Annotated in this window: 54 protein-coding genes (1 of these 54 running past the window's edge); 24 read left to right on the forward strand and 30 right to left on the reverse strand. The window is 72.8% G+C overall.

The features are described from left to right. Window positions 1-213: 213 nt before the first annotated feature. The 3 genes from ACFWFZ_RS23080 to ACFWFZ_RS23090 form a co-directional block, all read right to left on the reverse strand. The gene (locus ACFWFZ_RS23080; RefSeq protein ID WP_387124678.1) at window positions 214-1,371 is read right to left on the reverse strand and encodes an ROK family transcriptional regulator; all 1,158 of its coding nucleotides are present in this window, start codon (window positions 1,369-1,371) and stop codon (window positions 214-216) included. 100 nt (window positions 1,372-1,471) lie between these two features. Continuing rightward, window positions 1,472-2,122, reverse strand: a complete 651-nt coding sequence (locus ACFWFZ_RS23085) for a response regulator (RefSeq protein ID WP_387124679.1) — start codon at window positions 2,120-2,122, stop codon at window positions 1,472-1,474. Between the two features lie 4 nt (window positions 2,123-2,126). Continuing rightward, a complete protein-coding gene (locus tag ACFWFZ_RS23090) occupies window positions 2,127-3,305 on the reverse strand; it encodes a sensor histidine kinase (RefSeq protein ID WP_387124680.1) in 1,179 nt (392 codons plus the stop codon). Window positions 3,306-3,413: 108 nt separating this feature from the next. Between ACFWFZ_RS23090 and ACFWFZ_RS23095 the strand changes: the two genes are divergently transcribed. From ACFWFZ_RS23095 to ACFWFZ_RS23105, 3 genes are read left to right on the forward strand one after another with little or no spacing between them, the layout of a single operon-like run. Continuing rightward, entirely contained in the window at window positions 3,414-4,325 is a 912-nt protein-coding gene (locus ACFWFZ_RS23095) for an ABC transporter ATP-binding protein (RefSeq protein ID WP_387124682.1), read from the forward strand. 28 nt (window positions 4,326-4,353) lie between these two features. After that, a complete protein-coding gene (locus tag ACFWFZ_RS23100) occupies window positions 4,354-5,103 on the forward strand; it encodes an ABC transporter permease (protein ID WP_387124683.1) in 750 nt (249 codons plus the stop codon). Window positions 5,104-5,143: 40 nt separating this feature from the next. Next, window positions 5,144-5,578, forward strand: a complete 435-nt coding sequence (locus ACFWFZ_RS23105; RefSeq protein ID WP_387124684.1) for a hypothetical protein — start codon at window positions 5,144-5,146, stop codon at window positions 5,576-5,578. Between the two features lie 501 nt (window positions 5,579-6,079). Here the strand turns inward: ACFWFZ_RS23105 and mug are convergent. From mug to ACFWFZ_RS23130, 5 genes are all read right to left on the reverse strand, one after another. Next, window positions 6,080-6,622 (reverse strand): G/U mismatch-specific DNA glycosylase, encoded by a 543-nt coding sequence (gene mug, locus ACFWFZ_RS23110; RefSeq protein WP_387124740.1) that lies wholly within the window; start codon window positions 6,620-6,622, stop codon window positions 6,080-6,082. Beyond that, window positions 6,619-8,052 (reverse strand): adenylosuccinate lyase, encoded by a 1,434-nt coding sequence (gene purB / locus ACFWFZ_RS23115; protein WP_387124685.1) that lies wholly within the window; start codon window positions 8,050-8,052, stop codon window positions 6,619-6,621. The genes mug and purB overlap by 4 nt, the downstream gene beginning before the upstream one ends. Window positions 8,053-8,123: 71 nt before the next feature. Beyond that, the gene (locus ACFWFZ_RS23120) at window positions 8,124-8,906 is read right to left on the reverse strand and encodes an SGNH/GDSL hydrolase family protein (protein ID WP_387124686.1); all 783 of its coding nucleotides are present in this window, start codon (window positions 8,904-8,906) and stop codon (window positions 8,124-8,126) included. An 89-nt stretch (window positions 8,907-8,995) separates the two neighbouring features. Beyond that, a complete protein-coding gene (locus tag ACFWFZ_RS23125) occupies window positions 8,996-10,021 on the reverse strand; it encodes a hemolysin family protein (protein ID WP_387124687.1) in 1,026 nt (341 codons plus the stop codon). After that, window positions 10,018-11,361 carry a hemolysin family protein gene (locus ACFWFZ_RS23130; protein ID WP_387124688.1) on the reverse strand — a complete coding sequence of 448 codons (1,344 nt, stop codon included), beginning with the start codon at window positions 11,359-11,361 and terminating at the stop codon, window positions 10,018-10,020. Before ACFWFZ_RS23130 ends, ACFWFZ_RS23125 begins: the two co-directional genes overlap by 4 nt. Window positions 11,362-11,598: 237 nt before the next feature. Here ACFWFZ_RS23130 and ACFWFZ_RS23135 point away from each other — a divergent pair, with 237 nt between their 5' ends. After that, a complete protein-coding gene (locus ACFWFZ_RS23135; RefSeq protein WP_387124689.1) occupies window positions 11,599-12,042 on the forward strand; it encodes a GNAT family N-acetyltransferase in 444 nt (147 codons plus the stop codon). Window positions 12,043-12,236: 194 nt separating this feature from the next. On the opposite strand, the gene bioD is transcribed toward ACFWFZ_RS23135, so the two are convergent. From bioD to bioB, 3 genes are read right to left on the reverse strand one after another with little or no spacing between them, the layout of a single operon-like run. After that, window positions 12,237-12,980 carry a dethiobiotin synthase gene (gene bioD / locus ACFWFZ_RS23140; protein WP_387124690.1) on the reverse strand — a complete coding sequence of 248 codons (744 nt, stop codon included), beginning with the start codon at window positions 12,978-12,980 and terminating at the stop codon, window positions 12,237-12,239. A 9-nt stretch (window positions 12,981-12,989) separates the two neighbouring features. Further along, complete coding sequence (locus ACFWFZ_RS23145; protein ID WP_387124691.1) at window positions 12,990-14,312, reverse strand: adenosylmethionine--8-amino-7-oxononanoate transaminase; 1,323 nt, start codon at window positions 14,310-14,312, stop codon at window positions 12,990-12,992. Next, window positions 14,305-15,579 carry a biotin synthase BioB gene (bioB, locus tag ACFWFZ_RS23150; protein WP_387124692.1) on the reverse strand — a complete coding sequence of 425 codons (1,275 nt, stop codon included), beginning with the start codon at window positions 15,577-15,579 and terminating at the stop codon, window positions 14,305-14,307. Before bioB ends, ACFWFZ_RS23145 begins: the two co-directional genes overlap by 8 nt. Window positions 15,580-15,735: 156 nt before the next feature. Here bioB and ACFWFZ_RS23155 point away from each other — a divergent pair, with 156 nt between their 5' ends. Then, window positions 15,736-16,908, forward strand: coding sequence for an 8-amino-7-oxononanoate synthase (locus tag ACFWFZ_RS23155; protein WP_387124693.1), 1,173 nt, complete (start codon window positions 15,736-15,738; stop codon window positions 16,906-16,908). Here the strand turns inward: ACFWFZ_RS23155 and ACFWFZ_RS23160 are convergent. Both ACFWFZ_RS23160 and ACFWFZ_RS23165 read right to left on the reverse strand, forming a co-directional pair. Next, window positions 16,905-17,132 (reverse strand): DUF397 domain-containing protein, encoded by a 228-nt coding sequence (locus tag ACFWFZ_RS23160; RefSeq protein ID WP_387124694.1) that lies wholly within the window; start codon window positions 17,130-17,132, stop codon window positions 16,905-16,907. The two genes, ACFWFZ_RS23155 and ACFWFZ_RS23160, sit on opposite strands and share 4 nt — an antisense overlap. Window positions 17,133-17,145: 13 nt before the next feature. Next, on the reverse strand, window positions 17,146-18,030 hold the full coding sequence (locus ACFWFZ_RS23165; protein ID WP_387124695.1) for a helix-turn-helix domain-containing protein: 885 nt from the start codon (window positions 18,028-18,030) through the stop codon (window positions 17,146-17,148). A gap of 196 nt (window positions 18,031-18,226) precedes the next feature. Here ACFWFZ_RS23165 and ACFWFZ_RS23170 point away from each other — a divergent pair, with 196 nt between their 5' ends. The 7 genes from ACFWFZ_RS23170 to ACFWFZ_RS23200 all read left to right on the forward strand — a co-directional run bounded on the left by ACFWFZ_RS23170 (window position 18,227) and on the right by ACFWFZ_RS23200 (window position 23,530). Then, on the forward strand, window positions 18,227-18,676 hold the full coding sequence (locus tag ACFWFZ_RS23170; protein WP_387124696.1) for an ATP-binding protein: 450 nt from the start codon (window positions 18,227-18,229) through the stop codon (window positions 18,674-18,676). A gap of 305 nt (window positions 18,677-18,981) precedes the next feature. Beyond that, window positions 18,982-19,284 carry an urease subunit gamma gene (locus tag ACFWFZ_RS23175; protein ID WP_387124697.1) on the forward strand — a complete coding sequence of 101 codons (303 nt, stop codon included), beginning with the start codon at window positions 18,982-18,984 and terminating at the stop codon, window positions 19,282-19,284. A 16-nt stretch (window positions 19,285-19,300) separates the two neighbouring features. Continuing rightward, window positions 19,301-19,612 (forward strand): urease subunit beta, encoded by a 312-nt coding sequence (locus tag ACFWFZ_RS23180; protein WP_387124698.1) that lies wholly within the window; start codon window positions 19,301-19,303, stop codon window positions 19,610-19,612. Then, window positions 19,605-21,326, forward strand: coding sequence for an urease subunit alpha (locus tag ACFWFZ_RS23185; RefSeq protein ID WP_387124699.1), 1,722 nt, complete (start codon window positions 19,605-19,607; stop codon window positions 21,324-21,326). Before ACFWFZ_RS23180 ends, ACFWFZ_RS23185 begins: the two co-directional genes overlap by 8 nt. A 13-nt stretch (window positions 21,327-21,339) precedes the next feature. Beyond that, the gene (locus tag ACFWFZ_RS23190) at window positions 21,340-22,014 is read left to right on the forward strand and encodes an urease accessory protein UreF (protein WP_387124700.1); all 675 of its coding nucleotides are present in this window, start codon (window positions 21,340-21,342) and stop codon (window positions 22,012-22,014) included. Window positions 22,015-22,052: 38 nt separating this feature from the next. Continuing rightward, a complete protein-coding gene (gene ureG, locus ACFWFZ_RS23195) occupies window positions 22,053-22,748 on the forward strand; it encodes an urease accessory protein UreG (protein ID WP_387124701.1) in 696 nt (231 codons plus the stop codon). Then, window positions 22,745-23,530: an urease accessory protein UreD gene (locus ACFWFZ_RS23200; RefSeq protein ID WP_387124702.1), complete on the forward strand. Its 786-nt coding sequence runs from the start codon at window positions 22,745-22,747 to the stop codon at window positions 23,528-23,530. The genes ureG and ACFWFZ_RS23200 overlap by 4 nt, the downstream gene beginning before the upstream one ends. 165 nt (window positions 23,531-23,695) lie before the next feature. Here ACFWFZ_RS23200 and ACFWFZ_RS23205 read toward each other — a convergent pair whose 3' ends face one another. From ACFWFZ_RS23205 to ACFWFZ_RS23230, 6 genes are all read right to left on the reverse strand, one after another. Then, the gene (locus tag ACFWFZ_RS23205) at window positions 23,696-24,406 is read right to left on the reverse strand and encodes a lysophospholipid acyltransferase family protein (protein WP_387124703.1); all 711 of its coding nucleotides are present in this window, start codon (window positions 24,404-24,406) and stop codon (window positions 23,696-23,698) included. A gap of 84 nt (window positions 24,407-24,490) precedes the next feature. After that, window positions 24,491-24,649, reverse strand: a complete 159-nt coding sequence (locus ACFWFZ_RS23210; RefSeq protein WP_037929045.1) for a hypothetical protein — start codon at window positions 24,647-24,649, stop codon at window positions 24,491-24,493. Between the two features lie 32 nt (window positions 24,650-24,681). After that, entirely contained in the window at window positions 24,682-25,638 is a 957-nt protein-coding gene (locus tag ACFWFZ_RS23215) for a cytochrome c oxidase assembly protein (RefSeq protein WP_030820595.1), read from the reverse strand. Between the two features lie 155 nt (window positions 25,639-25,793). Next, window positions 25,794-26,819, reverse strand: a complete 1,026-nt coding sequence (locus ACFWFZ_RS23220) for a 6-phosphofructokinase (protein WP_387124705.1) — start codon at window positions 26,817-26,819, stop codon at window positions 25,794-25,796. Window positions 26,820-27,035: 216 nt separating this feature from the next. After that, window positions 27,036-27,764, reverse strand: a complete 729-nt coding sequence (locus ACFWFZ_RS23225; RefSeq protein WP_387124706.1) for a type 1 glutamine amidotransferase — start codon at window positions 27,762-27,764, stop codon at window positions 27,036-27,038. 28 nt (window positions 27,765-27,792) lie between these two features. After that, entirely contained in the window at window positions 27,793-29,031 is a 1,239-nt protein-coding gene (locus ACFWFZ_RS23230; RefSeq protein ID WP_387124707.1) for a MurT ligase domain-containing protein, read from the reverse strand. Between the two features lie 124 nt (window positions 29,032-29,155). Here ACFWFZ_RS23230 and def point away from each other — a divergent pair, with 124 nt between their 5' ends. Continuing rightward, a complete protein-coding gene (gene def, locus ACFWFZ_RS23235; protein WP_387124708.1) occupies window positions 29,156-29,707 on the forward strand; it encodes a peptide deformylase in 552 nt (183 codons plus the stop codon). 294 nt (window positions 29,708-30,001) lie between these two features. Here def and ACFWFZ_RS23240 read toward each other — a convergent pair whose 3' ends face one another. After that, window positions 30,002-30,646, reverse strand: coding sequence for a TetR family transcriptional regulator (locus ACFWFZ_RS23240; RefSeq protein ID WP_387124709.1), 645 nt, complete (start codon window positions 30,644-30,646; stop codon window positions 30,002-30,004). Window positions 30,647-30,860: 214 nt separating this feature from the next. Here ACFWFZ_RS23240 and ACFWFZ_RS23245 point away from each other — a divergent pair, with 214 nt between their 5' ends. Then, window positions 30,861-32,090 carry an acyl-CoA dehydrogenase family protein gene (locus ACFWFZ_RS23245; protein WP_387124710.1) on the forward strand — a complete coding sequence of 410 codons (1,230 nt, stop codon included), beginning with the start codon at window positions 30,861-30,863 and terminating at the stop codon, window positions 32,088-32,090. A 201-nt stretch (window positions 32,091-32,291) separates the two neighbouring features. Here ACFWFZ_RS23245 and ACFWFZ_RS23250 read toward each other — a convergent pair whose 3' ends face one another. Then, window positions 32,292-33,023, reverse strand: a complete 732-nt coding sequence (locus ACFWFZ_RS23250; protein WP_387124711.1) for a hypothetical protein — start codon at window positions 33,021-33,023, stop codon at window positions 32,292-32,294. 63 nt (window positions 33,024-33,086) lie between these two features. After that, window positions 33,087-33,524, reverse strand: coding sequence for an SRPBCC family protein (locus ACFWFZ_RS23255; RefSeq protein WP_387124712.1), 438 nt, complete (start codon window positions 33,522-33,524; stop codon window positions 33,087-33,089). A 155-nt stretch (window positions 33,525-33,679) separates the two neighbouring features. Here ACFWFZ_RS23255 and ACFWFZ_RS23260 point away from each other — a divergent pair, with 155 nt between their 5' ends. Beyond that, window positions 33,680-33,865, forward strand: a complete 186-nt coding sequence (locus tag ACFWFZ_RS23260; protein WP_030820612.1) for a DUF5999 family protein — start codon at window positions 33,680-33,682, stop codon at window positions 33,863-33,865. A 156-nt stretch (window positions 33,866-34,021) separates the two neighbouring features. Here ACFWFZ_RS23260 and ACFWFZ_RS23265 read toward each other — a convergent pair whose 3' ends face one another. Together ACFWFZ_RS23265 and ACFWFZ_RS23270 are read right to left on the reverse strand one after the other, a co-directional pair. Beyond that, window positions 34,022-36,076, reverse strand: a complete 2,055-nt coding sequence (locus tag ACFWFZ_RS23265; RefSeq protein ID WP_387124713.1) for an ATP-binding protein — start codon at window positions 36,074-36,076, stop codon at window positions 34,022-34,024. A gap of 105 nt (window positions 36,077-36,181) precedes the next feature. After that, on the reverse strand, window positions 36,182-37,147 hold the full coding sequence (locus ACFWFZ_RS23270) for a fibronectin type III domain-containing protein (protein ID WP_387124714.1): 966 nt from the start codon (window positions 37,145-37,147) through the stop codon (window positions 36,182-36,184). A 180-nt stretch (window positions 37,148-37,327) separates the two neighbouring features. Between ACFWFZ_RS23270 and ACFWFZ_RS23275 the strand changes: the two genes are divergently transcribed. The 6 genes from ACFWFZ_RS23275 to ACFWFZ_RS23300 all read left to right on the forward strand — a co-directional run bounded on the left by ACFWFZ_RS23275 (window position 37,328) and on the right by ACFWFZ_RS23300 (window position 42,745). After that, a complete protein-coding gene (locus ACFWFZ_RS23275) occupies window positions 37,328-38,932 on the forward strand; it encodes an ABC transporter substrate-binding protein (RefSeq protein WP_387124715.1) in 1,605 nt (534 codons plus the stop codon). 46 nt (window positions 38,933-38,978) lie between these two features. Next, window positions 38,979-39,944, forward strand: coding sequence for an ABC transporter permease (locus ACFWFZ_RS23280; protein ID WP_387124716.1), 966 nt, complete (start codon window positions 38,979-38,981; stop codon window positions 39,942-39,944). Further along, window positions 39,937-40,803 carry an ABC transporter permease gene (locus tag ACFWFZ_RS23285; protein WP_387124717.1) on the forward strand — a complete coding sequence of 289 codons (867 nt, stop codon included), beginning with the start codon at window positions 39,937-39,939 and terminating at the stop codon, window positions 40,801-40,803. The genes ACFWFZ_RS23280 and ACFWFZ_RS23285 overlap by 8 nt, the downstream gene beginning before the upstream one ends. A 59-nt stretch (window positions 40,804-40,862) precedes the next feature. After that, the gene (locus ACFWFZ_RS23290) at window positions 40,863-41,801 is read left to right on the forward strand and encodes an oligopeptide/dipeptide ABC transporter ATP-binding protein (protein ID WP_387124741.1); all 939 of its coding nucleotides are present in this window, start codon (window positions 40,863-40,865) and stop codon (window positions 41,799-41,801) included. Continuing rightward, window positions 41,794-42,453 (forward strand): ABC transporter ATP-binding protein, encoded by a 660-nt coding sequence (locus ACFWFZ_RS23295; RefSeq protein WP_387124718.1) that lies wholly within the window; start codon window positions 41,794-41,796, stop codon window positions 42,451-42,453. Before ACFWFZ_RS23290 ends, ACFWFZ_RS23295 begins: the two co-directional genes overlap by 8 nt. A gap of 97 nt (window positions 42,454-42,550) precedes the next feature. Next, window positions 42,551-42,745 carry a hypothetical protein gene (locus ACFWFZ_RS23300; RefSeq protein WP_387124742.1) on the forward strand — a complete coding sequence of 65 codons (195 nt, stop codon included), beginning with the start codon at window positions 42,551-42,553 and terminating at the stop codon, window positions 42,743-42,745. Window positions 42,746-42,947: 202 nt separating this feature from the next. Here ACFWFZ_RS23300 and ACFWFZ_RS23305 read toward each other — a convergent pair whose 3' ends face one another. After that, window positions 42,948-46,808: a helix-turn-helix domain-containing protein gene (locus ACFWFZ_RS23305; RefSeq protein ID WP_387124719.1), complete on the reverse strand. Its 3,861-nt coding sequence runs from the start codon at window positions 46,806-46,808 to the stop codon at window positions 42,948-42,950. Between the two features lie 143 nt (window positions 46,809-46,951). After that, complete coding sequence (locus ACFWFZ_RS23310) at window positions 46,952-47,314, reverse strand: hypothetical protein (protein WP_387124720.1); 363 nt, start codon at window positions 47,312-47,314, stop codon at window positions 46,952-46,954. A gap of 288 nt (window positions 47,315-47,602) precedes the next feature. On the opposite strand from ACFWFZ_RS23310, the gene ACFWFZ_RS23315 reads away from it, so the two are divergent. Both ACFWFZ_RS23315 and ACFWFZ_RS23320 read left to right on the forward strand, forming a co-directional pair. After that, the gene (locus ACFWFZ_RS23315) at window positions 47,603-48,694 is read left to right on the forward strand and encodes a nitrous oxide reductase family maturation protein NosD (RefSeq protein WP_387124721.1); all 1,092 of its coding nucleotides are present in this window, start codon (window positions 47,603-47,605) and stop codon (window positions 48,692-48,694) included. Window positions 48,695-48,729: 35 nt separating this feature from the next. Then, window positions 48,730-49,824 carry a methyltransferase gene (locus ACFWFZ_RS23320; RefSeq protein ID WP_387124722.1) on the forward strand — a complete coding sequence of 365 codons (1,095 nt, stop codon included), beginning with the start codon at window positions 48,730-48,732 and terminating at the stop codon, window positions 49,822-49,824. Between the two features lie 100 nt (window positions 49,825-49,924). Here the strand turns inward: ACFWFZ_RS23320 and ACFWFZ_RS23325 are convergent, their stop codons facing one another. Together ACFWFZ_RS23325 and ACFWFZ_RS23330 are read right to left on the reverse strand one after the other, a co-directional pair. Continuing rightward, entirely contained in the window at window positions 49,925-50,182 is a 258-nt protein-coding gene (locus tag ACFWFZ_RS23325) for an acyl carrier protein (protein ID WP_387124723.1), read from the reverse strand. Between the two features lie 13 nt (window positions 50,183-50,195). After that, the gene (locus tag ACFWFZ_RS23330; protein WP_387124724.1) at window positions 50,196-51,395 is read right to left on the reverse strand and encodes a SchA/CurD-like domain-containing protein; all 1,200 of its coding nucleotides are present in this window, start codon (window positions 51,393-51,395) and stop codon (window positions 50,196-50,198) included. Between the two features lie 147 nt (window positions 51,396-51,542). On the opposite strand from ACFWFZ_RS23330, the gene ACFWFZ_RS23335 reads away from it, so the two are divergent. Next, the gene (locus ACFWFZ_RS23335) at window positions 51,543-53,216 is read left to right on the forward strand and encodes an FAD-dependent oxidoreductase (RefSeq protein WP_387124725.1); all 1,674 of its coding nucleotides are present in this window, start codon (window positions 51,543-51,545) and stop codon (window positions 53,214-53,216) included. A gap of 87 nt (window positions 53,217-53,303) precedes the next feature. Here the strand turns inward: ACFWFZ_RS23335 and ACFWFZ_RS23340 are convergent, their stop codons facing one another. Both ACFWFZ_RS23340 and ACFWFZ_RS23345 read right to left on the reverse strand, forming a co-directional pair. After that, the gene (locus ACFWFZ_RS23340) at window positions 53,304-53,951 is read right to left on the reverse strand and encodes a TetR/AcrR family transcriptional regulator (protein WP_387124726.1); all 648 of its coding nucleotides are present in this window, start codon (window positions 53,949-53,951) and stop codon (window positions 53,304-53,306) included. A 145-nt stretch (window positions 53,952-54,096) separates the two neighbouring features. Then, on the reverse strand, window positions 54,097-55,201 hold the 3' portion of the coding sequence (locus tag ACFWFZ_RS23345) for a discoidin domain-containing protein (RefSeq protein ID WP_387124727.1). It continues 959 nt past the right edge of the window; only the last 1,105 of its 2,064 coding nucleotides appear in the window; its start codon lies beyond the right edge, outside the window; the stop codon is at window positions 54,097-54,099.

Genomic DNA, 55,201 nt, shown 5'->3' on the forward strand with positions numbered 1-55,201 from the left:
CGCCCGCGCGGCCGGGCCGGGCGCGGCCCCCCCCCCCGGGCCGCCCCCCCGGCCGTCCGGCTTTTCCAGGGGCGGGGGCCGTGGGGGTCAAAGGGCTGTCGAGGCCGAGGGGGCGTGGGGTGCCTGGCCACGGGCCGCTGGGCCCCGGGGTGCTACCGGATCGGGCTCCGGGCTGCGCCATGGGTGCCCGGCCGGGCCGGGCTGCGCGTGGTGTCAGCGGCGGCGGGCCGTGACCGTCTTCTCCACCGCGAAGAGCTCCTCCTCGACATGGTCGAGTGCGAGCCGGAGGGCACCGGTCGCCACCGCGGCCTCGCCGAGCAGTGACAGGGCCACCCGCGGCGGGCGCAGGCAGTACCGCTCCAGCTCCCGGCGCAGGGGTTCCAGGACGCCGTCCAGGCCGGCCGCCCAGCCGCCGACGACCACCAGCTCCGGATCCATCGCCAGGACCAGCGCCGCCACGTCGTGCACCAGACGCTGCAGGAACCGCTCGACGGCGGCGACCGCCCGCTCGTCGCCCTGCCTGGCCTTCGCGAAGACCTCGGCGACGGCCGGCTCGTCCAGCGGGTGCAGAGGCTCGCCCGTGGTCGACAGCAGCCGCTCGGGCGTCGCCTCGCGGCCCAGCAGGTGCAGGGCGCCGATCTCCCCGGCCGCCCCGCCGAACCCCCGGTGCAGTCGGCCGCCGATGAGCGAGCCCGCGCCGGGACTGAGCCCCGCCATCACGAACACCATGTCTCCGGTGTCCCGCGCGGCCCCCTTCCAGTGCTCGGCGACCGCCGCCGCGTTGGCGTCGTTCTCCACCTGCACCGGGCAGCGGAACGAGCGCCGCAGCCGGTCCCCGAGCGGCAGCCCGGTCCAGCCGGGCAGGGCGGTGCCGAGGCGTACCGTGCCGTCCGCCTCCACGATGCCGGGGCTGCCTACCCCGACCGCGCGCAGGGAGTCCCGCGGCACGCCGGCGCGGCGCAGCAGATCGGCCACGGCCGCGCGTACCCGCTCCAGCCGTTCGTCGGCGGAGGCCGTCTCGGCGACCTCCTTGGTGCCGGCGCCGATGATGCGTCCGTCCAGCCCGGACAGCAGCACCGCGATCCGGTGCGAGCCGATCTCGATGCCGAGCAGGTGCCCGGCCTCGGCCCGGAACCGGAACCGTCTCGCCGGCCGTCCCTGGCGCCGCGCGCCCTCCTCGGCCTCGGCCTCGACGACGAGCCCGGTCCCGATCAATCCCTCCACGACCCCCTCGACGGTCGGCCGGGAGAGCCCGGTCAGCCGTGTGAGGTCGGTGAGGGTCGGCGACCCGGCCGTCCGCAGTGCTCGCAGCACCACCGCGGAATTGATCCGCCGGAGCAGAGAGGGGTCCCCGCCGGTCAGCTGCCCCAACGTGTGTCCTCCCAGCTAGCGAGCTTGTCAGCCGGATCGTACTGCGCGTCGGGTGCGGCTGCGAGAAGCAGCCCCCCATCGGCCGGAGCCGGCCTTCCTGTCAGGCGGGTGAGACGAAGCCCGACTCGTACGCCGTGATCACCGCCTGGGTGCGGTCCCGCGCTCCCAGCTTCGCCAGGATGGCGCTGACGTGGGACTTGACTGTCTCCGTCCCGACGATCAGCTCGGACGCGATCTCCACATTGGTGATTCCGCGCGCCATGAGCCGCAGGACCGCCTCCTCCCGCTCGGTCAGGGCGGCCCGCTCCAGTACCGCCCGCGCCTGCCGGTTGCCGTACTCCGCGGCCAGGGCCCGTACGGCCGCCGGGAAGAGCAGCGTCTCGCCCTCCGCCACCAGCCGTACGGCGTGCACGATCTCCGAAGGTTTGGCCCGCTTCAGGAGGAACCCGTCCGCTCCGGCCCGCAGCGCCTGGTAGACGTACTCGTCGTTCTCGAAGGTGGTCACCACGAGGATCTTCGGCGGGGAATCCACGGTCCGCAGCACCGCACGGGTCGCCTCGATCCCGTCGAGCAGCGGCATCCGCACGTCCATGGCCACGACGTCCGGCCGCAGCTGCCGTACGAGCGGGATCACGGCGGCGCCGTCGGCCGCCTCACCCACCACCTCGATGTCGGGCTGGGCGTCCAGGACGGCGCGCAGACCCGCGCGGACCAGGGGTTCGTCGTCGACGAGCAGTACGGTAACCGGCATCCCGTCAGCGTATTCGCTCCAGCGGAAGCCGTGCGCGCACCCTCCAGCCTCCCTCGTGCAGCCCGGTCTCGGCCTCCCCGCCGAGCAGCGCGGCCCGTTCGCGTATCCCGCGCAGTCCGCTTCCGCCGCTGAACGTCACGCCGGGGCGGTCCGGCAGGGCGTTCGTCACCTCCAGATCCAGCCGGCCCTCGGCCATCTCCACCCGCACCCGGACCGGTACGGGCCCGCAGTGGCGCAGCACGTTGGTGAGCGCCTCCTGCAGGATCCGGTACCCCTCCCGGGTGACCGGTCCCGGCAACTTCGCCAGTGGCCCCATCAGTTGAGCGTCCACCTCGGAGCCGGACGCCCGGGCCGACTCCAGCAGCCGGTCGGCCTCCGCCAGTGTCGGCCGCTGCGAAGGCGGCTGCCCCGACTCCCGCAGCACGCCGAGCACCCGTTCCAGGTCCTCCAGCGCGGCTCTGCCCGTCTCCTCGATGGCGCACAACGCCCGGTCGGTGAAGGTGGGATCGCCCGCCGCACGCGCCGCCCCCGCCTGCACGACGGCCACGGTCAGCGCGTGCCCGATCGAATCGTGCAACTCCCGTGCGATCCGTGTCCGCTCCAGCAGCTGCTCCGTCCGCTCCTCCAGCGCGCTCAGCCGCTCGGCCGCCGAAGGACTGAGCAACCGTGTGGCGGCAGCCGTGATCAGTTCGCCGAGCAGGACCACGACGACCATGAGGACGACGAGCGGAACGGGCGCCAACAGTGCGGCGACCCAACGGCGCTCCGGTATGAACGGCGCCAGGGGGTCGGGATCGAGGGAATGGCCGAGCGCCGTCGCGATGAGTTCGACGGTCATCGCCGGCATCCAGACGGTGGCGGCCACCGCTCCGATCGCGATGACCATCCGTGTCTCCAGCCACAGCACCGTCCGCCAGCGGTCGCCCCAATGCGCCGACGGCGCCAGGCTTATGGCGCCCTCGGCCGAGCCGTGGTCGTTCGGCGTGAGCAGGAACTGCGCCTGGAGCCCTTCCGCGAGCCGCACCCAGGGCACCAGCCCGAAGGGGAGGACGAGCAGCATCGGTCCCCACGGCCACTCGGGAACCACGAACATCCATATGGCCAGCAACAGCAGCGGCACGCAGAGGTGCAACCAGCGCGAATACGTCACTGGTCGGAACGGGGCCCGCAGCAGTCGGTACATGCCCCCATGGTCGCAGCGCGCCGCTGGGTGCCGTCTCCCCCATGTGGGGGAGACGGCACCCTCGCATGGGGGAGGGAGGAGGGTGGGGCGGGCGGCGAATCTTGAGCCATGAACAGCATCGAGATCCGAGAACTGACCAAGGCATACGGCTCCCACCGTGCGGTGGACGGCCTCACCTTCGATGTCCCGCCCGGGCGGGTCACCGGATTCCTTGGCCCCAACGGCGCCGGGAAGTCCACCACCATGCGCCTGCTGCTGGGCCTGGACCGGGCTACCTCCGGCACGGCCACCATCGGCGGCCGGCGCTACCTCGACCTGCCGGACCCGCTCCACCGGGTCGGCGCCCTCCTGGACGCACAGTCGGCGCACGGCGGGCGCACCGCCCGCGACCACCTCCGCTTCCTGGCCGCCGCCGGCCGCATCCCGGTACGCCGGGTCGACGAGGTCCTGGAGCAGGCCGGCATAGCCTCCGTGGCCCGGCGGCGGATCAAGTCCTTCTCACTCGGCATGCGCCAGCGCCTCGGCATAGCCGCCGCGCTGCTGGGCGATCCCGGGGTGCTCCTGCTGGACGAGCCGACCAACGGGCTCGACCCCGAGGGCATCATCTGGATACGCGAGTTGATGCGCGGACTCGCCGCCGAAGGACGCACCGTGCTGGTCTCCAGCCACCTGATGTCGGAGACCTCCGCGTTCGCCGACCACCTGGTCGTCCTCGGCAACGGCAAGCTGCTGGCCGACACGTCGATGGCGGAGTTCATCGACGCCCGCAGCACCCGGAGGGTGCGCCTGCGCACCTCCGATCCGACCCGACTGCGGGCCGCCCTGGCCCGGGACGGCTTCGACCTGGACGAAGCCGACTACGGGCGATGGACCGTGGAGGGCATACAGGCCGAGCAGCTCGGCAACCTGGCCGCCCGTGAGGGCATCCCCGTACTGGAACTGTCGGACGAGCGCGCCTCACTGGAGCAGGCCTACCTCGATCTCACCGCCGATCACGCGCAGTTCACCGCAACCCACTGACTCTCCCGAGCCCTCAGGAGGCACCGCCATGCGCGCCGCTCTGCCCACCGTCCCCACCCTGCACTCGGAATGGATCAAGATACGGTCCCTGCGCGGCACCCTCGGCGGGCTGATAGCCGTCCTCGCCGCCACCGCCGGCATCCAGGCGCTGACGGCCGCGGCGATCGGTCAGGCCGAGGAGGGCAGCATGGGTTCCGATCCGCTCTTCGCCGCCTACTACGGCATCTCCTTCGGCCAGATCGCCGCGATGGTCTTCGGCGCCGGCGCCGTGTCCAGCGAGTTCCACAACGGCGCTCTGCGCACCTCCCTGGCGGCGGTGCCGAACCGCACCCGCTTCTACCTGTCGAAGATCGCGACAGTGGGCGTCCTGGCCCTGCTGACAGGTCAGGTCACCGGGCTGGCCACGTTCGTGGCAGGGCAGGCGTTCATGGGGCCGTACGCCCTGGAGCTCGGCCACCCGGGCACCTACCGCGCCGTCGTCGGCAGCGGCCTCTACCTCACGCTGACGGCGTTGTCCGCAGCCGGGCTGACCGCCGTACTGCGCAGCGGGACGGTCGTGCTGAGCCTGCTCATACCCTTCGTCCTGCTGGTGTCCTTCGTCATCGGCGAGGCCGCGGGCGGCGCGGCCCAGTTCCTGCCGGACCGCGCCGGGCAGTTGGTGCTGCACTCCCGGATGGAGGGCGACCTCGGCCCCTGGACCGGTCTCGGCGTGATGGCCCTGTGGGCGGGTGCCGCCGTCTTCGCCGGTTGGGCGGCGGTGCGCCGCAGGGACGCGTGACGTCAGGCCAGTTGTCAGTGCTGCTCGGGATACTGGCGGCATGACCACGGCAGAGCACCTCGACACGATCGACCGGCTCCTGACGAAGGAGTTCCCCCAGGAGCCGGTCCGCACCGTCGACAGCAGCAGCGGTCCGGGCTTCCACCTGGCGCAGCTCTCCCGGACACCGCACTTCTGGGACGACGGCTCGGGCCGCATCGAGGCCGCCGACCAGGTCAGCGCGGAGTACGGGGCGCTCACCCAGGCCGCGACCGACCGGTGGGGAGACCCGCAGATCTTCAGCTTGGGGACGCTGAGGGACCGCGTGTTCGAGGGGGAGGAGATACCGCAGCCATGGACCGACCTGAGCACCAGCACCGACCACGTCCAGCTCTGGCAGGCCGGAGAGCGCTGGCTGGTGGCCTGCGTGACACAACGAGACAGCGAGGACCCCTACGTACTGACAGCAGCGGTCACCGTCGTCGACCCGCCCTGAACAGCGATACACCAGGGCGTTGTGCACGGGCGGAGCCATAACACCGATTGCGGTCGAACTCCGAGCGCTGCGTCGCCCTTGGGTGCTCGCGCCGCACCACAGCAGGTGGCCACGGCCGTCGCCGACGAAGGTCCGTGGTCCGGGCCGGGTTGACCCCGGGCCGGGGGACCTGGGTCTCGGCTCCGTCGATCCGCAGCCGGTTCCGTCGGCCGCGCGCAGGTGGACCAGGCTGACCAGCCGTCACGGCCGCCCACAGTCTCGCGGACCGAGGCGCGGTCTCGCACCGTCGCAGGGTCAGGCCTTCGCCGAAGTGCTCGCCGTCGCTCCTGGCAGGACCTGGACACCGAGCTGGTTGGCCGCAAGGGCTGACGAGACGCACTGCCGCGGGGACGGCGCGGTCGGGGTCGGGTTCCTCAGGTTCTACGAGGACGAGTCCCCGAGGGGTATCAGGTCGAGAGCGAGCAGGTCGGATGGCCGGAGTGAACTCGGCTCCCGGGGTCGTCAGGCCGAGGGAGCCGCGGCCTGGCGGAGGCGGGCGTACTCCTGGGCCATGGACTCGGCGGTCCAGTGGGCGTTGAGGCCGCTGGGGTTGGGGAGGGCCCAGATGCGAGTGGAGCCGATGGTGCGCTCCTGGGGGCCGATCTGCGCCTTCCGCTCGCCGAAGGCCGTGCGGTAGGCCGTGACTCCGACGACGGCCAGCCACTGGGGGCGCAGCAGTTCCACCTTGGCCGTCAGGATGCGGCCTCCCTCGCGGAACTCCTCGGCGCTCAGCTCGTCCGCGCGGGCCGTGGCGCGGGCCACGACGTTGGTGATGCCGAGGCGGTAGGCCAGGAGTTCCTCCTGCTCCGCGGGCGCAAGGCGGCGCGGGGTGAAGCCCGAGAGGTGCAGGACCGGCCAGAAGCGGTTGCCGGGGCGGGCGAAGTGGTGGCCCGTCGCGGCGGAGAGGAGACCGGGGTTGATGCCGCAGAACAGCACACGCAGACCGCCCGCGACCACGTCCGGGAGGACGCGGTCGCGGGCGGCAGCCAGCTCTTCGGGGGTCAGAGGATTGACCCCGGCGCGTATCCGGCGGCCTCGGGGTGCTGCTTGGCGATCGCCTCGATACGGGAGACCACCGCCCCGACCTGGTCGCCCGCGGCGCCGGTGAAGGACAGCTTGTCCGCCATCAGCGCGTCGAGCTGCGCCCGGTCCAGCGGCATCCGCTCGTCGGCGGCCAGCTTGTCCAGCAGCTCGTTGCGCTCGGCGCCCTGCTCGCGCATGGCGAGCGCGGAGGCGACCGCGTGCTCCTTGATGACCTCGTGGGCGGCTTCGCGGCCCACGCCGGCCCGCACCGCGCCCATCAGGACCTTGGTCGTCGCGAGGAAGGGCAGGTAGCGGTCCAGCTCGCGGGCGACGACCGCGGGGAACGCGCCGAACTCGTCGAGGACCGTCAGGAAGGTCTCCAGCAGGCCGTCGAAGGCGAAGAAGGCGTCCGGCAGGGCCACACGGCGGACCACGGAGCAGGAGACGTCGCCCTCGTTCCACTGGTCGCCGGCCAGTTCGCCGGTCATCGAGGCGTAGCCCCGCAGGATGACCATCAGGCCGTTCACGCGCTCACAGGAGCGGGTGTTCATCTTGTGGGGCATCGCGGACGAGCCGACCTGGCCGGGCTTGAAGCCCTCGGTGACCAGCTCGTGGCCGGCCATCAGGCGGATCGTCTTGGCGATCGAGGACGGGGCGGCGGCCAGCTGCACCAGCGCGGTGACCACGTCGTAGTCGAGCGAGCGCGGGTAGACCTGGCCGACCGAGGTGAAGGCGTGGGCGAAGCCGAGGTGGGTCGCGATCCGCTGCTCCAGGTCGGCCAGCTTGGCGGCGTCGCCTCCGAGCAGGTCGAGCATGTCCTGGGCGGTGCCGACGGGGCCCTTGATGCCGCGCAGCGGGTAGCGGTCGAGGAGGTTCTCCAGGCGGTCGTAGGCCACCAGCAGCTCGTCGGCGGCGGTGGCGAAGCGCTTGCCCAGGGTGGTGGCCTGCGCGGCCACGTTGTGGGAGCGGCCGGCCATGACCAGCTCGGCGTGCTCGCCGGCCAGCTTGCCGAGGCGGGTGAGCACGGCGACCGTACGGTCGCGGGCCAGCTCCAGCGAGAGGCGGATCTGGAGCTGCTCGACGTTCTCGGTCAGGTCGCGGGAGGTCATGCCCTTGTGGACATGCTCGTGGCCGGCGAGGTCGTTGAACTCCTCGATGCGGGCCTTCACGTCGTGCCGGGTGACCTTCTCACGCTCGGCGATGGAGGCGAGGTCGACCGATTCGAGGACGCGCTCGTAGTCGGCGAGGGCCTCGTCCGGGACCTCGATACCGAGGTCCTTCTGGGCGCGCAGCACGGCGAGCCACAGCCGCCGCTCCAGCGTCACCTTGTACTCGGGGGACCACAGGACGGCGAGCTCCGCGGAGGCGTAGCGGCCGGCCAGGACATTGGGGATGCGGGGCTTGGCAGTCACGTGTAGGGATTCTACTTGGGCCGCCGCTGTGTGTTTACGCAGGTCGGGCCACCGCTCGTGATTGTGCCTTGCTACGAGAGCGGGGCGTCCCCGTACGGCTGCAGTTCGGGGCGCTTGGCCGCGCGGCCGTCCCCCGAGGAGCGGCCCGTCAGACGGCGGCCGATCCAGGGCAGCAGGTGCTGCCGGGCGAAGCTCAGGTCCTGCGACCGGCGTACCGTCCAGCCGGGCGGCTCTGCGACAGGCAGTTCGGTGCGCCAGTCCAGCTCCGAAGGCAGGCCCAGGGTCTGCCAGACGGCCTCCGCCACCCGGCGGTGGCCTTCGGGCGTCAGGTGCAGCCGGTCGACGTCCCACATCCGGGGGTCCGCGAGGACGGGAGCGCCGTAGAGGTCCACCACGAGCGCGCCGTGCCGGGCGGCGAGCTCGTCGATGGTGGCGAAGAGCTGCTCCATGCGGGGACGGAAGCGTTCCATCACCGGCCCGTTGCGCCCGGGGGAGCGCATCAGGACGAGCTTCCTGCAGGAGGGCGCGAGGAGTTCCACCGACGCCTCCAGGTGGTCACGGACCCGGCCCATGTCCACCTTGGGGCGCAGCGCGTCGTTCAGCCCGCCCACCAGAGTGACCACGTCGGCGCCCATCGCGGCCGCCGCGGGGACCTGGTCCTGCGCGATCTGCCCGATGAGCTTTCCGCGGACCGCGAGGTTGGCGTAGCGGAAGCCCGGCTCGTGCGCGGCGAGACGGGCGGCCAGCAGGTCGGCCCAGCCGCGGTAGGAACCGTCGGGCAGGAGGTCGGACATTCCCTCGGTGAAGGAGTCGCCGACCGCGACGAAGCTGGTGTAAGGCGCATTCATCTCCATGGCGGAGTGATGTTACCGCGCGGTACCCCGATCCTGCCGGCAGGGCCGGGGCACCGCGCCTCGAAGCGCTCGAAGCGCCCGGCGGAGCGTTACGCGGAAGCCGGCCTTCCGAACAGCTCCCGCAGTACGTCCTCCATCGTCACCAGGCCCGTCATGGCGTCCTCGGTCCCCAGGACCGCCGCCAGGTGGGTGCGGCTGCGCCGCATCGCGGTCAGCACGTCGTCCAGTGGCGTCTCCGCCCGCACCTGCGCGATCGGCCGCAGCGCCGACGCCGGGAACGGCTCCTCGCGCGACTCCTCGTCCGCGTCCAGGGCGTCCTTCACATGCAGGTAGCCCAGGATCCCGTGCTGCGCGTCGACCACCGGGAAGCGGGAGTACCCGCTCTCGGCGGACAGCCGCTCCAGCCCGGCCGGAGTGATGCCCTCACGGGCCGAGATCACCCGCTCCGCCGGCAGCACCACGTCGGCCACGGGCCGCCTGCCCAGCTCCAGGGCGTCGTGCAGGCGCTCGCTCGCCCGGTCGTCGAGGAGCCCGGCATCACTGGAGTCCTTCACCATCCGGGCCAGCTCGTCGTCCGAGAAGGTCGCCGCGACCTCGTCCTTCACCTCCACCCGCAGCAGCCGCAGCAGGACGTTGGCGAAGGCGTTGATCGTGAAGATCACCGGCCGCAGCGCCCGGGTGAGGGTCACCAGCGGCGGCCCCAGCAGCAGTGCCGTGCGCACCGGCTCGGACAGCGCCACGTTCTTCGGCAGCATCTCGCCGAAGAGCATGTGCAGGTACGTCGCCAGGGCCAGCGCCACCACGAAGGAGACGGCGTGCGTCAGCCCGGACGGCACCCCGACCAGGTCGAAGAGCGGTGTCAGCAGATGGGCGATGGCCGGCTCGGCCACCACACCCAGAACCAGCGTGCACAGGGTGATGCCGAGCTGCGCCGCCGCCATCACCGCCGACACGTGCTCCAGCCCCCACAGGACGGCTCGGCCCCGCCGGTCGCCCTGCTCGGCGTACGGCTCGATCTGGCTGCGCCGGACCGAGATCAGTGCGAACTCCGCGCCGACGAAGAAGGCGTTCACGACCAGGGTCGCCAGGCCGATCAACAGCTGGATCACGGTCATCGCGCGTCCTCCGTCCCGTCGGCGGACCCGGCGGACCCGGCGGGCGCGTGCAGCAGCACCCGCGCCGCCCGGCGCCCGATGTCGTCCACCACGTCCAGCCGCCAGCCGTCCAGCTCCAGGCTGTCGCCGACGGCCGGGATCCGGCCCAGCTCGGCCGCTATCAGGCCGGCCAGGGTCTCGTACGGGCCGTCCGGCACCCGCAGCCCGATCCGGCGGAGCTGGTCGGTGCGCGCGGCGCCGTCGGCGGAGTAGAGCTGCCGTCCGGAGTCGTCCGTACCGGCCGGGGCGAGGTCGGGGGTCTCGTGCGGGTCGTGCTCGTCGCGCACCTCGCCGACGACCTCCTCGACGATGTCCTCCAGGGTGGCGACACCCGCCGTGCCGCCGTACTCGTCGATGACCACGGCCATGGTCTGCTTGCCGGACAGCCGGTCCAGCAGCCGGTCCACGGTCAGCGACTCCGGTACGAGGAGGGGCTCGCGCAGGAGCTGCGACACCGGGCGGCGGCGCCGCTCCTCGGCGGGCAGCGCCAGCACGTCCTTGATGTGGACGGTGCCGACGACGGTGTCGAGGCTTCCGCGGTAGACGGGGAAGCGGGACAGGCCGGTGGCCATCGTCGCGTTCGCCACGTCCTCGGCGGTGGTCTGCACGTCGAGGGCGGTGACCTGGACGCGGGGGGTCATCACGTTCTCCGCGGTCAGGTCGGCGAGGTTCAGGGTCCGGACGAACAGCTCGGCCGTGTCCTTCTCCAGGGCCCCCTCCTTGGCGGAGTGCCGGGCCAGGGCGACCAGCTCCTGCGGGGTGCGCGCGGAGGCGAGCTCCTCGGTCGGCTCCATGCCGAAGCGGCGCACCAGGTGGTTCGCGGTGGTGTTGAGATGGCTGATCAGCGGCCTGAAGGCCCGGCTGAAGACCCGCTGGAAGGTCGCCACCCGCTTGGCGATCACCAGCGGAGAGGAGATCGCCCAGTTCTTCGGGACCAGCTCGCCGACGACCATCAGGACGACGGTGGACAGCACGGTCCCGAGGACCAGGGCGGTGGAGGACGCGGCGCTCGCCGACAGGCCCATGGCGTCGAACGGCCCCTGGAGCAGGGCGGCGATCGACGGCTTGGAGATCATGCCGATGACCAGGCCGGTCACGGTGATGCCGAGCTGGGCGCCGGAGAGCTGGAAGGTGAGGGTGCGGACCGCCGCAAGGGCGCTGTCGGCACCGCGCTCACCGCGCTCGACCGCCCGCTCGAGCTCGTTGCGCTCGACGGTCGTGAGCGAGAACTCGGCCGCGACGAAGACTCCGCAGGCAAGGCAGAGAAGCAGTGCCACGACGAGCAGGAGGACCTCGGTCATCGGTCGATCACCTCCGTCCCATGATCGGCCAGGAGGAGGGGGAGCGCGCGATGTCGCGGACGCGGCCGTCGCGGACGCGGACGTCGTGAGGCGGGATGTCGTGGACTGGGAGGCTCGCCCATGGGCGGACGCTCACACACCTTTCACTCAAGAGGGACAGTGGCCACATGGTAAAGGACGAGCAAAGCGGGTGGATCGGCCGTTGGGCGGAGCGCGGCCGGGTGATGGGATCGGGACATGGGCGATCTTCACATCGGGCCCGCGTCGGCCGACGACCTCAGTGCCGTACTGGACTTCTGGAAGACCGCCGCGGAGGGGACGAGTATCAGCGACGACCTCGCGGGCGTCGAGCGACTCCACGAGCGGGACCCGCGGGCGCTGCTGCTCGCACGCTGCGACGGCGAACTCGTCGGGACCGTGATCGCCGGGTTCGACGGCTGGCGCTGCCACCTCTACCGGCTCGCCGTGCACCCCGGGCACCGGCGGCGGGCGATAGGCACGGCGCTGCTGGCCGCCGCCGAGGAGCGGTTCGCCGCGCTGGGCGGGCGGCGGGCCGACGCGATGGTGCTCGACCGCAACGAGCGGGCGCACCCGGCGTGGGAGGCGGCCGGGTACGGACCGCAGGAGCAGTGGACGCGCTGGGTCAAGCGGATCGGCTCGCCGCCGGTGCCGCGCTCCTGAGGGGCGGAGCTTCGGCCCCGGCGGGAGCGGGTGAGGCGGGACACGGGGCTCCGGCCCCGGGCCCCGCACCTCAAGCGCCGACGGGGGCCGGAGTGGCGGGGCTGGAGGTGCGGGGCCGGAGTGGCAGGGGCTGGAGGTGCGGGGCCGGAGTGGCAGGGGCTGGAGTGGCGGGGCTCCGCCCCGCGCCCCCGGTGTCAGGCGCCGGCGGTCGTGTAGGCCGGCGGGGACCAGGTGGTGAGGAAGGACTCCGCCGACCAGGTGCCCGACAGGGACGGCGCCAGCCAGGAGGCGGCCGCGGCGCGGAAGCGCTCCGGCGCCAGCGTCCCCGAGCCCTCCGGGACCGCGCCCAGGAGCGGCAGCCCCGAGGACTTCGGGAGGTCCGCCAGATTGCAGCGGGCCGCCAGGTCCGGGGAGTGCGGCCAGCTCCCGACGACCACGCCCAGCGGGGTCAGTCCCCGGACCCGCAGGGCCTCCGCCGTGAGGGTCGTGGAGTTGAGGGTCCCCAGACCCGCCGGGGCGACGATCAGCGTCGGGGCGTCCAGCAGCCGCGCGGCGTCGGCCAGCGTGTGGCCCGCCTCGTCGAACCGCACGAGCAGTCCGCCCGCACCCTCCACCAGGACCAGATCGTGGTCCTCGGCCAGCCGCCGGGCGGCCTCCGCGATCTGCGCCGGGGCCAGCGTCGGCAGCCCCGCGCGCCGGGCGGCCGTGTCCGGGGCCAAGGGCTCCGGATAGCGGGCCAGTTCCCTCGTGGTCACGGAGGGGCCCGCCAGCCGCACCACCTCCGCAGCGTCCCCCGGCTCCTGCGGGCCGACACCGGTCTGCGCCGGCTTGAGCACCGCCACCGAGCGGCCCGCCGCGACGGCCGCCGCCGCGACGGCCGCGGTGACCACGGTCTTGCCGATCTCCGTGCCCGTCCCGGACACCATCACTACGGACATCTGGCCTGCTCAGCCTTCCTGGGCAGCCGCGCACACCGCGCGGCAGATACGGTTCACGTCCGCGTCGCCCGTGACGAACGGCGGCATGACATAGATGAGGTCCCGGAAGGGTCTCAGCCACACGCCCTCGCGCACCGCCGCCCGGGTGGCCGCCGCCACGTCGACCTCGTGGTCCAGCTGGACCACGCCGATGGCGCCGAGCACCCGTACGTCCCGCACGCCGGGGATGCCGGCCGCCGCCGACAGGCCCTCGCGCAGCCCCGACTCGATCCGCTTGACCTCCACCGCCCAGTCCTGGCCGAGCAGCAGCTCCACGGAGGCCAGCGCCACCGCCGTGGCCAGCGGGTTCCCCATGAAGGTCGGTCCGTGCGCGAGCACCGGGACCTCGCCCCGGGAGATCCCGTCGGCCACCCGCTGCGTGCACAGGGTCGCCGCCAGCGTGAGGTAGCCCCCGGTCAGGGACTTGCCCAGGCACATCACGTCCGGGGTGATCCCCGCGTGGTCGGCCGCGAAGAGCGCGCCGGTGCGGCCGAAGCCCGTGGCGATCTCGTCCAGGATCAGCAGGACGCCGTACTCGTCGCACAGCTCGCGCAGCACCCGCAGGTGGCCGGGGTGGTGGAAGCGCATGCCGCCCGCGCCCTGCACCACCGGCTCCACGATCACCGCGGCCAGCTCGTCCGCGTGCGCGGCGATCATGCCGCGCAGGTGGTCGGCGTACGCGGGATCCACGGGCGTGTCGAAGCCGCCGGGCGGCGCGTCCGCGAAGACCTGCCGCGGCAGGTGGCCCTGCCACAGCTCGTGCATGCCGCCCTCGGGGTCGCAGACGGCCATGGGCTGCCAGGTGTCCCCGTGGTAGCCGCCGCGCCAGGTCAGCAGCCGGGTCTTGCCCGTGCGCCCGAGCGAACGCCAGTACTGCAGGCACATCTTGACGGCGACCTCGACGGCGACCGAACCCGAGTCGGAGAGGAAGACGTGCTCAAGCCCCGCCGGGGTGATCTCGACGAGTTTCGCGGCGAGCCGGACGGCGGGCTCATGGGTGAGCCCGCCGAACATCACGTGCGACATTCGGCCGAGCTGCGCGGTCACGGCCTCGTTGAGCACCGGGTGGTTGTAGCCGTGGATGGCCGACCACCAGGAGGACATGCCGTCGACCAGCTCGTCGTGGCCCTCGCCCTGGGACGGGTCGGCGAGCCTCAGCCGCACCCCCGCAGCGGAGTCGATGACCAGTGGCTCCTGCCGCCCGGGCATCGGGCCGTACGGGTGCCAGACGTGCTGCCGGTCCAGCGCGAGCAGGTCCGCGCCGGCCGACCGCGGGTGGGGCTGATCAGGCATTGGGGGCGATGTCCGTCCCCGCGCCGCGGCGGCGCACGGCCACCAGATCCGACCGGAGCGCACCGGGCTCGGCCTGCGCCGGCTGCGCCGGCACCGGCGTGGCCTCGGCGTGCGCGTGGCCCGAACAGCCGCCGCACGCCGAGCCGCAGCCCGTGGCCTCGTCCCCGGCCGAAGCCGCGCCCGCGCCCTCGCCCGAACCGCACAGCGAGGCGCCGCCGCCCGAACCGCAGCCGCCGCCCGAGGGGGCCGCGTCCGCCAGGTCGGAGCGGTGCGCGGGGAGGGTCGTCGTACCGGCGCCCTCCACCTCGAAACCGGCGTCCGCGATCATGTCGAGGTCCGCCTGGCCGGCCTGGCCCTCACTGGTGAGGTAGTCACCCAGGAAGATCGAGTTGACGATGTTCAGCGCCAGCGGCTGCAGCGAGCGCAGGTGCACCTCGCGCCCGCCCGCCAGCCGGACCTCGACGTCGGGGCAGACGAACCGCGCCATCGCCAGGATCCGCAGGCAGCGCTGCGGGGTGAGGTTCCACTCCTTGGCCAGCGGAGTGCCCTCGAAGGGGATCAGGAAGTTGACCGGAACCGAGTCCGCGTCCAGCTCGCGCAGCGAGAAGACCACGTCGACGAGGTCCTCGTCGGTCTCGCCCATGCCCGCGATCAGGCCGGAGCAGGCCGACAGGCCCGCCGCGTGCGCCTTCTCCACGGTGTCCACGCGGTCGGCGTAGGTGTGGGTCTTGGTGATCTGGCCGTAGGTGGCCTCGGAGGTGTTCAGGTTGTGGTTGTAGGCGTCGGCGCCCGCCTCGCGCAGCTTCTCCGCCTGGCCGTCCGACAGCAGGCCGAGGCAGGCGCACACCTCGATGCCCTCGTTCTGCTCCTTGATGGCCTCGATCGTCTTGCCGACGCGCTCCACGTCCCGGTCCGTCGGACCGCGGCCGCTGGCGACCAGGCAGACCCGCTTCGCCCCGCCCGCGACGCCCGCGGCGGCGGCCTGGGAGGCCTCCTCCGGCTTGAGCCAGGTGTACTTGAGGATCTCGGCCTTCGAGCCCAGGCGCTGGGAACAGTAGGAGCAGTCCTCCGGGCACAGGCCGGACTTCAGGTTGACCAGGTAGTTCAGCTTGACCCGACGCCCGAACCACTGGCGGCGCACCTTGCCGGCCGCGGCCACCACGTCGAGCAGTTCGTCGTCAGAAGTCGCCAGTACGGCGAGCGCTTCTTCGCGGGTCGGCAGCTCGCGCCGCAGCCCCTTGTCCACCAGGGTGTTCAGCAGGTCCATGGACCAGATCCTGTCCCACGCGACCCATCCCGGCCAAGGAGAGATCGCACAACATGGCCGGATGGGTGTGTGTGTATCACCACACCTGGCGGACACGGCGCGGGGACTAGGGTCGGGCAGGTCTGTGGACTGCCGACAAAACACGAGGACACGCCGATGCCCCAGCACACCCCCGACCCCGCGGACGTCTTCGCCTGGATCGACGCCGCGGAGCGTGCACGGGAGCAGGCCGGACTGGTCCGCTCCCTGCGCCCCCGGCCGCCGGTGTCGACGCTGCTGGACCTCGCGAGCAACGACTACCTCGGCCTGTCCCGGCACCCCGAGACCATCCGGGGGGCCCGCGAGGCGGCCGAGTGCTGGGGCGCCGGAGCCACCGGCTCCCGTCTCGTCACCGGCACCACAGAACTGCACGCGGAACTGGAGCGGGAGCTCGCCGCCTTCTGCGGCTTCGAGGCCGCGCTGGTGCTGTCCTCCGGATACGCGGCCAACCTCGCGGCCGTCACGGCACTCAGCGACTGGGGCACGCTCGTCGTCTCCGACGCCGGCAACCACGCCTCCATCGTCGACGGCTGCAGGCTCTCGCGCGCCGGGACCGCGGTGGTCCCGCACTCCGACCCGGACGCCGCGCGCAAGGCGCTCGCCGCGCACGAGGGCCGGGCCCTGCTGGTCAGCGACTCGGTGTTCTCCGTCGACGGCGACGCCGCCCCGCTCGCCGGATACGCCGCCGCCTGCCGCGACGAGGGCGCGGCCCTGCTCGTGGACGACGCCCACGGACTGGGCGTGCTGGGCAAGGGGGGCCGGGGCGCGCTGCACGCCGCCGGGCTCGCCGGCGCGCCGCACGTGGTCGCCACCCTGACCCTGTCGAAGTCGCTGGGCAGCCAGGGCGGTGCCGTGCTCGGCCCGGCCAAGGTGATCAGGCACCTGGTCAACACCGCGCGCACCTTCATCTTCGACACCGGACTGGCCCCGGCCGCCGCGGGCGCGGCGCTCGCGAGCCTGCGCCTGCTCCGGCGGGAACCGGAGCGCGCCGGCCGCGCCCGCGAGGTGGCCGACCGGCTGTACGGGCGGCTCACCGCGTCCGGCCTGACCGCGGCCCGGCCGGACGCGGCCGTGGTGTCGGTACGGGCCCCGTCGGCATCGGCGGCACTGCGCTGGGCCGCCGACTGCCGCGAGGCAGGTCTGTCCGTGGGCTGCTTCCGCCCGCCGTCGGTGCCGGACGGCATCTCCCGGCTGCGGCTGACCGCCCGGGCCGACCTCACGGGGGACGAGATCGATCGGGCGGTCGAGGTGATCATCGCGACCGCGCCCGCCGGGGCCACGGACCGCTAGGACGCGTGCGCGTCCGCCCGTACGGAGGCGAGGAAGCCGTCCCAGGCCGGCCCGGTGAGGAGCACGGCCGGGCCGTCCGTCCGCTTGGAGTCGCGGACGGCCAGCAGACCGTCGCCGAGGACGGCCGCTTCCACGCAGTTGTTCATCCCGGTGCTGCGGCTGCTTCGCCGCCACCGCGCAGCTCTGATCAGAAGTCCGCTGGTGCTTAAGGGGGTTGCGGACACGGGGGTGCCTCCTCTACGCGTCGTCAGCGAGTGAGCTGATGAGTTCCGACGAGTCCTGGGGCGGGAGGGCGTGCGCCTGGATGGTGCGGAACGCGGCGCCGTACGCCTCTAGGTCTTCCTTCCGCTCCAGATAGAGGCTACTCGTCAAATGGTCGAGTACCACCACATCCAGATCGGCGATGTTCGTAAATGAGAAGATGACGAACGGTCCGGTGAGGCCGAGATGGCCGCCCACGCTGAACGGCAGTACCTGGAGGCTCACTTGGGGGAGTCGCGCCACCCTGGCCAGATGCCGCAGCTGCTCCGCCATCACCCCGGGCCCGCCGATCTGCCGGCGCAGCACCGCCTCGTCCAGCACCGCGCTCAGCTCCAGCGGCGGATCGGCCCGCAGCACCGACTGCCGGGCCAGCCGTACGTCGACCAGCGCGTCCACCTTCGGTTCCGGAAGCCCGCCGAGCGCGGCCCGGGTCACGGCACGCGCGTACTCGGGAGTCTGCAACAGTCCGGGCACCACGGACAGTTCCACCGTACGGGCCGACCGGGCGCCCGCCTCCAGGCTGATGAAGTCGCGGTACTCCTGCGGCAGCAGCCCGCGGTAGTCGTGCCACCACTGGCGCCCCCGCCCGGTGTCGCCGCCCGGCCCGGGACCGGCGGCCGAGGCGGAGAGGGCCTCCAGGAGGGCTCGCTGCTCCGGGCTCACGAACTCCCCGTAGGCGTCGAGGAGCAGCCGGATGTCCTCCGGTTTCACGCCGCTGCGACCCGTCTCGATACGGCTGATTTTCGACTGGTGCCATCCCACGATCCGGGCGGCCTCACCACTGGTGAGTCCGGACCGGTCGCGCAGGGCACGCAGTTCCTCGCCGAGCTTGCGCCGACGCACCGCGGGACCGTGCTGCACACCCGCCTCCTTACACCGGCACAGCTCGCACCAGTCTGCCGTCCAAATACGCTATTCCGTAGCAGAGTTCACCGCATCGGGCGACAGATATATGCATATCTTTGGGGAAAGGCAGATGTGGCGGCACGATGGGTGGCACTCTGGCGTCCAGCACAGATCCGGGGCTTTCCCGCTCCGGTGGGAAAGGGACGTCGCCATGGCAGACCACCAGGAAGCATCCGTCACTCTGCCGAGCGAACCCGCCTCGGTGGCCGCTGCCCGCCGCTATGTCGCGGAGGTGCTGGGCGAGTGGGGACTGCCCGGTGACGCCGAGACCGCCGACAGCGTCCGGCTGATCGTCTCGGAGCTCGCCACCAACGCCGTACAGCACACTTTCGGCCAGTCGCCCACCTTCACCGTCGACATCCGTCTGGAGCGCGAGGAGTGGCTCCGGGTCGGGGTGACCGACAGTCACCCGCGCTGGCCCCGCCGGCTCCCCGCCGCCGTCCAGCAGGACAACGGCCGGGGCATGGTCATCATCCGCTGGCTCGCCGCGGAGGCCGGCGGCCGGCTCTCGGTCACGCCCACCGAGGACGGCGGCAAGACGGTGTGGATCGCGCTGCCCTGGACCGCGGGGGCGCCGGCCGCGGCCGCCGGGGGCTGCTGACCGCCGCGAGCGCCGCCGATCCGTATACGGAAGCGGGAGCCGGCGGGTGGCGGGCCCGAAACGGGTGCCTGCCCGAAACGTGGGTTAACCCGGTGGAAAAATCCCGCCCTTAACGTGGCGGTCACGTGCCACCGCCAATGATCACCCATGGGCCGGTAAAGCCGCGGTGGGCGGAACGGAAAGCCTTCCCCTGCGTCGGGGCAAAGACGCTTGGGTCGGAAACGTGCAGGTCAACAAAGTGTTGATGGCCGCTAGGGTCGCCTCGGCGCGAAGTCGATCCTGTCCCGGAAGCTTGGTGAATACGAGTGCAACTGACACCGCACGAACAGGAGCGACTGCTCATCCACGTGGCCGCGGACGTGGCCGAGAAGCGGAGGGGGCGCGGAGTACGCCTCAACCACCCCGAGGCGGTGGCGCTGATCACCTCGCACATCCTCGAAGGCGCCCGCGACGGCCGGACGGTGGCCGAGCTGATGGCCTCCGGCCGCACCGTGCTGAGCCGCGCGGAGGTCATGGAGGGGATCCCCGAGATGATCCACGACGTGCAGGTCGAGGCGACCTTCCCGGACGGCACCAAACTCGTCACGGTCCACGACCCCATCGTCTGACAAGGAGTACCCCCGCATGATCCCCGGCGAAATCGCCTTCGGGGAGGGCCCGGTGCTCCTCAACGAGGGCCGACCCGTCACCCGTCTCACCGTGCTCAACTGCGCCGACCGGCCCGTCCAGGTCGGCTCCCACTACCACTTCGCCGAAGCCAACCCCGGCCTCGACTTCGACCGCGCCGCGGCCCACGGGCTCCGGCTCAACATCGCCGCCGGCACCGCCGTCCGCTTCGAGCCGGGTATCCCGGCGTCGGTGGAACTGGTCCCGCTGGCAGGACTGCGGACCGTACCCGGACTGCGCGGGGAGACCGGAGGGCCGCTCGATGGCTGAGATCTCCCGCCAGGTGTACGCCGACCTCTTCGGGCCGACGGCCGGGGACCGGATCCGGCTCGCCGACACCGACCTCTTCGTCGAGATCGAGCAGGACCTCGGCGGCGGCCCCGGCCGCTCCGGCGACGAAGCCGTCTTCGGCGGCGGCAAGGTGATCCGCGAGTCCATGGGCCAGGCCCGCACCACCCGGGCCGAAGGCGCACCCGACACCGTGATCACCGGAGTCGTGATCCTCGACCACTGGGGAATCGTCAAGGCCGACCTCGGCATCCGCGACGGCCGGATCTGCGGCATCGGCAAGGCCGGCAACCCCGACACCATGGACGGGGTGGACCCCGCCCTCGTCATCGGCCCCGAGACCGAGATCATCGCGGGCAACGGCAAGATCGTCACCGCCGGCGCCATCGACGCCCACGTGCACTTCATCTCCCCGACGGTCGTCGACGAGGCCCTCGCCTCCGGGATCACCACCCTGGTCGGCGGCGGTACCGGACCCGCCGAGGGCACCAAGGCCACCACCGTCACCCCCGGGCCCTGGCACCTGGCCCGGATGTTCGCGGCGCTGGAGGCCTACCCGGTCAACATCGGCCTCCTCGGCAAGGGCAACACCACCTCCCGCGAGGCCATGCACTCCCAACTGCGCGGCGGAGCAATCGGATTCAAGATCCACGAGGACTGGGGTGCCACCCCCGCCGCCATCGACGCCTGCCTGAGCGTCTGCGACGAGACCGGCGCCCAGGTCGCCATCCACACCGACACCCTCAACGAGGCCGGCTTCGTCGCCGACACCCTCGCGGCCATCGCCGGGCGGACCATCCACTCGTACCACACCGAGGGCGCCGGCGGCGGGCACGCACCCGACATCATCACCGTGGTCTCCGAGCCGAACATCCTGCCCAGTTCCACCAACCCCACCCGGCCGCACACCGTCAACACCGTCGAGGAACACCTCGACATGCTCATGGTCTGCCACCACCTCAACCCCGCCGTCCCCGAGGACCTCGCCTTCGCCGAATCCCGCATCCGGCCCTCGACCATCGCCGCCGAGGACGTCCTGCACGACCTCGGCGCCATCTCCATCATCTCCTCCGACTCCCAGGCCATGGGCCGCGTCGGCGAGGTGGTGCTGCGCACCTGGCAGACCGCCCACGTGATGAAGCGGCGGCGCGGCTACCTCCCCGGCGACGGACCCGCCGACAACCACCGGGCCCGCCGCTACGTCGCCAAGTACACGATCAACCCGGCCGTGGCCCAGGGCATCGCCCGCGACGTCGGTTCGGTCGAGACCGGCAAACTCGCCGACCTGGTCCTGTGGAACCCGGCCTTCTTCGGGGTCAAACCCGAACTCGTCATCAAGGGCGGCCAGATCGCCTACGCGCAGATGGGCGACGCCAACGCCTCCATCCCCACCCCGCAGCCCGTCCTGCCCCGCCCGATGTTCGCCAGCCTCGGCCGCGCGCCCGGCCTGAACTCGCTGAACTTCACCGCACAGGCCGCACTCGACGACGGCCTGCCCGAACGGCTCGGACTCGGCAAGCGGTTCGCCGCCATCGAGACCACACGCAAGGTGACCAAGGCGGACATGCGCAACAACGACGCCATGCCGCGGGTCGAGGTCGACGCCGACACCTTCACCGTCACCATCGACGGCGAGGCGGTGGAGCCCGCCCCCGCAGCGGAACTCCCCATGGCCCAGCGCTACTTCCTCTTCTGATGGGGCCCGCCGCATGAGCCTCGCCGCGCTCCTCGTCCTCGGGGACGGCCGCTTCCCCGCCGGGGGCCACGCCCACTCCGGCGGGGCCGAGGCCGCCTGCAAGGCGGGCCGGATCCACGACGCGGCCACCCTGGAGGACTTCTGCCGGGGCCGGCTGCACACCGCCGGGCTCACCGCGGCGGCCCTCGCCGCCGCGGCAGCCCTCGGGCTCGACCCGGCCGTACTCGACGCCGCAGCCGACGCCCGCACCCCGTCGCCCGCGCTGCGCACCGCGGCGCGGCGACTGGGCCGCCAGCTGCTGCGGGCCGCACGGGCCACCTGGCCCGACCCCGGACTGGAACAGCTCGCCGCCGCGTTCCCGCGCGGCGCCCACCAGCCCGTGGTGCTCGGCCTCACCGCCCGGGCGGCCGGGCTCGGGCCGCAGGGCGCCGCGCACGTGGCGGCGTACGAGAGCGTCGGCGGACCGGCGACCGCCACCGTGCGACTGCTCGGCCTGGACCCCTTCGAAGCGAGCGGGGTACTGGCCCGGCTCGCCCCCGAGCTCGACTCCGTCGCGGCCCGGGCCGCCGGGGCCGCGCACCAGGCGCTGCTGGACGGCACCGGGGCCCTGCCCGCGGCCTCCTCGCCCCTGCTGGAGATCGCGGCGGAGGTCCATGCCGGCTGGCCGGTACGCCTGTTCGCCTCCTGACCACGCCACCGCACCCTTCGACCCCCGGGAGCACCCCCATGCACCTCGACCACGCCGTCGCGCAACCCCACCGGCACACCCACAGCGCCGCACCGCTGCGCGCCGACGGCACCCGGCGCGCCCTGCGCATCGGACTCGGCGGACCCGTCGGCTCCGGCAAGACCGCCACCGTCGCCGCCCTGTGCCGTGCCCTGCGTACCGACCTGTCCATGGCGGTGGTCACCAACGACATCTACACCCGCGAGGACGCAGAGTTCCTGCTCCGCGAGGCCGTTCTGCCGCCGGAGCGGATCACCGCCGTCGAGACCGGAGCCTGCCCGCACACCGCCATCCGCGACGACATCTCCGCCAACCTCGAAGCCGTCGAGGAACTGGAGGACGCCTTCCGCGAGCACGCCCCGCTCGACCTGATCCTCGTCGAGTCCGGCGGGGACAACCTCACCGCCACCTTCTCCCGCGGTCTCGTCGACGCCCAGATCTTCGTCATCGACGTGGCCGGCGGCGACGACATCCCGCGCAAGGGCGGCCCCGGCGTCACCACCGCCGACCTCCTCATCGTCAACAAGACCGACCTCGCTCCCCACGTCGGCTCCGACCTCGGCCGGATGGCCCGCGACGCAGCCGAACAGCGCGGCGCACTGCCCGTCGCCTTCCAGTCGCTGCGCGGCCCCGAGGGCGTGGCCCCGGTCGCCGACTGGGTCCGCGAGCGGATCGCCGCCTGGGCCGCACGGTGACCACCGCGCCCCCCGCCCCGCCGCCCGCGACGGGAGTGCGGGCCACCGCCCGCATCCACGCCGTGGCCGACGGGCGGGGCGGGACCGCGCTGCCCCTGCTCGCGGGGGAAGGCCCACTCGCCCTGCGCCGCACCCGCGGCCGGGAGGCCGAGGCCGGGGTCGTGCTCGTCGGTGCGATGAGCGCCCCGCTGGGCGGCGACCACCTCACCGTCCGCGCCACCGCCGGGCCCGGCGCCCGCCTGGCCCTGGCCTCGGCGGCGGCCACCCTGGCCCTGCCCGGCCGGGCCGGCGAGCCCGCGCGTTACGACGTGGAGCTGGACCTGGAGGACGGGGCTACGGTGCGATGGCTGCCGGAGCCGCTCGTGTCGGTCCGCGGCAGCGACCTGCGGGTGCGCACCCGCGTCCGGCTCGCCCCTTCCGCACGCCTGCTGCTGCGCGAGGAACAGGTGCTGGGGCGGCACGGGGAGCCGCCCGGTCTGCTGCGCAGCCGCCTCTCCGTCACCCACGGCGGCCGGCCTGTGCTGGACCAGGAGCTGGCCTGCGGCCCCGGCGCTCCCGGCGGCTGGGACGGCCCGGCGGGACTGGCCGGACACCGGGCCGTCGGCCAACTCCTCGTCGTGGACCCGGCCTTCGTGCAGGACCCGCCGCCGGCCGCGGTGCTGGGGGAGTACGCCGTCGCGACCCCGCTGGCCGGGCCCGCCGTCCTCGTGACAGCCCTGGCCGCGGACGCCCTCCGGCTGCGCGCAGTCCTCGATGCCGCCTGCCGGGTCTACGACCGCTGACCCGAGGGACGCATCGGGCACCACTCGGCGGTACACACCTGTCCGGCCATCGGGATGGCAGAGAAGTCGACCCGGCCCTGTCGCCCTGTCGCCCCCGACGGGCGCCCGCTCTCTGGACGCCACTGCGGTCGGCCTCCCCGCGCGATCCGTGGAGCCGGAGAAGGCTCAGCGCGTCGTGCGCCGGGCCCCCTTCCGCGCTTCCTCCTCCTCGGCCTTCACCTCGGCCGCGTACCGGTCGACGTACTCCTGACCGGACAGGCGGAGGATCTCGTACATGATCTCGTCGGTGACCGCCCGCAGGACGGCGCGCTCGCCCTCCATCCCGGCGTACCGGGAGAAGTCCAGCGGCTCGCCGAAGCGGATCGTCACCCGCCGGATGTTCGGGATCTTCTTCCCGGGCGGCTGGATCTCGAAGGTGCCCACCATCGCGCAGGGCACGACCGGCACCCCCGCGCGGAGAGCCATGGCGGCCACACCCACCTTGCCCTTGTAGAGCCGGCCGTCGTGCGAGCGGGTGCCCTCCGGGTAGATGCCCAGCAGCTCGCCCTTGGCCAGTACGCCCAGCCCCTCGCGCAGGGCCGCCTGGCCGGCGTTCTTGCCGGACCGGTCCACGGGGATCTGCCCGGCGCTGCGGAAGAACGCCGCGGTGAGCCTGCCCTTGATCCCGGGGCCGGTGAAGTACTCGGCCTTCGCCAGGAAGGTGATCCGCCGCGCCAGGATCGCGGGCATCAGGAAATGGTCGGAGAACGACAGGTGATTGCCCGCGACGATCGCCGCGCCCTCCGCCGGGATGTTCTCCAGCCCCTCGATCCGCGGCCGGAACAGCAGCCGCAGCAGGGGTCCGAGGAACACGTGCTTGAGCAAGTGGTAGAACACCAGGCCGCTCCTGTGGGTATCCCGTTGTCACGGCCAGTCTACGGACGGTGAGGCGCGGGGCGCAGGGGGCGGTGAGGACCTTCCTCAGGTACTGCGGGAGGCGGCCATCCCCGCCGTCAGCAGCCCCAGGACCACCCAGCCGAACCACAGCCAGCCGTTGCTCCCGAGGACCACGGAGTACGTGGCGACGGCCACCAGTGCGGCGAAGGTCATGACTGCCATCGCCTTAACGGATCCGGTCATGCCCCATGGTGGCGCGCGGATGCGGGGTTCCGCTACTGGCCACGCGCTTGGAGCGAGGCGAGATACGCGTTGTACGCCTCCAGCTCCTGGTCGCCGTTGCGGTCGGCCGCCCGGTCGGAGCGCTTCGCGGCCCGCTGCTCGGAGTGGTACCACTGGTAGATCAGGGCGATCAGGACCAGCACCGAGGGGATCTCGCTGAACGCCCAGGCGATGCCGCCGCCCCACTGCTGGTCGAGCAGCGGATCGATGCCGAGGGAGGCCGGCGGGTTCGCGTACGTCTTGATCATCGGCTGGCTCGCCATCATCAGGGCGATGCCGAAGAAGGCGTGGAAGGGCATGCCCGCGAAGAGCTCCAGCATCCGCATGACGTAGCCCGGACGGTGCGGACCGGGGTCGATGCCCATGATCGGCCAGAAGAAGATCAGGCCGACGGCGAAGAAGTGGACCATCATCGCGATGTGCCCGGTGCGGCTCTCCATCAGGAAGTCGAAGAGCGGGGTGAAGTACAGCGCGTAGAGGCTGGCGATGAACATCGGGATCGTGAAAGCCGGATGGGTGATCACCCTCATGTACCGGCTGTGCAGCAGCGCCAGCAGGAGCTCGCGCGGTCCCTTGCGGCCGCGGCCGGCGGGCGGGAGCGCGCGCAGCGCCAGCGTCACCGGGGCGCCCAGCAGCACCAGGATCGGGGTGATCATGCTGATCACCATGTGCTGGACCATGTGCACGCTGAACATGACCATGCCGTAGTCGTTCAGCTTGGTGCACATCACCAGGATCACGGTCAGCACGCCCACGGTGAACGCGATGGTCCGGCCCAGCGGCCAGGAGTCCCCGCGCCGGCGCAGCCGCAGCACGCCCCACCCGTACAGGGCGAGCCCCAGCAGCGAGCCGAACAGGAAGAAGGCGTCGAAGGAGAACTCCAGCCCGCGCCCGAGAGTGAACGGCGGCAAGTCCATGTTCATGTCCATGCCGTGCCCGCTGTGATCCATCTGTTCACTCCCTTGACTGTGCTGCCCCACCACAGTAGTGCCGCCCCCGCACGCTCGTGCGCGCGGGGGCGGCCCAGGACAAAAAGGGCGTCCGAAAGGGGCGCCGGAGTACAGCCGGGAACAGCGGAGAACGGCGAAGAAGCGTCAGAGGAACGTCAGAGAACCGTCTGGGCCTCGTCGTAGCGCTCGGCCGGGACCGTCTTCAGGGTCGAGGTCGCCTCGGCGAGCGGCACCATCACGACGTCCGTGCCGCGCAGCGCGGTCAGCATGCCGAACTCGCCCCGGTGCGCCGCCTCCACCGCGTGCCAGCCGAAACGGGTGGCGAGGACCCGGTCGTACGCGGTGGGCGTGCCGCCGCGCTGGACGTGGCCCAGGATCACCGGCCGGGCCTCCTTGCCCAGGCGGTTCTCCAGCTCGGCGGCCAGCAGGTTGCCGATGCCGGCGAACCGCTCGTGGCCGTAGATGTCCTTGCCGCGCTCCTCGAAGGCCATCGAGCCGGGCTTCGGCTTGGCGCCCTCCGCGACCACGACGATCGCGAACCGCTTGCCCGCCGAGAACCGCTCGCCGACGATCGCCGTCAGCTCGTCGATGTCGAAGGGCCGCTCCGGAACGACGATCGCGTGCGCGCCCGCCGCCATGCCCGAGTGCAGGGCGATCCAGCCGGTGTGGCGGCCCATGACCTCGACGACCATCACGCGCTGGTGGGACTCGGCGGTCGTCTTCAGCCGGTCGAGCGCCTCCGTGGCGACCCCGACGGCGGTGTCGAAGCCGAAGGTGACGTCGGTGGAGGCGATGTCGTTGTCGATGGTCTTCGGGACGCCCACGATCGGCAGACCGGCCTCGGAGAGCAGGTTCGCAGCCTTCAGGGTGCCCTCGCCGCCGATCGGGATGATCGCGTCGAGGCCGAGGTCCGCGACGTGCCCGCGGGCACGCTCGACACCGTCGCGCAGGTGCGCGGGCTGGACCCGGGAGGAGCCGAGGATGGTGCCGCCGCGGGCGAGGATGCCGGCGACGGCATCGAGGTCGAGCTTGCGGTAGTCCGCCTCCAGCAGGCCCTTCCAGCCGTCGTGGAAGCCGATCACCTCGTCACCGTGGTCGACGACGGCGCGGTGCACGACGGAGCGGATGACGGCGTTGAGGCCGGGGCAGTCGCCACCGGAAGTGAGCACACCTATGCGCATGGCAGAAGAGACCTTTGCAACGTGGGCCGACGACCGGACCACGTCGTCCGGTTGGAACTACGGCCACCCTACAAGCGGTTTGGAGGTGCCCTGAACCATCCTCCACATGCTGGTCGTGATCGTCGTGCAAAACGACGTCGGCCCGGTTCCCCCTAGGGAAAACCGGGCCGAACACATGATGCGGGGGCCGCCCTGATGAGCGGTTCCGGGCGGGTGCTACGCGGGCTGCGTCGCCGCCGCGATGCGCTCCGCGCGCAGTGCCTCGTACCACCGGTCGTCTATGGCCGGCAGCGCGTTCACGTCGAGGGCCAGCTTCAGCAGCAGGTCCGCGATGTGCGGGTTGCGGGCCATCACGGGACCGTGCATGTAGGTGCCGAACACCGTGTCGTTGTACGCGCCTTCGGTGCCGTCGCCGGTGCCGTTGCCGCGGCCCATGGTCACCCGGGCGAACGGCTTCGCCGTCGGGCCGAGGTGCGTGACGCCCTGGTGGTTCTCGAAGCCCGTCAGCTGCGGCAGGCCCAGACGCGGGTCGATGTCGCCGAGGACGTCGCCGACGCAGCGCTCGCCCTCACCGCGCAGGGTGACGACGTCCAGCAGGCCGAGGCCCTCCTGGCGCCGGCCCTGGTCGTTGACGAACTCCTTGCCGAGGATCTGGTAGCCGGCGCAGACGGAGAAGACGATCGCCCCGTTCGAGACGGCCCGCTCCAGACCGCCGTCGCGCAGCAGCCGCTCCGCGGCCAGGCGCTGCGGACGGTCCTCGCCGCCGCCGATCAGGTAGATGTCGCCCGAGGTGGGGATGGGCTGGTCGCTGCGCACGTCCACGCGCTGCACGTCCAGGCCGCGCTGGCGGGCCCGGCGCTCCACGACGAGGGCGTTGCCCTGGTCTCCGTACGTGCTGAGCAGGTCGGGGTAGACCCACACCAGACGCAGGCTGTTGTCGCTCATGCTCTTGTGTCCTCTGGGGGTATGAGTACTAGTTGCCGACGCGGCGGCGCACGTCCTGGAAGGCGGTGTAGTTGGCGATCAGCTCGATCTGCCCGGGCGGCGCGAGCTGTACGGCCTCGTCGAGGGTCTCGCACACCCGGAAGTCCAGGCCCGCGACCTCCAGGCGGACCGCGAGGTCCAGCTTGCGGTCGCCGATCACGAAGATCGGGTGGCCGGCCAGGCGCGGGTAGTCGACGTCCCACAGCCAGGAGGTGTCGGTTCCGTCGGCGCCGCGCGCGTTCACGGAGAGGATCACCGGGGTCGGCGGCGGGTCGATCAGCGAAAACGTTTCGAGCCAGCCCGCCGGGTTCTTCGCGAGCAGCAGTCGCAGCTCACGGCCCTGGAAGGTGACCACGTCGTAGCGGCCGGCGACGGCCTGCACCTGGTACATCCGCTCCAGCGCGACCTGCGGCGGGACGCCGAAGACGGCGGCCACGGCGGCCGAGGTGGCGGCGTTGGCCTTGTTGGCGCGGCCGGGTAGCTGGAGGTGGATCGGCCAGGCCGAACCGTGCGGGTCCAGCACGTGGTCGCCGGAGAGCACCCAGGTCGGGGTCGGGCGCCGGAAGCCGCACTCGCCGCAGAACCAGTCGTCGCCCGGGCGCTGCATGACACCGCCGCAGGAGGGGCACGACCAGGCGTCGTCCTTCCACTCCTGGCCGGCCGCGACCCACACCACGTTCTGGGAGGAGGAGGCGGACCAGACGATCAGCGGGTCGTCGCAGTTCGCGACGATGACCGCCTTGGACCCCTGGAGGCCCTCACGCCACTTCTCCGCGAGCATGCGGGTCTCGGCGGCGCGGTCCAGCTGGTCGCGGGAGAGGTTGAGCAGGGCGATCACCTTGGGGGTGACGTCCCGGGCCACTCCGGCGAGGTACTTCTCGTCGACCTCGATGACGCCGTACTTGGCGTCCGAGCCGCCCGCGAGGGCCGAGGTGATGCCCGCCGGCATGTTGGCCCCGAGGGCGTTGGAGACGACGGGGCCGCTGGCCCGCAGGGCCTCGGCGATCAGCCGGGTCGTCGTGGTCTTGCCGTTCGTCGCGGAGACGAGGACGACGTCGAGGTGTTGCGCCAGCGCGGCGAGAAGATCGGGGTCGAGCCTGAGTGCGACCTTGCCTCCGATCACCGATCCGCTTCCGCGTCCCGCGGCCCGCGACACCGCCGCCGCGGCCTTGCCCGCCGTCACGGCCAGCTTGGCCCGCGGCGAAAGCGGCTCCGTGTTGCCTGCCATCGTCCCTTGTCCTCCTAGCGTCGGTCGGCCCCAGCCTATCCAGTACCGGCCGGAGCCTTGACCGCGGCGCCCCCCGCCCCGCCGCGGATCTCCTCATATAGTCGCCCGTCGTAGGCTTGCGGCCATGCGACAGCGCCCCATCCCCGGTACCACCGGCCTCGTCCGCACCATGAGCCTGCTGGGTGATCCGGTGCTCCACTCGCCCTGCCCGGAGGTCACCGAGTTCGGGCCGGGCCTCGACCGCCTCATCGAGGACATGTTCGCGACGATGTACGCCGCCGAGGGCGTCGGCCTGGCCGCGAACCAGATCGGCGTCGCCCAGCGGGTGTTCGTCTACGACTGCCCCGATGACGAAGACGTACGACACGTCGGACACATCGTCAACCCCCGTCTGGTGGCGGCCGACGGGGACGAGTTCCTCGGGCCCGAGGGCTGCCTGTCCCTGCCGGGGCTGGAGGCGGGCACGGTCCGCTTCGACCACGCGGTCGTGGAGGGGGTCACGTCGGACGGTGCCCCGGTGCGGATCGCCGGTACGGGCTTCTTCGCGCGCTGCCTCCAGCACGAGTGCGACCACCTCGACGGGACGGTGTACGCGGACCGCGTGACGGGGATGCGGGCCCGGCGCCTGCGGCGGGCGATCCGCAAGGCCCCTTGGAGCCCCGGAGCGCCGTCGTAGCGGAGCTACTAGGGCATGTGGCTCGTGCGCCGAGGGTGCGTGCCGGGCGTCGCGACGCCGCGGGGCAACTCGGTACAGGCCCTAGCCGGCGTGGGGAGCGGAGGCCCGGGCCCGGCAGCCACGCCGGGCTGCACCCGCGTCCGTCCGGCCTCGTCGGCTGACCCGCTCGCTTCTTCGGCCGGGGCCGCGCAAGTCCAGCCTTGCCGTCGTCCGAGGCGCGGGTCCGGGCAGAGCCCGACCCCGCGCCTCAAACGCCGGCGGGGCTGGGCTTGCGCGGCAGGGCCGGGATGGGGGTCAGAAGCCGGGGCCGTCCACGCGGTTGCCGGCGGTGGCGAGGCGGCCCCAGAGGAGGTCGGTGAGGCCCTCGACCAGTTCCGCGCGTTCGCAGGGGCGCTCGCCCAGCCACCAGTCGCCGGCCGCGTGCATCATGCCGACGATGCCGTGGCCCCAGACGCGGGCCAGCTGTTCTCCGGCGGGGCCGAGGTCGACCCGCTCGCTGATCACCTGGGCCAGCTCCTCGCCGAGCCTGCGCAGCAGCGGCGCGGAGTGCAGGCCGACGTCGAAGCCGCGTTCGGCGGTGTGGGAGTCCTCGGCCGGGTGCATCAGGAAGCGGTAGACCTGCGGGCGGGCCTCGATGGCGGCCAGGTAGGTGTCAAGGGTCGCCTCCACCCGCCGGCGGCGTTCGGCCGGGGCGTCGAGCGCGGCCCGCAGCGAGTCGAGCAGGGCGTCGGTGTGCCGGACGGCGAGCGCCTGGTAGAGGCCCGCCTTGTCCCCGAAGTGCCGGTAGAGGATGGGTTTGGTGATGCCGGCCTCGGCCGCGATGGCGTTCATGGAGGCCTTGGGGCCGTCCCTGAGCACGACCCGGTCGGCGGCTTCGAGCAGCTCCCGCCGGCGGCGTTCGGCCGCTCCCGGTTCGCCGGTCTGCTGCGTGGTCTCCATGACGTGTTCTCTCCCCGCCCTTGCGATGTGCCTGACGCCCACGCAACGTAACACCCATGGCACCCCGGCGATCGAATCAGCGGACACGACCTGAGGTCCGGCGGCGGCATCGTCCGTGCTTGACAGTGCTTACTCGCCGGTAACAGACTGTGGTCCCCACGTAGGTTACCGCTAGTAACCTCCGGAGCGACGAGTACGGACAGGTGGAGGGGACATGGCGGAGTTCACCATGGAGCTGAACGAGGACCAGAAGCAGGTGCGGGACTGGATCCACGGCTTCGCGGCCGATGTGATGCGACCCGCCGCCGCGGAATGGGACGAGCGCGAAGAGACTCCGTGGCCCGTCATCCAGGAGGCCGCCAAGGTCGGCATCTACTCGCTGGACTTCTACGCCCAGCAGTTCTTCGACCCGACCGGCCTCGGCATCCCGATGGCCATGGAGGAGCTCTTCTGGGGCGACGCGGGCATCGCGCTGTCCATCGTCGGCACCGGGCTCGCGGCGATCGGAGTCGTCGCCAACGGCACCGAGGAGCAGATCGGTACCTGGATCCCGCAGATGTACGGCACCCCCGACGACGTCAAGGTCGCCGCCTTCTGCTCCTCCGAGCCGGACGCCGGCTCGGACGTCGGCTCCATGCGCACCCGGGCGGTCTACGACCAGGCCAAGGACGAATGGGTCCTCAACGGCACCAAGACCTGGGCCACCAACGGCGGCATCGCCAACGTGCACATCGTCGTGGCCGTCGTCGACCCCGAGCTGGGCACCAAGGGCCACGCCTCCTTCATCGTGCCGCCCGGCACCCCCGGGCTGTCGCAGGGGCAGAAGTTCAAGAAGCACGGCATCCGCGCCTCGCACACCGCCGAGGTGGTCCTGGAGGACGTACGCATCCCCGGCACCTGCCTGCTCGGCGGCAAGGAGAAGCTGGACGAGCGCCTCGCCCGGTCCCGCGAGCGCGCCCGCAGCGGCGGGGGCGAGCGGGTCAAGAACGCGGCCATGGCCACCTTCGAGGCCTCCCGGCCGGCCGTCGGAGCGATGGCCGTGGGCACCGCGCGCGCCGCGTACGAGGTCGCGCTCGACTACGCGAAGACCCGTACGCAGTTCGGCCGCCCGATCATCGACAACCAGGGCGTGGCCTTCCAGCTCGCCGACATGCGCACGCAGATCGACGCAGCCCGGCTGCTGGTGTGGCGGGCGTCCTGGATGGCGGTCGCGGGCCGGCCGTTCGAATCGGCCGAGGGCTCGATGTCCAAGCTCTTCGCGAGCGAGGTCGCCCAGAAGGTCACCGCCCAGGCCGTCCAGATCCTCGGCGGGAACGGCTTCACCCGTGAGTACCCGGTCGAGCGGATGCACCGGGACAGCGCGATCTACACCATCTTCGAGGGCACCAGCGAGATCCAGCGGCTGGTGATCGCCCGCACGATCTCCGGCATGCCGATCCGCTAGCGCGGGGCCGGACGGGTTCTGCGGTCCTGCGCTCCGCGCCCTGCCTGCGCGTCCGCGCGCCCGTCGGGCCCGGCTCGTCCGTGTCGGGGGCGGGGTGCGGCTCCGCGCCGACGGGCCGGACGGGTCCTGTGGGCTGCGGATCCGCTCGGTATCGGGGCGTACGGGCGCCCACCGGGCCGCCGGCCCGCCCGCACCGGTGCTTCAGCGCAGGGGAGCCAGGCAGCTCGTGGTCGTACCGCCGGGGCCGTACTCGGGGTAGGCGTAGAGCTCACCGTCCGCGCAGGTGGTGCCGGGCCCGAGGTGGCGGGTGACGCGGTACTCCGCGTCCGGCGAGTTGCAGGGCTCCACGAGCAGCGTCTGCCCGGAGCCCTTGGCCACGTCCCGTACGCACTGGCCGACGCTCAGCCTCGTCGGCTCGTCGTCCCCGGCCAGCAGGCCCAGTACGACGAGCGTGGGGATCGCGAGGGCCACGAGGGCGATCGGCGCCAGGACGAGCAGGGCCGGGGGGCGGCGCCACAGCGGCTTGCCCGGGTCGAGGGGCGGGCGGAAGCCGCCGGACGGGGGAGCGAGCCTGCGGAAGGCCGCGCGCGGGCCGAGGTTCATGAGCAGGGTCACGGGCGTGACGAAGAGGGACAGCGGGCTCCACCAGCCCTGCCACAGGGTGTCCGACGACATCCCGCGGTAGGTGGCGAGGCCGCAGTCCCGGCAGAAGGGGCCGCGGCGGCTCAGGAACCGCGCCAGCACGACCATGCCCTGGTGGCCCCGTACGGTGGCGGGCGCGGCCGGCCAGGCCCCGCACAGGCTGCACCCGTAGCGGCCGGGCTGCGGGTGGGTGCCGTACGCGCCGTACGGCTGCTGCGGGCCGGTGAACACGGGCCCCCCGGCCGGGCCGTGCGGACCGGGAGCCTGCTGCGGCGGTGGCGGAGTGGCCACGGATCTCTCCTCGTTCGTCCCGTGATCACCTGCGCGGTGATCACGGAACACTAACCAGCACGCTCAGCGGCGCAGCAGGCGGGTGATGGCGCGGCCGAAGAGGAGGCGGCCCGCCGCGGCGACCGCGGGGTCCAGGGCGCGGGGGAGGCCGCGCAGGCGCAGTTCCTCGCGCCAGTGGACCTCCGAACCGCCCGTGGGCAGGGGGCGGATCTCGATCTCCGCCCAGCCCGTCACCGTCCGGCCGCGCTTCTCCAGCCGGACGAGTCCCGGCGAGCCCTCGGCGGGCGGGCGCCAGACGACGACCTCTATCCGGTCGTCGAATGTGATCCTGCCCACACCCGTGCGGGCTGTGAAGATCGTTCCGGCGTGCGTGGGGGGAGCTGTCTCGATGATCGTCCGCGTGAGGGGGACCTGTGCGCCGTGGCGCTCCCAGTCGGTGAGCCTCGACCATGCCTCGGCGGCCGGTGCGGACGTACGGCGAACGATCCGGATAACGGGCATGAGCGCATCGTAATCGGGCATACACACCGTGAACTGGACGGCGAATACGGGTTCCGTCCGGGGGTGGCGATCAGTAATACTCGCCGCCACCGTGGATCGCGGATTCGACCGGGTGACCACCGGCCCTCCCGCCCCACATCGCGAGGAGGTGCGCCATGTGCTCCCACCAGCCCCCCTGCCCAGCCGCCGAAAGCGCCGACCACGACGCCGCCCGCATTGTGGTCTCCCGCCCCGAACAGGGTTGGAGCCTGCTCTGCAACGGAGTCGTGATCTTCGACGACACCGGTGAACTGCTCCCCGACAGCCGCGCGGTGGAACCCCGCCGCCCGGCCCTGGTCTGAGCGAGGAGGCAGCATGCGCCAGCAGCTGATCCGCAAGCCCGTCCCCAAGCCCGCCCCCCGAGACCTGGACCTGCGCACACCGTCGGGCAGACCCCTCCCGTACTGACGGGAGCCCCCGACGGCATTACGCAGCGAGCCGTTCACGGGCTGCCGCCCTCAGCCCGTGAACGCCGCCGCACCACCCCGGAACGCCGCCTCGAAGGCCGCGTCCCCGATCGCCGCCCGCGCCTGCCGTTCGCCCTGGTCGCGTATGGCCGTCAGGGAGGGCGAGCCCATCTGCGGCCGGCCCACGGTCCGCCACCACGCGTGCCCGGTGCCCAGCAGGCGGGCCGCCAGCTCGCCGTCGCCCAGCCCGGCCACCGCCGTGGCCAGCAGGTCCAGGCCCAGTGCGATGCCCAGGCGGTCGCCGAGGAGCCGCTTGCCGGACAGCATCGCCCGTACGTGGCGTGCCGCCTCCCCGTGGTCGCCCAGGCCCAGCGCGGCCACCGCCAGGACGTAGTCCGCGTAGGCGCGCATCCACCGCTCGCCCAGCTCTGCGCAGGCCTCCCGCAGGGACCGCGCCTCCTCGGCCGCCTCGTCGAAGCGCCCCAGCGCGCACAGGGAGTAGCTCGTGGTCAGCTTGCACAGGAGCCAGCCCGGCCCGGTGGGCCGTCCGCCGTGGGAGGCCCGCGCCCGTGGGCCGGACAGCTCCAGGGCCCGTACCGGGTCGCCCGGCATGAGGACCGACGCCGCGTGCAGGTAGGCGGCGCGCAGTTCCCGCTCGGGGTCCGCGAGGTGGGCGGCGTGCCGGGCGCACTGCTTGCCGAGGCGCCGGGCCTGGTCCATGTCGCCCTGGAGCACCATCGTGAGCCCGAGGGACCACAGGGCCTGGTTGTACGCGACCTCCGTGCGCGGAGCGAGCCGCAGCGCCCGCTCCAGGAAGGCCCGGCCCTCGTGCACGTGCCCGCACGCGAACCAGTAGAACCACAGGTTCCCGGCCATCTCCAGCGCCGCCGTCGGGTCGGCGGTGAGCAGGTGCTCCAGGGCGGTGCGCAGCTGCGCGTGCTCGGCGGTGATCCTGCGGTACCAGTCGACCTGTCCCGGGCCCATCCAGCCCCGGTCGGCGGCCTGTGAGAGCGCCGCGTACCAGTGTGCGTGCCGGTCGGTGACCAGCTGGGCCTCGCCGAGTTCGGCCAGCCAGTCCTGCCCGTACTCGCGGATCGTGTCCAGCAGCCGGTAGCGGGTACCGGCGCCCCGTTCCTCGGAGCGCAGGACCACGGACTTGGCGGTGAGGCCGGCCAGTACGCGCTCCACCCGGGCGGCGGGCAGCGGGCCACCCGCGCACACGGCGCGCGCCGCGGCGATGTCGAAGTCGCCGGTGAACACCGAGAGCCGGGCCCACAACAGGCGTTCCAGTGGCTCGCACAGCTCGTGGCTCCAGCCGATCGTGGTGCGCATCGTCTGGTGCCGCGGCGGCCGGGGCACGCGGGCGTCCGACAGCATCTCGAAGCGCTCGCCGATCCGCTCGGCCATCTGCTCGACCGTCCACAACTGCAGCCGGGCGCCCGCGAGTTCCAGCGCGAGGGGGATGCCGTCCAGGCGCCGGCACACCTCGGCGGCGACCGCGGTGCGCTCCGGGTCGGCGAAGACGGCGGCGGCGCCGGGGGACGCGGTGAGGGCGCGGGCGCGCAAGAGGGCCAGGGCGTCGCTGTCGGGTCCTTCGCAGGGCAGCGGACGGACCTCGACGACTTCCTCGATCGCGCAGCCCAGCGGCTCCCGCGAGGTGATCAGGATGGTCAACCCGGGTGCGGACTGCAGGAGTTCGCCCGCCAGGTGGCGGCAGTCGGAGACGAGGTGCTCGCAGGTGTCCAGGACGAGCAGGAGCTCCTTGTCGGCCATCCACGCGCACAGTTCCTCGTCGAGCGGACGCGGGCAGTGGTCGACGAGGCCGACGGCGTGCGCGATGGTCGCGGTCAGCAGGGCGGGGTCGCGCAGTGGTGACAGCTCGACCCACCAGACGCCGTCGGGCCGGGCCTGGCGGGCGTCGGCGACGGCGCGCAGGGCGAGCCGGGACTTGCCGACGCCGCCCACACCGGTCAAGGTGATCAGTCTCCGCTCGCGCAACAGCCGTTGGAGCAGGTGCAGTTCGGACTGCCTGCCGACGAAGCTCGCCGGTTCCGGCGGCAGGTTTCCCGAGGGTGCCCCGGCGCCGGGCCGGGGTGCGCCGTTCACGGAATCTGGCTGATTGTCATTGACCGAGTACTCACCGAACACGGGAGTATTGTGCGCGATCTTCTTATCCCACCGTGCCGTTAGGGCCGGATCGGTGCCTCCCGGTCATGCGACGAGGGTGATCCGACGCTCGGCGGAGAAGGCTCCCCAGTTGCCGTCGGGGAGCCTGGCCCGCAGCTTCACGGCCCACTCGGTGCCGGTCGGTTCGGCCACGGTGAGGCGGTGTTCCACCCGGCCGGCGGGCACCGCGCCGGCGCCGAACTGGATGACGGTGGTGGGCCGTCCGTTGACGTACAGCTCGTACTCGGCGGTCGCGCGGCCGGTGTCCGGGGCGGTCCAGGTGAGGGTGACCGTGCCCGGTGAGGCGGTCGCGGTGAGGTCGGCGGGTGCGGTGGGCGGCCCGTCGCCGGAGGCGGGCGGCGTGCTGACGTCCACGGCCGGGCCGTCGGGGGAGGAGTTGTCCGCGCCGTCCCGGGCCCGGACCGTGAAGGTGTAGACGGTGTCCGGCTGGAGGCCGGTCAGCGTGGTCTCCTTCTCGCCGGGTCCGGCCGTATGGATGCGCACGCCGCCCTGGTGGACGTCGTACGCCGTGACGGCGGTGTCGTCCGTCGAGGGTGTCCACGACAGCCGGGCGGACCGGGGGCCGGTCGCGCTCGCGGTGGTGGTGGCGGGGGCGGTGGGCGCCAGGCGGTCCTCGGCCTTGGCCTCCGGGGTGGTCGCGAGTGCCGCGGGACCGGCTCCGGAGAGGTTCCCGGCCGCGTCCTCGGCCCGCACCGTGAAGGAGTAGCCGGTCTGCGGGGTGAGGCCGGTGATGTCCACCATGGTCTTCTCGGCCGGGAGTTCCCGTACCAGTCGTCCGCCCTCGAAGACCTGATAGCGCGTCACCCCGGCCCGGTCCGCCGCGGCGTCCCACATGACGTGCACGGAGGTGGCGCTGCCGGCCTGGGCGGTAAGCCCGGTGGGGGTGGGCGGCGGCTCGGTGTCGGGCGCGGTGCACGCGGTGAGGCCCGTGAGGCCGGCGAGGCCGGCGAGGGTCAGCAAGAGGGCGAGCGTGGGGGCGCTGCGTCGCACGGGGTGCCTTCCTCGGCTTCCGTAAAGGTCTAGACATGTATGGCATGGAAGGCGGGAGGGCGACAAGACCTGTGCGCCGGTGACAGGTGACGTGACCCGATTCGTCGACTTCTGATCACGCCTGGCATTATTGCCAGCTCTTTGCAATAACGGATGAACGCGAACAGGGATGTGCAGAGCATGACGGCCCGGACAGTACGGGGAGCGGCCACGGCGACGGTGGCCGCCGCACTCATCACGGGCGTGGCGGCCTGCTCCACCCCCGGATCCGGAGTCGGCGGCGCCGCCGGCGCGGACTCGGTCGTCGTCGGCATCGCGACCGAGCCGGAGAGCCTCAGCCCGCTGCTGGGCTACGGCAAGGACGGCAACTCCAAGATCTTCGACGGCCTGCTCACGCACGACGCGGACATGAAGCTGAAGCCCGCCCTGGCCGAGTCCCTCCCGGACGTCTCCGCGGACGGGCGCACCTACTCCTTCAAGCTGCGCCAGGGCGTGAAGTTCAGCGACGGGGCGCCCTTCTCCGCCAAGGACGTCGTCTTCACCTACACAACGATCCTCGACGCGGGGACGAACAACGCCTCCAAGACCGAGCTGGACGCGATCGGGGCCGTCGAGGCGAAGGGCGAGGACACCGTCGTCTTCACCCTGAAGTACCCCTACGCGCCGTTCGCCGAGCGGACCGTGCTGCCCATCGCCCCCGAGCACATCGCCGGCAGGCAGGACGTCAACAGCGGCGACTTCACCACCCGGCCCGTCGGCACCGGCCCCTACGTGCTCGCCGGCTGGTCCAAGGGCGAGAAGCTCAGCTTCAAGGCCAACCCCGGCTACTGGGGCGGCGAGCCCGCCGTCAAGAAGTTCACCATGGCCGTGGTCAAGGACGACGACGTACGCGCCACCCGGCTGCGCTCGGGCGAACTGGACGGCGCCATCCTGCCGCCGAACCTGGCCGAGGGCTTCGCGAAGGACGCGGCGCGCCGCACCTACGCCGCCAAGACCTTCGACTACCGCACCGTGACCCTCCCGACGCACCACAAGGTCACCGGCGACCTCGCCGTCCGGCAGGCACTGGACATCGCCGTGGACCGTACGGCCATGGTCGACAAGCTGCTGGAGGGCGCGGGCAGGCCCGCCTTCGGCCCGGTGCCCACCGACAGCGCGTGGTTCACCGCCGGCACCGAGCGCCGCCACGACCTCGACCGGGCGCGCAGGATCCTCGACGACGCCGGCTGGAAGGCGGGCGAGGACGGCATCCGCGCCAAGGACGGGGTCCGCGCCTCCTTCCCCCTCTGGTACACCTCCGGCGACAAGATCCGCCAGGACCACGCCCTCGCCTTCGCGTCCGACGCCAAGAAGGCCGGCATCGAGGTCAAGGCCGAGGCGGGGACCTGGGAGGTCATCGAACCCCGGATGAAGACCGAGGCCGTCCTCGCGGGCGGCGGCTCACCGGCCGACCCGGACTTCGACCAGTACCTGCTGCTCACCTCCTCCCTCGGCGGCGACGGCTTCAACAACATGGCCTGGTACGACGATCCGGCCGTGGACGCGGCCCTCGCCGAAGGGCGCCGCAGCGCCGACCCGGCGGTCCGCAAGGCCGCGTACGACACGGTGCAGCGCCGGCTCGCCGAGAACCCGGGCTACGTCTTCCTCACCCACATCGACCACCTCTACGTCGTGAACGACCGGTGGGACGGGCTCGGCACCCAGGTGGAGCCGCACGACCACGGTCTCGGCGCCGGCCCCTGGTGGAACGTCGAGAACTGGAAGCCCCGGCAGAAGCAGAAGTGAGCCCCACCCCGTGACCACCCGCCCCGTCCGCCTCCCCTGGAGGCCGATGGCGCGTATGGCGGGGCGGCGGACCCTGTCCGCCGCACCCGTTCTGCTCGCCGTCACCTTCGGCGTCTTCGCCCTCGCCGCGCTCTCCCCCTTCGACCCGGTCAAGGCCTACGCCGGAACCGCCGGACTCACCGCCTCACAGGCCGAACTCGACCAGCTGCGGATCAACCTCGGCGCCGACCAGCCCCTGACCGCCCGCTGGTGGGACTGGCTGACCTCGGCACTCACCGGCGACCTCGGCACCTCCGCCGTCATGCGCCAGCCCGTGTCCGACGTCATCGCGGAGCGCGTCGGCTGGTCGGCGCTCCTCGCCGCCTGCGCCTTCACGGTCGCGGTACTCGCGGGCACCGCGCTCGGCGTCCTGGCCGCGCGCCGGCCGGGCGGCCCGCTGGACCGTGCCGTCTCCGCGCTCGCCTACACCCTGGAGGCCGCCCCGGCCTTCTGGCTGGCACTGCTCGCCATCTGGTTCTTCTCGATACGGCTCGGCGCACTGCCCTCGGGCGGCCTCACCGACGCCGGCAGCGACACCGTCACCGCCGGGCAGGTCGCCTCCCACCTGGTGCTCCCCGCGCTGGTGCTGGGCGTCTCCCAACTGCCCTGGTTCTTCCTGTACGTCCGTCAGGGCGTGGCCGACGCACTGGACGAGGACCCCGTACGAGGGGCCCGCGCTCGGGGCCTGGCCGAGCGCCGGGTCCTGCTCGGCCACGCCCTGCGCTCCGGAATGCTGCCGATGCTGACGCTGATCGGCTCCCGGGTACCCGAACTGATCACCGGCGCCCTGCTGGTGGAGACCGTCTTCAGCTGGCCGGGCATCGCCGCGGCGACCGTACAGGCGGCCACCGCGGTCGACTTCCCGCTGCTGGCAGCCCTGACGGTGCTGGCCACCGCGGCCGTACTCGCCGGGAACCTGCTGTCCGACCTGCTGTACGGGCTGGCCGACCCCAGGGTGGGCTTCGATGGCTGAGACGATCTGGCGCCCGCAGGGCCGCACCCGGCGTGCCACCCGCACCCTGCGCGTCCGCACCTCCGCCGCCGTCATGGCGGTGATCGTGCTGGCCGTGCTGGCCGTGCCCCCGCTGGCACAGCTGGACCAGCAGGCCGTCGACCTGGCGGCGAAGCTGCAACCCCCCTCGTGGGCCCACCCCTTCGGCACCGACGACGTCGGACGCGACCTGCTGCTGCGGTGCGTCTACGGACTGCGGGTCTCCCTGCTCGTCGGCCTGGTGGCCGCACTGGCCGCCACCGTGATCGGCACCGCGGTGGGCGCGGCCGCCGGTGCGCTCGGCGGCTGGACCGACCGGCTGGCGATGCGCGCGGTGGACACCCTCTCCTCCGTCCCGCACCTGCTCCTGGGCATCTTCGTCGTCGCGGTGTTCCGGCCGGGAGTCTGGCCCGTCGTCGCCTCGGTGGCGGCCACCCACTGGCTCTCGACGGCCCGGATCGTCCGCGCGGAGGTCCTGTCCCTGCGCGGCCGGCCCTACGTGGACGCCGCCGTCTCCGGCGGAGCCTCCCGGTGGCGGGTCGCCGTACGGCACCTGGTGCCCGCCATCCTCCCGCAGGCCGGCCTCGCCGCCGTGCTGATGATTCCGCACGCGATGTGGCACGAGTCCGCCCTGTCCTTCCTCGGCCTCGGACTGCCCGCCCACCAGGCGAGCCTGGGCGGCCTCGTACAGGGCGGACGCGGCTCGCTGCTCGCCGGGGACTGGTGGCCCACCCTCTTCCCCGGCCTGCTCCTGATCGTCCCGACCCTGGCCGTCGCCGGCCTCGCGGGCGCCTGGCGCGACCGCCAGAACCCGCGCCGCCGATCGGAGCTGACCCTGTGACCCCGCCGCCGAACCCTCCGCCCGTGCTCAGCGTCGAGCAGCTCTCCGTCCGTTTCAGCATGCCCGCGGGACGGTATGTGGAGGCCGTCACCAACGCCACCTTCACCCTGGCCCCCGGCGAGAGCCTGGCCCTTGTCGGCGAAAGCGGCTGCGGGAAGTCCGTGCTCGCCTCCGCCCTCCTCGGCCTGCTCCCCGGCAACGCCGAGACCGCCGGATCGGCCCGGCTCGCCGACGGCCTCGACCTGCTGGCCGCCGACGAGCGCACCCTTGCCCGCACCGTACGCGGCCGGCGTGTCGGCCTGGTCCCGCAGAGCCCCGCCGCGCACCTCACCCCGGTCCGCACCGTCCGCGCCCACCTGGAGGAGACCGTCCGCGAACTGGTGGGCCCGGCCGCCGCATCCGACGGACCCGGCCGGCCCGCCCGCCGCGAGCGCCCCCGCCGGACCGCCCTGCGCGCGGCGGCGGAGGCGGCCGCCGGGCGCGCCGCCTTCCCCTCCTCCCACCTCGACCGCCACCCCCACGAACTCTCCGGCGGCCTCGCCCAGCGCGCGGCCACCGCCCTCGCCCTCGTGGGCGAGGCCCCCCTGCTCCTGGCCGACGAGCCGACCACCGGCCTCGACCGCGACCTCGTCGAGCGCACCGTCGACGAGCTGCGCGCCCACACCCGCGCCGACGGCAGGGCACTGCTGATGATCACGCACGACCTGGCCGCGGCCGAGCGGATCGCCGACACCGTCGCCGTCATGTACGCGGGGCGGATCGTCGAGATCACCCCGGCCGCCGCCTTCTTCGGCGGCCCCGGGCCCCGCCACCCCTATGCCCGCGGCCTCCTCGACGCCCTCCCCGAACGCGCCTTCACGCCCGTCCCCGGGGCGCCGCCCGAACTCGGCGCGCTCCCGCCCGGCTGCGCCTTCGCCGCCCGCTGCGCCGCCGCCGACCCGCTCTGCCGCACCCGGCGGCCCGCGCTCACCGAAGGGGTGGCCTGCCACCATGCTTGAGCTCAAGGACATCACCGCGGGCTACGACCGCCGCGCCCCCGCGGTCAGGGGTGCGCACCTCACCCTGCGCCCGGGGGAGTCCCTCGGCCTGCTCGGGCCGAGCGGCTGCGGCAAGTCCACCCTGGCCCGGGTCGCCGCCCTGCTGCACCGGCCCGACCGGGGGACCGTGACCCTCGACGGCCACGCCGTGACCGGCTTCTCCCACCGCGCCCCGCGCTCCCTGCGCACCGCGGTCGGCGTCGTCTTCCAGCAGCCGCGGCTCGCCGCCGACCCCCGCCTGCGGCTGCGCGACCTCGTCGCGGAACCGCTGCGGGCGACCGGCCGGCGTACGGAAGCGGCGGCGCGGGTGGCCGAGTTGGCGGACCGGGTGGGCCTCGGCGCGGACCTGCTCTCCCGCCGCCCCCACGAGGTCAGCGACGGCCAGCTGCAACGTGCCTGCCTGGCCCGCGCCTTGGCGCTGCGGCCACGCTGGCTGGTCTGCGACGAGATGACCGCGATGCTGGACGCCTCCACCGCGGCGGCCCTGGTCGGGGTCGTCGAGGACTACCGCGCCGAGACGGGTGCCGGGCTCCTCGCGGTGGGCCACGACCCGGTGCTGCTGGGGCGCTGGTGCGGGCGTACGACCCACTGGAACGAGATCGTCAAGGACTGACGCCCGTCACGGACGGTCAACACCCGTACGGCGGACACGTCGTTCGCCCGGAAGCACCCGGTTCTGCGCCACCATGACGGTGACTCAGGAGGTCTCGATGGTGCTGTCCCTCTCCGTGGTCGTCCTGCTCCTCATCCTCGCCTGGATCTTCCTGCGCAGTGGCGGGCTGAAGTTCTCGCACGCCCTCGTCTGCGTCCTGCTCGGCTTCTATCTCGCGAGCAGCAGCATGGCCGCGACCATCCACGACGGCCTCACGGCCACCGCGAACGCCGTCTCCAGCCTCAACCCCTGACCGATCGTCGCGCCTTCGTGCATCATCCGGCGCGTGCACGGACCCCTCGGCGGCGCGATCAAGCGTCTGGCAGCGGCGCGATGTGATACACGCCGACGCGGCGGGCATCGCCCCCCTCGGGGCCGCTCGACGGAAACCCCGGGTGACCGGCGAGAGGACCGCGGCCCTCGGCGGGGAACGCGCAGTTTGCATGGCCGCCGCGTCACATCCCGCTCAAGAACGCCCCTCTTCGGATGGCGTGGGCGCCCAGGGGCGGTGACCCGGCCGGCCCTTCCCGCAGCCGGTCGACCACCGCCAACCGCGCCTCCACGTCCAGGCTCCACAGCCGTACGGTGCCGTCCGTGCTGCTGCTCGCCACCGTCCCCCCGTCGGGGGCGAAGGTGACGCCCCACACCGCGTTCGTGTGTCCGGCCAGCGCCGCCAGCGCGCGTCGGCCGGCCACGTCCCACAGCCGCACGGTGCGGTCGTTGCCGCTGCTCGCCAGCGTGCGGCCGTCGGGGGAGAAGGCGATGCCCCGCGCGGAGCCGGTGTGGCCGGCCAGCGCCGCCTCGAAGCGGTGCCGCCGCGCGTCCCACAGCCGTACGGTCCCGTCGTTGCCGCTGGTGGCGAGCGTCCGCCCGTCCGGGCTGAAGGCCACGCCCCGGACCGCACCCGTATGGCCGGTGAGGGCGGCCAGCGGCCTGCGTCCCGCCACGTCCCACAGGCGGACGGTCAGATCGTCGCCGGCGCTCGCCAGGATGCGCCCGTCCGGGCTGAACTCCACGTCGTTGGCGAAATCCGTATGCCCGCTGAGCGTGGCCAGCCGACGGCGCGAGGCGACGTCCCACAGCCGGACCGTGCCGTCGGAGCCGGCCGAGGCCAGCGTCCGCCCGTCCGGCGAGAAATCCACCGCGAACACGGTCCCGCCCTGGCCGGCCAGCGTGGCCGACGGGCCTCCCGCCGCGACGTCCCACAGCCGGACCGTGCCGTCGGATCCGGCCGAGGCCAGCGTCCGCCCGTCCGGCGAGAAATCCACCGCGAAGACCGTCTCGCCGTGCCCTTCGAACGCGGCCACGACCCGGCGCCCGGCCACGTCCCACAGCCGCACCACGTGATCCGCCTCCGCGGTGGCCAGCAGCTTCCCGTCCGGGCTGTACGCGGCGTGCCAGATCTCCGTGAACGGCCGTGACGCCAGCACCGCGCCCCGCAGGTCCCAGAGCACCACCGACTGGTCGAACCCGGCGGTGGCCACGAGCGCGCCCCGGCTGTCCACGGCCACCCCGAGCACGTAGTCGGTGTGCCCGGCGAGCGTCGCCGTCAGCCGGCCGCCCGCGACGTCCCACAACCGGGTCGCGCCGTCTCCGCCCGCGCTGATCACCGTCGTCCCGTCCGGTGTGAAGGCGACGCCGTTGACGTCGTCACTGTGCCCGGTCAGCGTGGCCGTCGTACGGCGCCCGGCCACGTCCCACAGCCTGACGGTCCGGTCGACGCCCCCGGAGGCGACCGTACGGCCGTCCGGGGCGAACGCCGCGCCCAGTACCTCGTCGGTGTGCCCGGACAGCACGGCCAGCGGCGCGGCCTCCACCGGATCCCACAGCCGTACGCTCCGGTCGGCGCCGGCCGAGACCAGCGCCCGCCCGTCCGAGGCGTACGCCAGGGCGTTGACCTGCCCGGTGTGCCCGGCCAGGGAGGCGACGGCGCGGTACTCCCCGGTGGTCTCCCACAGCCGTACCGTCCCGTCCGGGCAGCCGGTCGCCAGGGTCCGCCCGTCCGGCGCGAAGGCCACCGTCCGCGAGCCCGTCGTGCTCGCCGGGAGCACCGCCTTCGTACGGCCGTCGGCGGTGTCCCAGAGCCGGGCCGGCCCGTCCGTGGAGACCGCCGCGAGGGTCCGGCCGTCGGGGCTCACGGCGACCGTGCGGACCCGCCCGGCCATCGTGAACGTCGCGGTCGTCCGCCGGTCGGACACCCGCCGCAGGGTCACCGTCCCGTCCGAACTGCCCGTCGCCAGCATGCCGTTGTCCGGTCCGAAGGCCACCGTGTTGACCGGCCCGCCGTGCCCGCCCAGACGGGCCACGAACGGCTGCGACTGCGTGCTGAGCAGCGCCCCGCGCGCCTCGCTCGTCCGCGCGGTCCGGTACGCGTCGCCGGCGAGCAGCATCGAGGCCTCCGGCTGGCCCGCGGCCAGCGCCGCCGACTGCAGGGCGAGCGCCCGTGAACGGGCGATCCGTTCCTGGCCGAGCGCGCCCGCGCGCTGCTGGTACGCCAGCCCGCCGGCGCCCACGGCCAGGACCAGCAGGACGGCCAGCGTGGCCAGCATCCACCGGCGCAGCCGCGCCTGGCGGGAGGCCTGCCGCTCGCGGCCGTCCTGCGCCGCCCGGCTCTCCCGCAGGAAGGCCGCCTCCCGGGGCGCGAGCCGCGCTCGTCCGTCGAGTTCGTCCGCCCAGGAGCGGGCCGTCTCCAGCCGCGTCCCCCGGTAGAGCGCCGACGGATCGCGGCCTTCGCGCTCCCACTCGGCCGCGGCGTGGGCCAGCTGCTGGTGGATCAGCAGCCCCGCCCGGTCGGCGCGGATCCATCCGCGCAGCCGCGGCCAGGCGTGCAGCAGGGCCTCGTGGGTGATCTCCACGGTGTCGCTGTCCATGGTGATCAGGCGGGCCCGTACGAAGGCGTCGAGCGCGGCCGCGGCCGGGCCGGCGTCGGCCAGCTGCTCCATGAGGGCCGTGCGGCTCATCCGCCGGCGTGTCGCTCCCGTACCGTCGGCGACGTGCACCAGCCGCACCAGGACGCGGCGGAGGGTGTTCTGCTCGGCGGGGTAGAGGCGGCCGAACGCCTCCTCGGCGGTCCGGGCGACGGCCCCCTGGATGCCTCCGGTGCGCTCGTAGCCGGCGACGGTCAGGGTGGCGCCCTCGCGCTGGCGCCAGGTGGCCATCAGCGCGTGGGAGACCAGGGGCAGCGCGCCGGAGGGCGTCGTCCCGCCGGGCGGGTCGTCGCGCGGGCCGACGTCGCGCAGCAGCAGGGGGACCAGCCCCGGTTCGAGGGCGAGACCGGCGAGCCGGGCCGGCCGGGTGATCGATTCCCGCAGCTCCGCGGGCGACATCGGCGGCAGGACGAACAGCCCGCCGGTGAAGACCGGCCCCAGCTCCGGCAGGTCCAGGCAGTTGCCGGAGAAGTCGGCCCGTACGCCGAGCACCACGACGGCCGGATCGTGCGCGGTCGGCTCTGGGCCCGGTACCGCCAGCGCGCAGAGTACGCGTACGAACGCCCGCCGCTCGTCCTCGTCGGTGCAGAGGGTGAACAGCTCCTCGAACTGGTCGACCAGCAGCACCGGACGCAGCGGCGGCGCGGGCAGGCCCGGATCAGCCGCCGGGGGCGGCTCCGACAGCCGGTGGACCGCTTCGAGCAGGGCGTGGGGACGCTCCCGCAACTCCCTTGCCGTGATGCCGGGATCGCCGCCCAGCACCTTCGCGGCGCGGCCGAGCAGTTCCTCCAGCGGCTGGGCGGTGGGGGTGAACCTGACCACCGGCCAGGTGTCGGCGCCCGGCATCGGGAAGCCGCCGCCCCGCAGGACCGGTACGAGGCCGGCGTTCAGCAGGGAGGACTTCCCGGCGCCCGACGGGGCGACGAGCACCAGGGGCCCGGCGCCGATCCGCTCGAAGACCCGTTCGGCCAGCTCGGCGGTGGCCCGCTCCCGGCCGAAGAACCAGCGGGCGTCCCGTGCGGTGAAGGCGGGCAGGCCGCGGTAGGGGCACTCGCCCTCCGCCCGCGGCCCGGCCACGGCGACGCCGCCGGAGGCGGCACCGCCCTCGGACGCCTCGGCTTCCCGGGCCATCCGCAGCAGTTCACCCCCCGCCCGCAGGACGTCATCGCAGCGCCGCGCGACATCGACGGTCACCCGCTTCGAGCCGGTCTCGATCTTGCTCAGATAGCCCTTGCTGTAGTGCGTCTCGCGCGCGAGGTCAGCGAGGGACAGGCCGCGTTGCAACCGCAGACGTCTCAGCTGGGCAGGGAAGGGCCGCGCGGTGTCGTCGGACTCCCGCAGCTGGTCGGTCTTGCGCCGACGGTCCGGATCCCCCAAAACATCCCCCATGGCAGGTGCCCAGGCAGCGAGATGGCGTCGCCCAGGCTACCGCGCGAGGCGGCCGGAAATGGGAGCTTCCAGCCGGTATGACGAGCACAGGAACGGCCGGAGCCGCCGTGCGGCGACTCCGGCCGTCCTCCTCGCGGGGGGCGTCAGCGGTTGAGGCGGATCGAGTTGATCGGCGTGAGGTCGGCGTACACACCGGTCTTGGCGGCGATGGTGCTGCCGCAGCCCGCGCCGCCCGAGCCGGTGCACAGGTTTGCGGTCGCACCGCCGTACTGGTTGTTGAGCACCCAGTGATGCCCGAACTGGTTGCTGAGGTTGTGCGCCCCGTACCGGTAGAAGACGTGCGTCGGCTTGACGGCCGGGTTCTGGTTCTGAGGGTAGATGCACACCGCCCCGTCCGGGCATCCCGCCCAGGTGTCGACCGGCTTGGCCTCCACCGAGGCGCTGAGTGCGATCACCGCGACGACGGACGTGGCGAGAGCGGCGGCGCCGCGGAACAGCTTGCGCATGGTTTCCCCTTGCGGTTCGTGCCTCGTGCTGACGGCTCCAGCCTGGCGCCGCCCGGGCGCCGGGGTCGACGGGTTGCCCGTTGCCCCTCCCGAGGGGGACCGGGAAACCCCGCGTGGCCTGCACCGTTGCAGGCCAGAGGGCAACAGCGCGGGGGGGTGCGGGCCGCCGGACCCGCCTGCGGTACGACGATCCACTCTCCGGGCGTCAAAATGCGGCCGTTTGCCCACGGCATGCGTCGATCCGCTCACCCAGTGTGGCGATTTGTCGCAATCGCCCATAAATTCTGCATGGTGACGAACCGACAACTCAAGTCCCTCACGTGCATCGCCGTCGTCATGGCCGCCGGCTTCGGCCTCTTCGCGCCACCCGCATCCGCGGCCGGACACCGAGTGCGCCCGGGCGACTCGATCCAGGACGCGGTGGACTCCGCGCGGCCGGGCGACATCATCACCGTGATGCCGGGCGCCTACTACGAGAACGTGCTGATCACGAAGAGGCTGACGCTGCGCGGGTGGGGAGAGCGGACGGTGATCAAGCCGCCTGCCGCCACGACCCTGCCCGCCACGCCGAAGGCGTCCGGACGGGCCGCCCTCGCCTGCTCGCAGGCCGACACCGGAATCTGCGTCATGGGTACGGAGGAGCATCCCGTCACCGGTGTCGAGATCCGCGCGCTGACCGTGTCCGGCTTCAAGCGGAACGGCATCTGGGCCTCGTACACCGACCGCCTGAGCGTCGAGCGCGTGATCTCCGAGAACAACAGCACCTGGGGCATCGCCCAGGAACGGTCCACCCGCGGCTTCTTCCGCGACAACATCGCCCGCGACAACGCCGAGTCGGGCATCTTCATCGCCAACACCGTCGCGCGCGAGGGCGGCGCCACCGACACCCGGGGCGCCGTGATCCGCGGCAACAGGCTGACCGGCAACCGGATCGGGGTCACGGTCAGGCGCGTCCGGAACCTCACCGTCAGCGGCAACCACCTCACCGGCAACTGCGGCGGCGTGTTCGTCGTCGGCGACGAGGGTGAGCCCGGCGCCGGGGACCTGACCATCCGCGGCAACCGCATCCACGAGAACAACAAGTTCTGCAAGGGCAACAGCCGCCTCCCCGACATCCAGGGCGTCGGCGTCGTCCTCACCGGCGCCGAAGAGACGGTCGTGCGTTCGAACTCCATCCGGGGCAACGTCGGATCGTCCCCGCTGTCGGGCGGCATCCTGCTGTTCAAGAGCTTCGTGGGTGCGACGAACACCGACAACGTCATCGAGGACAACGTGGTGCGGGACAACCTGCCGTACGACCTGGCCAACCAGGGGACCGGATCGGGCAACCGGTTCCTCGACAACCGGTGCGACACCTCCGTGCCGGCCGGCATGTGCTGACCCGTGTCCCCCCTCATCAGGAGAATCGAGCCCGCATGACCACGGTGAGTTCCACCCCCGCCGCCACCCCCGCCGCCACCCCCGCGCCCGTCCCCGCCCCGAACGCCGGCCCCCCGCACACGCCCCCGCCGGCCATGCGCCTGCGCGAGCTGGCCTTCGGCGCGGCCGTCGCCGCCGCCGTACGCGCCGCCGCGCGACTCAAGGTGGCCGACGCCCTCGGGGAGGCGCCCGCCACCCCCGCCGAACTCGCGACCGCGGTGCACGCGGAACCGAAGCCCCTGCAACGACTGCTCCGCGCCCTGTCCTGCTACGGGATCTTCGCCGAGACCGAGGACGGCAGCTTCGTCCACACGGACATGTCGCGGCTGCTGCGCGAGGACGACCCGCACAGCCTGCGCTACATCTCCCTGTGGTGCACGGAACCCTGGACCTGGCAGGCGTGGCCGCGGCTCGACGACGCCGTCAGCACCGGCGGGAGCATCTTCCACGACCTCTTCGGCAAGGGGTTCTTCGACTACCTGCACGAGGACGCGCACGAGTCGGCGCACGTCTTCAACCGCGCCATGACCACCTCCAGCATGCAGTCGGCACTGGACGTCGCGGACCTCCTCGACCTCACCGGCGTCTCGGTCGTCGCGGACATCGGCGGCGGCCAGGGACACGTCCTGGCCAGCCTGCTGGAGAAGCACCCGACGGTACGCGGGCACCTGCTCGACCTGCCCGGCGTGGCCGCGAAGGCCGATCCCCGGCTGCGTGACGGCGGCCCCCTCGCCGACCGGACCGCCATCGTCCCCGGCGACTGCCGCGAGGCCGTCCCGGTCGACGCCGACCTCTACATCATCAAGAACATCCTCGAATGGGACGACGAGAGCACCCGCAGGACCCTGCGCAACGTCGTCGCCGCGGCCCGCCCCGGAGCCAGGGTCGTCGTCATCGAGAACCTCGTCGACGACACCCCCTCGATGCGGTTCACCACGGCCATGGACCTGATGCTGCTGCTCAACGTCGGCGGGGCGAAGCACACCGAGGAGAGCCTGCGCACCCGTCTGGCGGACGCCGGACTCCTGCTCGGTGACGTCCGCCCCGTCAACGCGTACCTGCACGCCTTCGAGTGCACCGTGCCCGGGTGATCCCGGCCGACGCGCACCACGACGCCCCGGTACCGGCGGTCGGCCGGTGCCGGGGCGTCGTCATGCGTGCCGGGCGGCGGCGCCCGTCCGCCCCGGCGCGTCAGGTTCCGGCCGTCAGGGCGTCGTTGACGAGGTCGAGGAACTCGCGCGGCGACTTGCACTGGTCCGCACCCGCGGGCAGGGGCCGGCCGTGCCGGTTCTCCAGCTCGCCGACGATACCGAGCAGGCCCAGGGAGTCCAGCCCCCACTCGTCGAACTTCGCATCGGGCCGGGCCGCCATGACGGCGGGATCGACGGAGATGCCCGCACCCTTCTTCATCAGCGCGGCCAGCTCTTCCACGGTCAGTCGGTCGGTCATGGCGGGCTTCTCCTCAGGCTCGGGCCGGCGAACGCCGGTCGGTGATCAGGCGCATCTCGGAGCGCTCCAGGAAGAGCGAGATCTCCTGGTGGGTGGTGGGGACGCCGTCCTTGGCGCTGTCGAGCAGCCGTGCGAGCACCGCCGCCTTGTGGCCGCCCTCGACGCCGAGCGTCAGGGCCGGCCGGGCGTCGTGCGGTCCGCGCAGGTCGAGGAGGCGGACGACGATGTCGTCGCGCTGGAAGACGGTGCTCGCCTGGATGGGGCTCGTCGCGTCGTCCACGGCCGCCTCGTCCTGTGCGGCGAGCAGCCGGGCGAGTTCCGTGCCGCACCCCTTCTTGGCGGGATAGAACAGCGCGTGCCGCCCGAGCTCCGCGCCGTCGCCCCCGCCCGCCGCCACATGGTGCACGGCGGGCAGCGCCGCCCGGGTGAAGAAGGTCCGGGCGGAACCGGGATCGCTGAGATCGCGGTCCTGCTCCAGGTACGGGTTGATGGCCTCCTCCAGTGCCCTGACCCCGGGCTGCAGGGCCACGTGGCGCAGCGCCGCGAGCAGGTCGCCCTCGACCTCCAAGGCCCGTACGACGCGGTTGCCGTGCATGAAGAGCGAGGTGCGGCGCAGCCGGGTGTTCTCGTCCACCTGCGCCTCCGGTGAGGTGTATCCGCTCAGCAGCTCCGCCACGACGGGCTCGCTGCCCGGCTTGACCGTGAAGGTCAGGGCGTGGCGGACCACGCCGTCCCCGCGCCGCGGGGCGACCTGGAGGCGGCCCCTCGCCCGGTCCGGGCCGTCCGCCGAAGCGGATGCGGCAGCGGCGGCGAAGGGGGTACCGGCGGACGGGCCGGGGGAGAAGGCCGCGGCGGCGCCGGGACCGTGGTCCCTGCCGGTCTCCCGCAGCACGCTGAACCGCAGCGAGCGGGTGTCGCGTACGCAGCCGTGGAGCGGCTGGACCGACGCGACGTGCTCCTCGCTGTTGACCCAGGCCAAGAACCGCGGTGCGCTCTCCCATTCACTGGTGATCAGCCACTGCGACGGATTCTCGATCGACTGGCACAGCTCGTCCCGGATGTGCCCGGGGACGGAGGAGACCTGCTTGTGGAGGTCCTCGTAGACCTCCAGGAACTGGTTCTGCGCACCGTCGTACAGATCCAGCAGCAGCACGACCCGAAGCCTCGAGTCGTCGAAGGCGGACTGGGATATCCGTTCCGACAAGGTTGTCATCGTTCACACTCCTTCGAGACCACACGGTCGCCACGGGGCGGCGCCACCCGAACCGATCGTGGTCCGGTAGCCCCGTCGGCGCGAGAGGAGAGAACCAAGCGGGTGAACGAGCGAGGGAACCCCCGTCGTAGAGGGCATGGAAGAGCCATGAAGGAAAACGTCGACCACCGCGTCCCGGTCCTCATCGTGGGCGGCTCGCTGGTGGGCCTGTGCACCTCGCTGTTCCTCGGCCGTCACGGCATCACGCACATGCTGGTCGAGAAGCACGCGGGAACCTCGCTGCACCCGCGTGGACGCGGTATCAACGTCCGCACCATGGAGCTGTTCCGGGTCGCCCGCGTCGAGGACCCGATCCGTGAGGCCGCCTCGGTCCTGGCGGACAACCACGGCATCCTGCAGGGCGGCTCCCTGACCGGTGACGACCAGAAGTGGCTGTTCGAGCAGATCGACCCGGGGGGCGCACTGGCGCGGTTCAGCCCTTCGACCTGGTGCCTGTGCAGCCAGAACGACATCGAGCCGGTGCTGATGTCCGTCACCCCCACGCTCGGGGCGGACCTGCGGTTCTCCACCGAACTGCTCTCCTTCGAACAGGACGAGAGCGGGGTCACCGCGCTCGTCAAGAACCGCGAGACCGGCGAGCACAGCACGGTGCGCGCCGACTACCTGGTCGCCGCCGACGGGCCGCGCAGCCCCGTGCGGGAACAGCTCCGGATCGGCCAGAGCGGTCCCGGCGACCTCTTCCACAACGTGAGCATCACCTTCCGGTCCCGGATGCTCGCGGATGTGATCGGCGACCGGCGCTTCATCGTGTGCTACCTCACCAAGACGGACGCCGACGGGGCCCTGCTGCCCGTCGACAACCGGGAGCGCTGGGTCTTCCACGCGCCGTGGCACCCCGACCGCGGCGAGACGCTGGAGGACTTCACCGACGAACGCTGCGTGGCGCACATCCGGCGGGCCGTCGGCGCACCCGACCTGGACGTCGAGATCACCGGGAAGGCGCCGTGGCACGCCGCCGAGCGCGTCGCCCAGCGGTACGCGGCCGGCCGGGTCTTCCTGGCCGGCGACTCCGCCCACGAGATGTCCCCCACCGGGGCGTTCGGCTCCAACACCGGCATCCAGGACGCGCACAACCTCGCCTGGAAGATCGCCGCGGTACTGGACGGCGCCGCCGGACCGGGGTTGCTGGAGACGTACGAGTCCGAGCGGCTGCCGGTGGCACGGGCGACGAGCGAACGGGCCTCGGCCCGTTCGGCGGAGCACAGCCACCCGGGGTACGAGCCTGACCCGGAGACCGTTCCCGAGCCCGTCGCCGCAGCGCCCGCGCGGGGTGGCGGCGGCCGGCAGAACGGGGTCCTCGCCGTGGCCATGGGCTACCGGTACGGCCAGGGCGCGGTGGTGGGGGCCGACCCGGACCTGCCGGTCGTGCCCGAGCGGATGCGGCTGTGCGGGGAACCGGGCACGCGCGCCCCGCACCTGTGGCTCCGCGACCCGGCGGCGGGGGCGCGCAGGTCGACCGTCGACCTCTACGAGCGGTCCTTCGTCCTGCTCAGCTCCGAGGGCACACCGTGGAGCGGAGCGGCGGGCTCGGTCGCCAAGCGGATGAACGTACGCCTGGACGCCTACGCGATCGGCACCGGCCCGGAGGCCGACCTGATCCCGGAGGACGGCGGTGACTGGGCCGAGGCGCACGGCGCCACCGCGTCCGGAGCGGTCCTCGTCCGCCCGGACGGCTTCGTGGCCTGGCGCTCACCGGACGCCGTGGCGGACCCCGAATCCGTCCTGTACAAGGTCCTGACCACCCTCCTGGACCGCTACTGACCCCCGCCCGCCCCGCCGCAGGCACGCAAGGGCGCCGCCCCTACGCAAACCCGCGGGAGCGGCGCCCTCGTACGCGCGGGGCACCGTTCAGGCGGGGGGTGGGGGGACGGTGTGGGCCTGGGCGTGGGGGTGGTGGCCGGTCGGGGTGTCGGTGAGGCTCGTGACGTGGTCGGTGATCATGTCGAGGATGGCCGACACGACGTCGGCGTCGCCGAGGACGAGGTGGTTGAGAGTCAGCCCGTCCGTCATGGCGGCCAGGTAGCGGGCCAGTACGGGTACCGGTACGCGCAGCTCGAAGGGCATGAGACGGCGGAGCTGCTCGATGAGCTCGGTGTAGGTGTCGGAGTACAACTCGTACTGGCGTCGCGCCAGGTGCTCGAACCCGGGCCGGCGCAGGGCGTACTGCGTGAGCTCGTAGGTGAGCATGTGCTCGCCCGGGTTGGCTGCGACGTGGTCCCAGTACGCCTGGAAGCCGGCCCGGATGGTCTCCCGGAGGGTGGCCCTGGGCCGGATGGCCTCCCTCGCCACGGTGATGCCGTGCTCGGTGATCGCGACGATGACCGATTCCAGCAGGGCCTGCTTGGAGTCGAAGCAGTAGTGGAAGACGCTCAGGGACACGCCGGCCTCGGCGCAGATCGAGCGCGTCGTCGCCCGGGCGACGCCGTCGCGGGCCATCACGCGGATCGCCGCCTCGGTCAGCTGGCGGCGTCGCTCGGCCGACGGCATGCGTGCCATGGGCGTTCGTTCCCTTCGTTCCGTTCGCTGCTGTGCGCGGGGGTGCGGTGGTGCGGGGGTGCAGGCGTGCAGGCGTGGGAAAGGCGGCCGGGGCCGGCCGGATCGGCGGATCCGGCCGGCCCCGGCCCGGGGGATGTCGGCGGCGTCAGCTGCTGTAGACGCCGACTTCGTAGAGCGAGTAGCCCCACTTGGTGCCGCGCTGCACGCCGTGGACGCGTACGTAGCGGGCCGTGGTGCCGGTGAACAGCGCCGTGTCCAGACCGCCGTCACCGGTGGTGGTGGACCACGCGGACTGCCAGTTGGCGCCGTCGTTCGACAGTTCGATGCGGTAGGCCTGCCCGTGCGCCCGCTCCCAGTCGAGCGTGACGCGCCCCACCAGATTGGCCGCGCCGAGGTCGATCTGGATCCACTGGTCGTCGCTCCAGTCGCTCGCCCAGCGGGTGCTCGTGTTCCCGTCGACGGCCCGGGACGGGGCGTAGCTGGTGAAGGGGTTCCACTCGGCCGAGCTGGCCGCCGTGGACGCGCCCGCGGCGAGGTTCACGGCGGCCTTGTGCTTCTCGGACGAACCCCAGGTGGTGAGGTACGACTCCGCTCCGCGGAAGAGGTCGTCGACCACGTCCTGGCCGCCGACGTTGCGGATGTCCTCGATCCAGTCCGGGACCAGGCCGTAGTGCGAGGCGCCGTCGGTGTTGAGGTCCCAGGTGCGCTGTCCGGTGGTCTGCTTGTCGATGACGGAGCCGCCGTCGACGCTGCGGAACGGGTAGCGCACCGGGTTCGGGGTGTCGGCCCCGCGGGGGCCGGGCCAGCCGCCGACGCCGTTCATGTCGGTGCCGTAGCCGTAGCCGACGTTGTACTTGTCGCGCAGGGCGTTCTTGGCCTTGGCCTCCGCACTGAAGCCCTCGGCCCCGCTCATGTACTGGGCGACGAACCCGCCGAGCTTGTAGAGCCGTTCGGTCCAGTTGTCGTCCATCCAGCTGTGCGAGGAGATGACGCCCGGATAGGACTCGGCCTCCAGGATGTCGAAGGCCCGGCCGGCGGCCTTGACGCTCATGTGGTCGATCTCCAGCATCATCTTGCGTTTCATCATGCCGCGCACCGCGTACTCGCCGAGCTCGGTCAGGCCGCGGGTGTTGCACTGCGCGTCCGCCGCGTACGAGGGCACGGACACGCCCGCCGGAAGCTCCTTCTGCGCCTGGGGGGCGGCCGCGAGCCCGATGGGGTTGTCGTGCTGCGGACCGGTGCACTTCTCC

Origin of the sequence: Streptomyces sp. NPDC060232, from assembly GCF_042726555.1 — a bacterium.
Classification (GTDB): Bacteria; Actinomycetota; Actinomycetes; order Streptomycetales; family Streptomycetaceae; genus Streptomyces.

Coding starts and splice junctions, on each gene's coding strand:
- ACFWFZ_RS23085 (WP_387124679.1), bottom strand. CDS start 2,122: ATGCCGGTTACCGTACTGCTCGTCGACGACGAACCCCTGGTCCGCGCG.
- ACFWFZ_RS23090 (WP_387124680.1), bottom strand. CDS start 3,305: ATGTACCGACTGCTGCGGGCCCCGTTCCGACCAGTGACGTATTCGCGC.
- ACFWFZ_RS23095 (WP_387124682.1), top strand. CDS start 3,414: ATGAACAGCATCGAGATCCGAGAACTGACCAAGGCATACGGCTCCCAC.
- ACFWFZ_RS23100 (WP_387124683.1), top strand. CDS start 4,354: ATGCGCGCCGCTCTGCCCACCGTCCCCACCCTGCACTCGGAATGGATC.
- ACFWFZ_RS23105 (WP_387124684.1), top strand. CDS start 5,144: ATGACCACGGCAGAGCACCTCGACACGATCGACCGGCTCCTGACGAAG.
- ACFWFZ_RS23120 (WP_387124686.1), bottom strand. CDS start 8,906: ATGGAGATGAATGCGCCTTACACCAGCTTCGTCGCGGTCGGCGACTCC.
- ACFWFZ_RS23125 (WP_387124687.1), bottom strand. CDS start 10,021: ATGACCGTGATCCAGCTGTTGATCGGCCTGGCGACCCTGGTCGTGAAC.
- ACFWFZ_RS23130 (WP_387124688.1), bottom strand. CDS start 11,361: ATGACCGAGGTCCTCCTGCTCGTCGTGGCACTGCTTCTCTGCCTTGCC.
- ACFWFZ_RS23135 (WP_387124689.1), top strand. CDS start 11,599: ATGGGCGATCTTCACATCGGGCCCGCGTCGGCCGACGACCTCAGTGCC.
- bioD (WP_387124690.1), bottom strand. CDS start 12,980: ATGTCCGTAGTGATGGTGTCCGGGACGGGCACGGAGATCGGCAAGACC.
- ACFWFZ_RS23145 (WP_387124691.1), bottom strand. CDS start 14,312: ATGCCTGATCAGCCCCACCCGCGGTCGGCCGGCGCGGACCTGCTCGCG.
- bioB (WP_387124692.1), bottom strand. CDS start 15,579: ATGGACCTGCTGAACACCCTGGTGGACAAGGGGCTGCGGCGCGAGCTG.
- ACFWFZ_RS23155 (WP_387124693.1), top strand. CDS start 15,736: ATGCCCCAGCACACCCCCGACCCCGCGGACGTCTTCGCCTGGATCGAC.
- ACFWFZ_RS23170 (WP_387124696.1), top strand. CDS start 18,227: ATGGCAGACCACCAGGAAGCATCCGTCACTCTGCCGAGCGAACCCGCC.
- ACFWFZ_RS23180 (WP_387124698.1), top strand. CDS start 19,301: ATGATCCCCGGCGAAATCGCCTTCGGGGAGGGCCCGGTGCTCCTCAAC.
- ACFWFZ_RS23185 (WP_387124699.1), top strand. CDS start 19,605: ATGGCTGAGATCTCCCGCCAGGTGTACGCCGACCTCTTCGGGCCGACG.
- ACFWFZ_RS23190 (WP_387124700.1), top strand. CDS start 21,340: ATGAGCCTCGCCGCGCTCCTCGTCCTCGGGGACGGCCGCTTCCCCGCC.
- ureG (WP_387124701.1), top strand. CDS start 22,053: ATGCACCTCGACCACGCCGTCGCGCAACCCCACCGGCACACCCACAGC.
- ACFWFZ_RS23210 (WP_037929045.1), bottom strand. CDS start 24,649: ATGACCGGATCCGTTAAGGCGATGGCAGTCATGACCTTCGCCGCACTG.
- ACFWFZ_RS23215 (WP_030820595.1), bottom strand. CDS start 25,638: ATGGATCACAGCGGGCACGGCATGGACATGAACATGGACTTGCCGCCG.
- ACFWFZ_RS23220 (WP_387124705.1), bottom strand. CDS start 26,819: ATGCGCATAGGTGTGCTCACTTCCGGTGGCGACTGCCCCGGCCTCAAC.
- ACFWFZ_RS23225 (WP_387124706.1), bottom strand. CDS start 27,764: ATGAGCGACAACAGCCTGCGTCTGGTGTGGGTCTACCCCGACCTGCTC.
- ACFWFZ_RS23230 (WP_387124707.1), bottom strand. CDS start 29,031: ATGGCAGGCAACACGGAGCCGCTTTCGCCGCGGGCCAAGCTGGCCGTG.
- def (WP_387124708.1), top strand. CDS start 29,156: ATGCGACAGCGCCCCATCCCCGGTACCACCGGCCTCGTCCGCACCATG.
- ACFWFZ_RS23240 (WP_387124709.1), bottom strand. CDS start 30,646: ATGGAGACCACGCAGCAGACCGGCGAACCGGGAGCGGCCGAACGCCGC.
- ACFWFZ_RS23245 (WP_387124710.1), top strand. CDS start 30,861: ATGGCGGAGTTCACCATGGAGCTGAACGAGGACCAGAAGCAGGTGCGG.
- ACFWFZ_RS23255 (WP_387124712.1), bottom strand. CDS start 33,524: ATGCCCGTTATCCGGATCGTTCGCCGTACGTCCGCACCGGCCGCCGAG.
- ACFWFZ_RS23260 (WP_030820612.1), top strand. CDS start 33,680: ATGTGCTCCCACCAGCCCCCCTGCCCAGCCGCCGAAAGCGCCGACCAC.
- ACFWFZ_RS23275 (WP_387124715.1), top strand. CDS start 37,328: ATGACGGCCCGGACAGTACGGGGAGCGGCCACGGCGACGGTGGCCGCC.
- ACFWFZ_RS23280 (WP_387124716.1), top strand. CDS start 38,979: ATGGCGCGTATGGCGGGGCGGCGGACCCTGTCCGCCGCACCCGTTCTG.
- ACFWFZ_RS23285 (WP_387124717.1), top strand. CDS start 39,937: ATGGCTGAGACGATCTGGCGCCCGCAGGGCCGCACCCGGCGTGCCACC.
- ACFWFZ_RS23290 (WP_387124741.1), top strand. CDS start 40,863: ATGCCCGCGGGACGGTATGTGGAGGCCGTCACCAACGCCACCTTCACC.
- ACFWFZ_RS23295 (WP_387124718.1), top strand. CDS start 41,794: ATGCTTGAGCTCAAGGACATCACCGCGGGCTACGACCGCCGCGCCCCC.
- ACFWFZ_RS23300 (WP_387124742.1), top strand. CDS start 42,551: ATGGTGCTGTCCCTCTCCGTGGTCGTCCTGCTCCTCATCCTCGCCTGG.
- ACFWFZ_RS23305 (WP_387124719.1), bottom strand. CDS start 46,808: ATGGGGGATGTTTTGGGGGATCCGGACCGTCGGCGCAAGACCGACCAG.
- ACFWFZ_RS23310 (WP_387124720.1), bottom strand. CDS start 47,314: ATGCGCAAGCTGTTCCGCGGCGCCGCCGCTCTCGCCACGTCCGTCGTC.
- ACFWFZ_RS23315 (WP_387124721.1), top strand. CDS start 47,603: ATGGTGACGAACCGACAACTCAAGTCCCTCACGTGCATCGCCGTCGTC.
- ACFWFZ_RS23320 (WP_387124722.1), top strand. CDS start 48,730: ATGACCACGGTGAGTTCCACCCCCGCCGCCACCCCCGCCGCCACCCCC.
- ACFWFZ_RS23325 (WP_387124723.1), bottom strand. CDS start 50,182: ATGACCGACCGACTGACCGTGGAAGAGCTGGCCGCGCTGATGAAGAAG.
- ACFWFZ_RS23330 (WP_387124724.1), bottom strand. CDS start 51,395: ATGACAACCTTGTCGGAACGGATATCCCAGTCCGCCTTCGACGACTCG.
- ACFWFZ_RS23335 (WP_387124725.1), top strand. CDS start 51,543: ATGAAGGAAAACGTCGACCACCGCGTCCCGGTCCTCATCGTGGGCGGC.
- ACFWFZ_RS23340 (WP_387124726.1), bottom strand. CDS start 53,951: ATGGCACGCATGCCGTCGGCCGAGCGACGCCGCCAGCTGACCGAGGCG.